At 72.9% G+C, this 57671-nt stretch carries 41 protein-coding genes, 3 tRNA genes and 2 pseudogenes (1 of these 46 running past the window's edge); 24 read left to right on the top strand and 22 right to left on the bottom strand.

The genetic code is table 11. From position 1 onward, the window contains the following. On the bottom strand, window positions 1–373 hold the beginning of the coding sequence (pta, locus tag ACFVVO_RS28500) for a phosphate acetyltransferase (RefSeq protein ID WP_390058623.1). Its footprint begins 1772 nt before the window's first position; the window shows 373 of its 2145 coding nt (coding positions 1–373); the start codon lies at window positions 371–373; its stop codon lies off the left edge, out of view. Window positions 374–584: 211 nt separating this feature from the next. Between pta and ACFVVO_RS28495 the strand changes: the two genes are divergently transcribed. Continuing rightward, complete coding sequence (locus tag ACFVVO_RS28495) at window positions 585–1610, top strand: ATP-dependent 6-phosphofructokinase (protein ID WP_390058621.1); 1026 nt, start codon at window positions 585–587, stop codon at window positions 1608–1610. A gap of 180 nt (window positions 1611–1790) precedes the next feature. Here ACFVVO_RS28495 and ACFVVO_RS28490 read toward each other — a convergent pair whose 3' ends face one another. Further along, window positions 1791–2498 carry an XRE family transcriptional regulator gene (locus ACFVVO_RS28490; RefSeq protein WP_390058620.1) on the bottom strand — a complete coding sequence of 236 codons (708 nt, stop codon included), beginning with the start codon at window positions 2496–2498 and terminating at the stop codon, window positions 1791–1793. 277 nt (window positions 2499–2775) lie between these two features. Further along, window positions 2776–3618, bottom strand: a complete 843-nt coding sequence (locus ACFVVO_RS28485; protein ID WP_390058619.1) for a nucleosidase — start codon at window positions 3616–3618, stop codon at window positions 2776–2778. A 32-nt stretch (window positions 3619–3650) separates the two neighbouring features. On the opposite strand from ACFVVO_RS28485, the gene ACFVVO_RS28480 reads away from it, so the two are divergent. Then, on the top strand, window positions 3651–4238 hold the full coding sequence (locus tag ACFVVO_RS28480; RefSeq protein ID WP_390058617.1) for a hypothetical protein: 588 nt from the start codon (window positions 3651–3653) through the stop codon (window positions 4236–4238). 27 nt (window positions 4239–4265) lie between these two features. Here the strand turns inward: ACFVVO_RS28480 and ACFVVO_RS28475 are convergent, their stop codons facing one another. Further along, window positions 4266–4970, bottom strand: a complete 705-nt coding sequence (locus tag ACFVVO_RS28475) for a response regulator (protein WP_390058615.1) — start codon at window positions 4968–4970, stop codon at window positions 4266–4268. Further along, window positions 4967–6589 carry an ATP-binding protein gene (locus ACFVVO_RS28470; RefSeq protein WP_390058614.1) on the bottom strand — a complete coding sequence of 541 codons (1623 nt, stop codon included), beginning with the start codon at window positions 6587–6589 and terminating at the stop codon, window positions 4967–4969. Before ACFVVO_RS28470 ends, ACFVVO_RS28475 begins: the two co-directional genes overlap by 4 nt. Window positions 6590–6711: 122 nt before the next feature. Between ACFVVO_RS28470 and ACFVVO_RS28465 the strand changes: the two genes are divergently transcribed. From ACFVVO_RS28465 to ACFVVO_RS28445, 5 genes are all read left to right on the top strand, one after another. Further along, window positions 6712–8127, top strand: a complete 1416-nt coding sequence (locus tag ACFVVO_RS28465) for a cation:dicarboxylate symporter family transporter (RefSeq protein ID WP_390058732.1) — start codon at window positions 6712–6714, stop codon at window positions 8125–8127. Window positions 8128–8313: 186 nt separating this feature from the next. Further along, window positions 8314–9084: a DUF2127 domain-containing protein gene (locus ACFVVO_RS28460; protein ID WP_390058613.1), complete on the top strand. Its 771-nt coding sequence runs from the start codon at window positions 8314–8316 to the stop codon at window positions 9082–9084. A gap of 41 nt (window positions 9085–9125) precedes the next feature. Next, entirely contained in the window at window positions 9126–9590 is a 465-nt protein-coding gene (locus tag ACFVVO_RS28455; RefSeq protein WP_390058612.1) for a MerR family transcriptional regulator, read from the top strand. Next, window positions 9587–9919 (top strand): thioredoxin, encoded by a 333-nt coding sequence (trxA, locus tag ACFVVO_RS28450; RefSeq protein ID WP_358936055.1) that lies wholly within the window; start codon window positions 9587–9589, stop codon window positions 9917–9919. The genes ACFVVO_RS28455 and trxA overlap by 4 nt, the downstream gene beginning before the upstream one ends. A 171-nt stretch (window positions 9920–10090) precedes the next feature. Beyond that, complete coding sequence (locus tag ACFVVO_RS28445; protein WP_390058610.1) at window positions 10091–12307, top strand: HelD family protein; 2217 nt, start codon at window positions 10091–10093, stop codon at window positions 12305–12307. A 725-nt stretch (window positions 12308–13032) separates the two neighbouring features. Here the strand turns inward: ACFVVO_RS28445 and ACFVVO_RS28440 are convergent. The 4 genes from ACFVVO_RS28440 to ACFVVO_RS28425 all read right to left on the bottom strand — a co-directional run bounded on the left by ACFVVO_RS28440 (window position 13033) and on the right by ACFVVO_RS28425 (window position 16882). Continuing rightward, window positions 13033–13923, bottom strand: coding sequence for a hypothetical protein (locus ACFVVO_RS28440; RefSeq protein WP_390058609.1), 891 nt, complete (start codon window positions 13921–13923; stop codon window positions 13033–13035). 186 nt (window positions 13924–14109) lie between these two features. Further along, window positions 14110–14952 (bottom strand): IclR family transcriptional regulator, encoded by an 843-nt coding sequence (locus ACFVVO_RS28435; protein WP_390058607.1) that lies wholly within the window; start codon window positions 14950–14952, stop codon window positions 14110–14112. A gap of 615 nt (window positions 14953–15567) precedes the next feature. Continuing rightward, window positions 15568–16218: a DUF4360 domain-containing protein gene (locus ACFVVO_RS28430; protein ID WP_390058605.1), complete on the bottom strand. Its 651-nt coding sequence runs from the start codon at window positions 16216–16218 to the stop codon at window positions 15568–15570. Window positions 16219–16423: 205 nt separating this feature from the next. Beyond that, window positions 16424–16882 (bottom strand): Rrf2 family transcriptional regulator, encoded by a 459-nt coding sequence (locus tag ACFVVO_RS28425; protein WP_199210411.1) that lies wholly within the window; start codon window positions 16880–16882, stop codon window positions 16424–16426. Between the two features lie 75 nt (window positions 16883–16957). On the opposite strand from ACFVVO_RS28425, the gene ACFVVO_RS28420 reads away from it, so the two are divergent. Beyond that, complete coding sequence (locus ACFVVO_RS28420; RefSeq protein WP_390058603.1) at window positions 16958–19927, top strand: beta-galactosidase; 2970 nt, start codon at window positions 16958–16960, stop codon at window positions 19925–19927. A 9-nt stretch (window positions 19928–19936) separates the two neighbouring features. On the opposite strand, the gene ACFVVO_RS28415 is transcribed toward ACFVVO_RS28420, so the two are convergent. The 3 genes from ACFVVO_RS28415 to ACFVVO_RS28405 all read right to left on the bottom strand — a co-directional run bounded on the left by ACFVVO_RS28415 (window position 19937) and on the right by ACFVVO_RS28405 (window position 23359). Beyond that, window positions 19937–21457 (bottom strand): alpha-N-arabinofuranosidase, encoded by a 1521-nt coding sequence (locus ACFVVO_RS28415; protein WP_390058602.1) that lies wholly within the window; start codon window positions 21455–21457, stop codon window positions 19937–19939. Window positions 21458–21725: 268 nt separating this feature from the next. Further along, window positions 21726–22589, bottom strand: a complete 864-nt coding sequence (locus ACFVVO_RS28410; protein ID WP_390058601.1) for an SMP-30/gluconolactonase/LRE family protein — start codon at window positions 22587–22589, stop codon at window positions 21726–21728. Further along, window positions 22586–23359 carry an IclR family transcriptional regulator gene (locus ACFVVO_RS28405; RefSeq protein WP_390058599.1) on the bottom strand — a complete coding sequence of 258 codons (774 nt, stop codon included), beginning with the start codon at window positions 23357–23359 and terminating at the stop codon, window positions 22586–22588. Before ACFVVO_RS28405 ends, ACFVVO_RS28410 begins: the two co-directional genes overlap by 4 nt. Before the next feature lie 132 nt (window positions 23360–23491). Here ACFVVO_RS28405 and ACFVVO_RS28400 point away from each other — a divergent pair, with 132 nt between their 5' ends. After that, window positions 23492–24049 (top strand): hypothetical protein, encoded by a 558-nt coding sequence (locus ACFVVO_RS28400; RefSeq protein ID WP_390058598.1) that lies wholly within the window; start codon window positions 23492–23494, stop codon window positions 24047–24049. A gap of 27 nt (window positions 24050–24076) precedes the next feature. After that, a pseudogene (locus ACFVVO_RS28395) lies at window positions 24077–24172 on the top strand (LysR family transcriptional regulator); the annotation flags it as partial. Window positions 24173–24196: 24 nt separating this feature from the next. Here ACFVVO_RS28395 and ACFVVO_RS28390 read toward each other — a convergent pair. Beyond that, window positions 24197–25069, bottom strand: a complete 873-nt coding sequence (locus tag ACFVVO_RS28390) for a RimK family alpha-L-glutamate ligase (protein ID WP_390058597.1) — start codon at window positions 25067–25069, stop codon at window positions 24197–24199. 185 nt (window positions 25070–25254) lie between these two features. On the opposite strand from ACFVVO_RS28390, the gene ACFVVO_RS28385 reads away from it, so the two are divergent. The 4 genes from ACFVVO_RS28385 to ACFVVO_RS28370 are packed head-to-tail and all read left to right on the top strand — an operon-like array spanning window position 25255 to window position 29823. Further along, a complete protein-coding gene (locus ACFVVO_RS28385; protein WP_390058596.1) occupies window positions 25255–26343 on the top strand; it encodes a MerR family transcriptional regulator in 1089 nt (362 codons plus the stop codon). A gap of 9 nt (window positions 26344–26352) precedes the next feature. Next, window positions 26353–26958 carry an O-methyltransferase gene (locus ACFVVO_RS28380; RefSeq protein ID WP_390058595.1) on the top strand — a complete coding sequence of 202 codons (606 nt, stop codon included), beginning with the start codon at window positions 26353–26355 and terminating at the stop codon, window positions 26956–26958. Between the two features lie 41 nt (window positions 26959–26999). After that, window positions 27000–28487, top strand: a complete 1488-nt coding sequence (locus ACFVVO_RS28375; protein ID WP_390058593.1) for an acyl-CoA synthetase — start codon at window positions 27000–27002, stop codon at window positions 28485–28487. Beyond that, window positions 28480–29823: a carboxyl transferase domain-containing protein gene (locus ACFVVO_RS28370; protein WP_390058592.1), complete on the top strand. Its 1344-nt coding sequence runs from the start codon at window positions 28480–28482 to the stop codon at window positions 29821–29823. The genes ACFVVO_RS28375 and ACFVVO_RS28370 overlap by 8 nt, the downstream gene beginning before the upstream one ends. Window positions 29824–29881: 58 nt before the next feature. Here the strand turns inward: ACFVVO_RS28370 and ACFVVO_RS28365 are convergent, their stop codons facing one another. Beyond that, entirely contained in the window at window positions 29882–33499 is a 3618-nt protein-coding gene (locus ACFVVO_RS28365; RefSeq protein ID WP_390058591.1) for a S8 family serine peptidase, read from the bottom strand. A gap of 213 nt (window positions 33500–33712) precedes the next feature. Here ACFVVO_RS28365 and ACFVVO_RS28360 point away from each other — a divergent pair, with 213 nt between their 5' ends. The 5 genes from ACFVVO_RS28360 (at window position 33713) to ACFVVO_RS28340 (ending at window position 42813) form a co-directional block, all read left to right on the top strand. Further along, a complete protein-coding gene (locus tag ACFVVO_RS28360; RefSeq protein WP_390058589.1) occupies window positions 33713–34090 on the top strand; it encodes a CU044_2847 family protein in 378 nt (125 codons plus the stop codon). Beyond that, window positions 34087–35778: a trypsin-like peptidase domain-containing protein gene (locus tag ACFVVO_RS28355; protein WP_390058587.1), complete on the top strand. Its 1692-nt coding sequence runs from the start codon at window positions 34087–34089 to the stop codon at window positions 35776–35778. Before ACFVVO_RS28360 ends, ACFVVO_RS28355 begins: the two co-directional genes overlap by 4 nt. A 26-nt stretch (window positions 35779–35804) precedes the next feature. Next, window positions 35805–36836: an AAA family ATPase gene (locus tag ACFVVO_RS28350; protein WP_390058585.1), complete on the top strand. Its 1032-nt coding sequence runs from the start codon at window positions 35805–35807 to the stop codon at window positions 36834–36836. Further along, complete coding sequence (locus ACFVVO_RS28345; RefSeq protein ID WP_390058583.1) at window positions 36826–41634, top strand: SAV_2336 N-terminal domain-related protein; 4809 nt, start codon at window positions 36826–36828, stop codon at window positions 41632–41634. The genes ACFVVO_RS28350 and ACFVVO_RS28345 overlap by 11 nt, the downstream gene beginning before the upstream one ends. A gap of 141 nt (window positions 41635–41775) precedes the next feature. After that, window positions 41776–42813, top strand: coding sequence for a rod shape-determining protein (locus ACFVVO_RS28340; protein ID WP_390058581.1), 1038 nt, complete (start codon window positions 41776–41778; stop codon window positions 42811–42813). 82 nt (window positions 42814–42895) lie between these two features. Here the strand turns inward: ACFVVO_RS28340 and ACFVVO_RS28335 are convergent, their stop codons facing one another. Next, window positions 42896–43840 carry an anti-sigma factor RsbA family regulatory protein gene (locus ACFVVO_RS28335; RefSeq protein ID WP_390058579.1) on the bottom strand — a complete coding sequence of 315 codons (945 nt, stop codon included), beginning with the start codon at window positions 43838–43840 and terminating at the stop codon, window positions 42896–42898. Window positions 43841–44051: 211 nt separating this feature from the next. Between ACFVVO_RS28335 and ACFVVO_RS28330 the strand changes: the two genes are divergently transcribed. Continuing rightward, window positions 44052–44747 (top strand): ANTAR domain-containing response regulator, encoded by a 696-nt coding sequence (locus ACFVVO_RS28330; RefSeq protein WP_390058577.1) that lies wholly within the window; start codon window positions 44052–44054, stop codon window positions 44745–44747. A 369-nt stretch (window positions 44748–45116) separates the two neighbouring features. Here ACFVVO_RS28330 and ACFVVO_RS28325 read toward each other — a convergent pair. The 3 genes from ACFVVO_RS28325 to ACFVVO_RS28315 all read right to left on the bottom strand — a co-directional run bounded on the left by ACFVVO_RS28325 (window position 45117) and on the right by ACFVVO_RS28315 (window position 45518). Further along, window positions 45117–45190 (bottom strand) — tRNA-Ile (locus tag ACFVVO_RS28325). A 176-nt stretch (window positions 45191–45366) separates the two neighbouring features. Further along, window positions 45367–45439 (bottom strand) — tRNA-Asn (locus ACFVVO_RS28320). Window positions 45440–45445: 6 nt separating this feature from the next. Continuing rightward, window positions 45446–45518: transfer RNA gene (locus ACFVVO_RS28315), tRNA-Asn, on the bottom strand. A gap of 160 nt (window positions 45519–45678) precedes the next feature. Between ACFVVO_RS28315 and ACFVVO_RS28310 the strand changes: the two genes are divergently transcribed. The 4 genes from ACFVVO_RS28310 (at window position 45679) to ACFVVO_RS28295 (ending at window position 51348) form a co-directional block, all read left to right on the top strand. Next, window positions 45679–45984: a YtxH domain-containing protein gene (locus ACFVVO_RS28310; protein WP_390058576.1), complete on the top strand. Its 306-nt coding sequence runs from the start codon at window positions 45679–45681 to the stop codon at window positions 45982–45984. 64 nt (window positions 45985–46048) lie between these two features. Then, window positions 46049–47503: an FGGY-family carbohydrate kinase gene (locus ACFVVO_RS28305; protein ID WP_390058575.1), complete on the top strand. Its 1455-nt coding sequence runs from the start codon at window positions 46049–46051 to the stop codon at window positions 47501–47503. 129 nt (window positions 47504–47632) lie between these two features. Next, on the top strand, window positions 47633–49366 hold the full coding sequence (locus ACFVVO_RS28300; RefSeq protein ID WP_390058573.1) for an ABC transporter ATP-binding protein: 1734 nt from the start codon (window positions 47633–47635) through the stop codon (window positions 49364–49366). After that, window positions 49366–51348 (top strand): ABC transporter ATP-binding protein, encoded by a 1983-nt coding sequence (locus tag ACFVVO_RS28295; protein WP_390058572.1) that lies wholly within the window; start codon window positions 49366–49368, stop codon window positions 51346–51348. The genes ACFVVO_RS28300 and ACFVVO_RS28295 overlap by 1 nt, the downstream gene beginning before the upstream one ends. Window positions 51349–51386: 38 nt before the next feature. Here ACFVVO_RS28295 and ACFVVO_RS28290 read toward each other — a convergent pair. The 4 genes and pseudogenes from ACFVVO_RS28290 to ACFVVO_RS28275 form a co-directional block, all read right to left on the bottom strand. Beyond that, window positions 51387–52666 (bottom strand): annotated as a pseudogene (locus ACFVVO_RS28290) (RNA polymerase sigma factor). A 135-nt stretch (window positions 52667–52801) separates the two neighbouring features. Next, window positions 52802–54709: a DNA primase gene (dnaG, locus tag ACFVVO_RS28285; protein ID WP_390058570.1), complete on the bottom strand. Its 1908-nt coding sequence runs from the start codon at window positions 54707–54709 to the stop codon at window positions 52802–52804. A gap of 127 nt (window positions 54710–54836) precedes the next feature. Further along, window positions 54837–56102 carry an NAD(P)/FAD-dependent oxidoreductase gene (locus ACFVVO_RS28280; protein ID WP_390058568.1) on the bottom strand — a complete coding sequence of 422 codons (1266 nt, stop codon included), beginning with the start codon at window positions 56100–56102 and terminating at the stop codon, window positions 54837–54839. Window positions 56103–56180: 78 nt separating this feature from the next. After that, window positions 56181–57533, bottom strand: a complete 1353-nt coding sequence (locus ACFVVO_RS28275) for a deoxyguanosinetriphosphate triphosphohydrolase (RefSeq protein ID WP_390058566.1) — start codon at window positions 57531–57533, stop codon at window positions 56181–56183. Between the last annotated feature and the right edge of the window lie 138 nt (window positions 57534–57671).

The raw sequence follows: 57671 nt of genomic DNA, 5'->3' as shown, positions 1-57671 counted from the left end.
GGCGGGCGTTCAGGGAGAGTTCGTCGGGCAGTTGGGTGCCGGCGAAGTCGGTGCCGAGGACGAGGACGACGTCGTAGTCCCGGGCCACCAGGTGGAAGCGGTCGACCAGGGTGGAGACCAGTTCGTCGGTGCCCTGCTCGGCCTGGAGCGCGGACGCCTCGACGTAGTCCATGCCGTAGACGGTGGCCGGGTCCTGCGCGAGCCGGTACCGCGTCCGCAGCAGCTCGAACATCCGGTCGGGTCCGTCATGGACGAGTGGCCGGAACACGCCCACCCGGTCCACCTGCCGGGTCAGCAGCTCCATGACCCCCAGCTCGACCACCTGGCGGCCGTCGCCGCGGTCGATGCCGGTCACGTACACGCTGCGCGTCACGTGTGCACTCCGTTCCTCGTCTCGCCGTCTCGCGGTCTTTTCCGTGGCACAGAATCCGTGGCACAAAAATCGCCCGCCCAGGTGGGCGGAACCCTCTTGACAATACCCCCGGCGAGGGTTAAGGCGCCCGTCAAGACATCACCCGGTCGGCGGACGTGAAACAATCGGCAGTGGCTCACAGGTACCGACAGCGAGCAGGAGACACAGCACGATGCGCATCGGAGTTCTCACCGCAGGCGGAGACTGCCCCGGCCTGAACGCCGTGATCCGGTCGGTCGTGCACCGGGCGGTGGCGCATTACGGCGACGAGGTCATCGGCTTCGAGGACGGCTACCGGGGTCTGCTCGACCGCCACTACCGCTCCCTCGACCTGGACGCGGTCAGCGGCATCCTGGCCCGCGGCGGCACCATCCTCGGCTCCTCCCGGCTGCAGCGCGACCGGCTGCGCGAGGCCTGCGAGGGGGCCGCCGACATGGTCGAGGAGTTCGGCATCGACGCGCTGATCCCGATCGGCGGCGAGGGCACCCTGACGGCGGCCCGCATGCTCTCCGACGCCGGTCTGCCGGTCGTCGGCGTCCCGAAGACCATCGACAACGACATCTCCTCCACCGACCGCACCTTCGGCTTCGACACCGCCGTCGGCGTGGCCACGGAGGCCATGGACCGCCTGAAGACCACGGCCGAGTCCCACCAGCGCGTGATGGTCGTCGAGGTCATGGGCCGGCACGCCGGCTGGATCGCACTGGAGTCCGGCATGTCCGCCGGCGCCCACGGCATCTGCCTGCCGGAACGCCCCTTCGACCCGGCCGACCTGGTCAAGATGGTCGAGGAACGCTTCGCCCGCGGCAAGAAGTTCGCGGTCATCTGCGTCGCGGAGGGCGCCCACCCCGCCGAGGGCAGCATGGACTACGGCAAGGGCGAGATCGACCAGTACGGCCACGAGCGCTTCCAGGGCATCGGCACCGCGCTGGCCTACGAGCTGGAGCGGCGCCTCGGCAAGGAGGCCAAGCCGGTCATCCTCGGCCACGTCCAGCGTGGCGGCGTACCCACCGCCTACGACCGCGTCCTCGCCACCCGCTTCGGCTGGCACGCCGTCGAGGCCGCGCACCGCGGCGAGTTCGGCCGGATGACCGCGCTGCGCGGCACCGACATCGTGATGGTGCCGCTCGCGGAGGCCGTCACCGAGCTGAAGACGGTCCCGAAGGACCGCATGGACGAGACCGAGTCGGTCTTCTAGTGCTGTGGCCGGAAAGGTTTGCCGGGAAGCTCGCGGCGTCCGGTGCGGTGCCTCGCAAGGCGGAGCATCACCCGCGTACTGGATGTACTCGGGCGATGCGACAACGCGGCGAGGTGCCGTGCCGGACGCAGCGAGCCGGTGAACCTTTCCGGCCACAGCACTAGAGACCGCCGGACCCCGCTACGGGCTCCTGGACTCCACCGCCGTCCAGAAGTTGTCCACGATCCGGTCGAGGAACTCCCGGCCGGACTCGCCGGCACCGCTGCCGCCGCCACCCCAGCCGAGGGTGGCGGCCATGCGCCCCTGATAGTCCTGGTGCAGCTCCCGCAGCACCGCCTCCACGACACCCTGATCCAGGGGCACCAGCCTCGTCACCGGCCGCACCTGGGCCTGCCAGCGGGTCGTCACCGCTCCGCGCAGCAGGCCGGCGAGCCCCGCCTCGCGGCCCGTGACGGCCACGAAGTCCGGCGGGGCCAGCGCCAGCACCCGGGCGAGGGCGGCCGACTGACGCTCGTTGCCGCGCCACTGCCCGCTCTCCTCCATCCGCAGATACCCGCGCAGCTCCACACCGGCCGCGTGGGCGACGTCCTCGGGCGCGATCCCACGGGCCACGCGGTGCTCGCGCAGGGTCCGGGGACGGCTGATGAGTTCTCCCGGGGAGCACCACAACACCCCGGCGAGTGCGGCGAGTTCCGCGCCGCCCGGGGCGGTGGTACCGCGTTCCCAGGCGACGACGAGGCCGGCCGTCACATACGGCAGCCCGTACGAGACCCGCATCCCGTGGGCGACATGCTCGGGCCCCATGCCGAGTGCGGCCCGGAGCCTGCGGGCGGCCGGGGCGTCGAACGGGGGACCGGCGGGATCGGGACGAGGCGGAGGTGGGCGCACCCGGCACAAACTAGGCCCTGTCGTCAAACTCCCGCCTGCCCCGTGACGCCATGCACGCACTCTCGCCGCACCGGGCCCCGACCCAAGTACATCCAGTACAAGGGCCAGGACCCGGCACGCCGAGAGCGCGCACCTGACCTCACAGGGCCCGCCCTACGGGCGGACGGCGGGAGTTTGACGACAGGACCTAGGGCCGCGACGGACGGGGTGACTACGGTCGGTTCGACCAGGATCACCGGTGGTGGGAGGGCGCGGTTTTGGACGTTCGGCAGATGGGTCAGCGGTTCCTCACCTGTTTGCCGATGACCGGGCCGTGGAAGGTGCCGCCGCGGAAGTCGACGTGGTCGCCGCCGTGGCTTCCCTGGGCCTCCTCGGTGCCGGCGGAGTCCCGGCCCCGGGGTCGGTGCTTGCGCAGCACAGCCACCGCCAGTTGCGCGGCCTTCGCCGCCGCCAGTGTCTGTGAACCCCCTGCGTCCGCCCGGTGCTTGGCCGCGTCGGCGTGGTCGCTGACGCCGCGGATGACGAGGGCGTCCACCCGGCCGTTCAGGTGGGCCGCGTGGGCCGCTCCCCAGCCCTCCATCTCGATCGCGCCGGCGTCGTCGTAATGGGTGCGCAGGTGCTGTGCGAGCCCGGACCCGGCGTCGGCCAGCACGACCGCCCCCGTGGCGATCGGCATGAAGTGGGCCCGCAGGTCCGGCAGATCGCGTGCCGCCGAGCGGGCCGCCTGCTCCAGCGCGTGGGAGCCGGGCAGGGCCCGGGGGCGGACCAGGAAGCCCTCGGGGGTCTGCTTGCCGCCGTGGAACTCGTAGACCTGGGTCCCGACCACGACGTCCCCGATCGCGATGTCCGCCTTGAGGCCGCCCGCGATCCCCACGAACAGCACCGCCTCGGCGCCGAGCCAGTCCACGAGCGAACTCGTCAGGGCCGCCGCGTTGGCGGCGCCCACGCCCAGCTCCGCGAGGGCGACATGCCAGTCGGTGCCGGGCAGCCGGCCCCGCTCGACGCGGGTCCCGCCGGTGCGGTGTACCAGCTCCTCGCGCTCCTCGACGTGCTTTCGCACCGCCGCGTACTCCAACGGGAGTGCGGTCAGGACCAGAACGGTGGGCTTCGTCTGCGGCACACTCGTAAGGTACTGCCGGGGAAGGGACACACGTGGCCGAACGAGACGTCAGCGTCGGGCAGTTGCTGCTTGCCGAGTACCAGACGATCAAGGACGAGCAGAAGACCAGGATCGGGTTCCGGGACAACCTGCTCTACGTCACGCTGACCGTCGTGGCCGCGGTGATCGCCGCCGCCGCGCAGGCCAAGCAGACCGCGATGCTGCTGGCGTTGCCGCCGGTGTGCGTCGTGCTCGGGTGGACGTACCTGGTCAACGACCAGAAGATCTCGGCCATCGGGGCCTATGTGCGCGAGGAGCTGGGGCCCCGGCTCGCCGAGACGGTGCGGGTGCGGGGCGCCGACGTCTTCCGGTGGGAGGTCGCCCACCGCGGCGACGCGCGGCGGGTGTCGCGGAAGGTCGCCCAGTGCGTGGTGGACCTGCTGGCCTTCTGCGTCGTGCCGCTCAGCGCGCTGGTCGTCTACTGGGTGGGGGACGACGTGCCGGCGGGGCTGGCGGTCCTGTCCGTCCTGGAGGCGGTCTCGGTGGCCGGGCTGGGGGTGTACATCGTCCAGTACGCCGTGCCGTTCGGGGTGGGAGGCGACGGTGCGGGAGGTGACGGGGCCGCAGGCGACGCGGGGTGAGCGACCGTGTCCACCGGGCCCCGGCGGTCACCGGTCCGGTGCCGGCGCCTCCGGGACCCAGCGGTACACCAGTTCCGGCCGGCCGACCTGGCCGTACACCGGACGCCGCTCGGCCCTTCCGGCGTCGACCAGGTGCTCCAGGTAGCGGCGGGCGGTGATCCGGGAGATGCCCACGGCCTCCGCGGCCCCGGTCGCCGCCAGGCCCTCCCTGGCGTCCCGGAGGGCGCCGGTCACCCGCTCCAGCGTCGGGCCGCTGAGGCCCTTCGGCAGCGCGGCCGGGGAGGGCGCGCGCAGTACGGCCAGTGCCCGGTCCACCTCGTCCTGCCCGCTGGCCTCGCCCACCGCCGCGTGGAACTCGGCGTACCGCACCAGCCGGTCGCGCAGCGTGGCGAAGGTGAACGGCTTCAGGACGTACTGCACGACCCCCAGCGAGACACCCTCCCGGACCACGGCCAGATCCCGCGCCGACGTCACCGCTATGACGTCCGTCTGATGCCCCGCCGCCCGCAGCGACCGGGCGAGCTGGAGCCCGTGCACATCCGGCAGGTGCAGGTCGAGCAGCAGCAGGTCCACCGCGGCACGGTCCAGGAAGCGGCGTGCCTCCGCCCCCGTGTGCGCCTTCCCGACCGCGACGAACCCCGGCACCCGCCCGACGTACATCACATGCGCGTCGGCGGCGACCGGATCGTCCTCCACCACGAGGACCCGGATCGCCGGCTGCTCCCCGGTCATCTGCCGCCACCCACCGTCGTGCGCAACGGCAACCGCACCTCGAACACCGCGCCGCCCTCCTCGGCCTCCGTCACCGTCAGCGCGCCCTCGTGACGCGTGACCGCCTGCCGTACGAGGGCCAGGCCCAGGCCCCGTCCGCCGGGCCCCGCCGGTTTCGTCGAGTACCCCCGTTGGAATACCAGGTCCGCATGGGCGGGGTCGACCCCGGCCCCCGTGTCCGAGACCCGCAGCACCATTTCGGGGCCCTGCGCGTACACCGTCACCGTGACCCGCGCTCCGGCACTGCCCTGCGCCGCGTCCACCGCGTTGTCGATGAGGTTGCCGAGGATCGTCACCAGGTCACGCGCGGACAGGCCCTCGAGCAGCCCGTCGTCCAGCCGGCTGTCCGCCGACACCACCAGCTCCACGCCCCGCTCGTTCGACTGCGCCGTCTTGCCCAGCAGCAGCGCGGCCAGCACCGGCTCGCTCACCGCCGCGACCACCTGGTCGGTCAGCGCCTGCGCCAGCTCCAGCTCCGCCGTCGCGAACTCCACCGCCTCCTCGGCCCGGCCCAGCTCGATCAGCGAGACGACCGTGTGCAGGCGGTTCGCCGCCTCGTGCGCCTGCGAGCGCAGGGCCTGGGTGAAGCCCCGCTCCGAGTCCAGCTCACCCATCAGGGACTGGAGCTCGGTCACGTCGCGCAGCGTCACCACCGTGCCCCGGCGCTCTCCGCCCGACACCGGTGAGGTGTTCACCACCAGCACCCGGGACGCCGTCAGATGCACCTCGTCCACCCGCGGCTCCGAGGACAGCAGCGCCCCGGTCAGCGGGGCCGGCAGGCCCAGGTCCGCCACCGAGCAGCCGATCAGGTCCGCGTCACCGGCGTCGCCCACCCCCAGCAGCTCCCGGCCGCCGTCGTTGATCAGCGCCACCCGGTACTGGCCGTCCAGCATCAGCAGCCCCTCGCGCACCGCGTGCAGCGCCGCCTGGTGGTAGTCGTGCATCCGGCTCAGCTCGGTCGCGTTCATGCCGTGGGTGTGGCGGCGCAGCCGGGCGTTGATCACATAGGTGCCGACCGCGCCCAGCAGCAGGGTCCCGCCGGCCACCCCCAGCAGGGCGGTGACCTGTTCCTGGACCCGGGCGCTGATCGCCTCCACCTTGATGCCGGCGCTCACCAGCCCGATGACCCGGCCGTTCTCCTCCACCGGGGTCACCGCGCGGACGGACGCGCCGAGGGTGCCGGTGTAGGTCTCGGTGAAGGTGAGGCCGCGGCGCGCGGGCGTGATGCGGCCCAGGAAGTGCCGGCCGATCTGCTTCTCGTCCGGATGGGTCCAGCGAATGCCGGACGGGTTCATGATCGTCACGAAGTCGACGTTCGTGTCCCGCATCACCCGCACCGCGTACGGTTGCAGCTCCCTGGTCGGATCGGGGGTGTGGATCGCCGAGCGGACCGAGGGGGAGTCCGCTATCGAGCGGGCCACGGCGGTCGCGTGCCGGGCCGCCGCGTCCTCCGCCTGCCGGCCGTCGCTGAGGTAGGTGAACAGCGCGTACCCGGCCACCACCACCGCGATCAGCACCGCCTGCACGGCGAACAGCTGGGTCGCCAGGCTGCGGGGCCGGGGAAGGGGCGGGAAGCGCATGTCAGCAGTGTGCCTCTCCATTCAGGCGTGAACTAAATGAACGGAAGGGTGACCGCCCTCACAGGGCGGGAGATAGTCACGGCATCCCCCGTACACCCCCGGACGTGAGCCGCACGCCGGTGATGCCGACGAAGACGTCAAGGAGGGCAGCCGTGGCCGCCAGCACCCCCGATACGGCACCTGCCGCACCCCGCGCCAAGCGGGACCGGACCCATTACCTGTACATCGCCGTCATCGTGGCGGTCGCGCTCGGCATCGCCGTGGGACTGATCTGGCCCGATGCCGCGATCGAGCTGAAGCCGCTGGGCACCGGCTTCGTCAATCTGATCAAGATGATGATCTCGCCGATCATCTTCTGCACGATCGTGCTGGGCATCGGCTCGGTGCGCAAGGCCGCGAAGGTCGGCGCCGTCGGCGGTATCGCGCTCGGCTACTTCCTGGTGATGTCGCTGGTCGCGCTCGCCATCGGGCTCGTCGTCGGCAACGTGCTGCACCCCGGGGACGGGCTGCACCTGACCGACGCGCTCAAGCAGACCGGGCACGCCCAGGTCTCCGCCGACGCGCTGCCGCCGGTCGACTTCGTGCTGTCGATCATCCCGGTCACGTTCGTGTCCGCCTTCACCGAGGGCCAGGTCCTGCAGACCCTGCTGATCGCCCTGCTCACCGGGTTCGCGCTGCAGGCCATGGGCTCGGCCGGGCAGCCGGTGCTGCGCGGTGTCGAGCACATCCAGCGGCTGGTCTTCCGCATCCTGTCCATGGTCATGTGGGCCGCTCCCATCGGCGCCTTCGGCGCCATCGCGGCCGTCGTCGGCTCCGCCGGCCTGGACGCGCTGAAGAGCCTCGCCGTGCTGATGCTCGGCTTCTACGTGACCTGCTTCCTGTTCGTCTTCATCGTGCTCGGCGCCCTGCTGCGGATCGTCGCCGGTGTGAACGTCTTCTCCCTGTTCAAGTACCTTGCCCGCGAGTTCCTGCTGATCCTCTCCACCTCCTCCTCCGAGTCCGCGCTGCCGCGGCTCATCGCGAAGATGGAGCACCTGGGCATCAGCAAGCCGGTCGTCGGCATCACCGTGCCTACCGGCTACTCCTTCAACCTCGACGGCACGATGATCTACATGACCATGGCGTCGCTGTACATCGCGGACGCCCTGGGCACCCCGATGTCCGTCGGCGAGCAGATCCCGCTGCTGCTCTTCCTGCTGCTGGCATCCAAGGGCGCCGCGGGCGTCAGCGGCGCCGGCCTGGCCACACTGGCCGGCGGTCTGCAGTCGCACAAGCCCGCACTGGTCGACGGCGTCGGCCTGATCGTCGGCATCGACCGGTTCATGAGCGAGGCCCGCGCCCTGACGAACTTCGCCGGCAACGCCGTGGCCACCGTGCTGATCGGCACCTGGACCAAGGAGATCGACAACGGCCGGGTGCGCCAGGTGCTGGCCGGCGACCTTCCGTTCGACGAGACGACGCTGCTGGACGAGCAGCAGTCCGCCGCCGGGCTGCCCGAGCCCCGCGAGGACGACGAGAAGGAGCTGGCCAAGGCCTGATCCGAAGGCTCCGGACGCCCGGCCCCGCCTGAACCCGGGCCGGGCGTCCGGTCACCCCACCGGGCGGCCGGGTCTCCCCCGTGACTCGGCCGTCCGGCTCCCATCCACTAACGTGCCGTTCCGGTCGACCGGAACGGCACGTCAGTGCTCGTTCCCCAACGCGGTACGAAAGGCAGGGCACGGGGGATGAACATCGACTGGGACCGGCGGACCTGCGCGCGCAAGGGCCATGTCACCTACGCGCCGGACGACCCCCGGCTGCGGGTGCGGCTGCACGCCCGGACGGAGCTCGGGGACGTCTGGCGCTGCCTGCGCTGCGGCGACTTCGTGCTCGGCGAGCCGCACGCCTCCGGGCCGGCCGAGGACGCACCGCTGGTGCCGCGCGGGAAGGTACTGCGGGATCTGTTCGTCCTGCGCTTCCTGGCGGTCGAGCGGGCCGTGCGCGGGGTGTTCATCGTGCTGGTCGCGGTCGCGGTGTGGAAGTTCAGCAACAGCCGGAACGCGGTGCGCCGGCTCTTCGACGAGTACCTGAACGTCTTCCGTCCGGTGTTCCGGCACTTCCACTACGACCTCGACCACTCCCCGGTGGTCGGTTCCGTGCAGAAGGTCTTCGGCTACCGGCACTCCACACTGCTGCTGGTGGCGGTACTGCTGCTGGCCTACGCGCTGATCGAACTGGTCGAGGCGGTGGGCCTCTGGTACGCCAAGCGCTGGGCGGAGTACCTGACGGTGGTCGCCACGGCCGCCTTCCTCCCGCTGGAGATCTACGAACTCACCGAGCACATCAGCTGGCTGAAGATCGCCACTCTCGTCCTCAACATCCTCGCGGTCCTCTACATCGCGCTGACCAAGCGCCTGTTCGGCCTGCGCGGCGGGCGCCGCAAGTTCGAGGAGGAGCGGCACAGCGCCTCGCTGCTGGAGGTGGAGGAGTCGGCCGGGGTGGCCGCCCACGGCTGACCCTTGCCTTGACGCCGACGTCAACACCTACCGTCGTACCCATGCGAATCGGCGAGCTGGCCGCACGGGCCGGGACCACCACCCGCGCCCTGCGCTACTACGAGACGCGGGGGCTGCTGCCCGCCCGGCGCGACGGCAAGGGACACCGCACCTACGACGAGGGCGACCTCAGGCTGGTGCGCCAGATCCGGACCCTGCAGGACTGCGGGTTCGACCTGGAGGAGACGCGGCCGTTCGTGGAGTGCCTGCGGGCCGGGCATCCCGAGGGCGACTCCTGCCCGGCGTCCCTGGTGGTCTACCGGCGCAAGCTGGACGAGCTGGACGCGCTCATCGGGCAGCTCACGGCGGTGCGGGAGACGGTCGCCGGGCAGCTCGCGCGGGCCGTGGGGGTCCCCCCGCTCGAGCGAAGCCGAGAGTGGGGGAGGGCCCGGGAGGCGCTGGCCGCCGAGTCGCTGGTTCCGGGCGGTCCGGAACCCCTGTGCGAACTGGGAGGGCTGGAGAAATGATCAAGGCTGCGGGTGTGGCCGAGGTGCGGGACGCGGACTTCGGGACGGAGGTGCTCCGGGCGGATCTGCCGGTGCTGGTGGAGTTCACCGCCGACTGGTGCCCGCCGTGCCGCCAGATGGGGCCGGTGCTCAGCGACCTGGCGTCCGAGCAGGACGGCCGGCTGAAGGTGGTGCAGCTCGACGTGGACACCAACCCCGAGACCACGAACGCGTACAAGGTGCTGTCGATGCCGACGTTCATGGTGTTCCGGGACGGTGAGCCGGTGAAGGCGATGGTGGGGGCACGACCCAAGCGGCGGCTGCTGGAGGAGCTGGCCGACGTGCTCTGAAAGCGGTCCCCGCACACCAAAAAATCCCCTGAGCAATTGCGCTCGGGGGATTTCTCTGCGTATATTCAGTGATTCGCGACTTCAATTGGGCGAAGGCGCGGCGAAGTTCACTGAGCAGAGTATATCCGGGCGGGAGCGGAATTGTCAAACACCGAATTTCCAGACGGTGAATTGCGGCGCGAGCAGGAATTCATCGACGGACTGTACGCGCGCGTCGACGAACTGCGCGGCGAGGCCGAGACCTCGGTCGCGGACGCCCTCGCGCAGGGCGACAAGCCCATGCAGGCCCGGCTGGAGCGGGACATCCTGGTCGCCGAGCGCTCCGGGCTGCTCGCCGCGCTGAACGCGGTGGACGGCTCGCTCTGCTTCGGCCGGATCGACCTGACCTCCGGTGTCAGCCATCACATCGGCCGGATCGGGCTGCGCGAGAACGACGCCGAGCGCACCCCGGTCCTCATCGACTGGCGGGCCGACGTCGCCCGCCCGTTCTACCTGGCCACCGGCCACACCCCGATGGGACTGCGCCGCCGGCGGCACCTCACCGTCGAGGGCCGGACCGTGACCTCGCTGCACGACGAGATCCTCGACCTCGGCGACGCCACCCGCACCGGCCACGAGGACCCCAGCGGCGACGCCGTCCTGCTGGCCGCGCTCGACTCGGCGCGCACCGGCCGGATGAGCGACATCGTGCAGACCATCCAGGCCGAGCAGGACGAGATCATCCGGGCCCCGCACCGCGGGGTGCTGGTGGTCGAGGGCGGCCCCGGCACCGGCAAGACCGCCGTGGCGCTGCACCGGGCGGCCTACCTGCTCTACGAGCACCGGGAACTGCTGGCCCGCCGCGCCGTGCTCATCGTCGGGCCCAACCCCGCCTTCCTGGGCTACATCGGCGAGGTGCTGCCCTCCCTCGGCGAGACCGGCGTGCTGCTGGCCACGGTCGGCGAGCTGTTCCCCGGGGTACGGGCCACCGCCACCGACACGCCCGAGGCGGCCGCCGTGAAGGGCCGCGCCGACATGGCCGACGTGCTCGCCGCCGTCGTACGCGACCGGCAGGCCCTGCCCGATCCGGTCATCACCGTCGAGCACGACCGCGAGGTGCTGATGCTGGACGACGGACTCGTGAGCGTCGCCCGTGAGCGCACCCGCGCCGCCAAGCTGCCGCACAACGCCGCCCGCGAGTACTTCGAAAGCCACATCCTCAACACGCTCACGGAGCTGTACGCCGAACGCGTGGGCACCGACCCGTACGACGGCGGCAGTCTGCTGGACCCCGCCGACGTCACCCAGATCCGCGACGAACTCGCCGAGAACCCGGAGGTCTGGTCCGCCATCGACCGGCTGTGGCCCCGGATCACCCCGTGGCGGCTGGTCGCCGACTTCCTGGCCGAGCCGGACGGCTACCTGCCCCAGGCCGACGCCGACGTGGTCCGCCGCCCGGTGACCCGGGCCTGGACCGTCGCCGACGTACCCCTCCTCGACGAGGCGGCAGAACTCCTCGGCGAGGACGACCGGATCGCCAGAAACCGTGCCGAACGCGAGCGGGAGACCCAGGTCGCGTACGCCCAGGGCGTGCTCGACGTCTCCTACGCCTCCCGCACCTACGAGTTCGAGGACAAGGACGACGCGGACAGCGAGGTCCTGTCCGCGCACGACATCATCGACGCCGAGCGGTTCGCCGAGCGGCACGAGGAGGCCGACCACCGCAGCGCCGCCGAGCGGGCCGCGGCCGACCGGACCTGGGCCTTCGGCCACATCATCGTGGACGAGGCGCAGGAGCTGTCGCCGATGGCCTGGCGGCTGCTGATGCGACGCAGTCCGACCCGCTCGATGACCCTGGTCGGCGACCCCGCCCAGACCGCGGAGGCGGCCGGTGTCGGCTCCTGGGCGGACATCCTCGCCCCCTATGTCGAGGACCGCTGGGAACACACCCGGCTCGGCGTCAACTACCGCACCCCGGCCGAGATCATGGACCTGGCCGCGGCCGTGGTCCGCGCCGAGCACCCGGACTTCGAGCCGCCGAGCTCGGTGCGCTCGACGGGGGTACGTCCCTGGGTGCGGGACGCGGGCGGCGACCTGCCCGGCGCGGTCGCCAAGGCGGTCGCCGAACTCACCCCCACCGAGGGCCGGCTCGCGGTCATCGCCCCGCGCGAGCTGCACCGGGCGCTGGCCGCCCGGCTCGACGGGGTGACGGCGGGCGCGGAACCCGACCTCACCCACACCGTCGTCCTCCTCGACCCGCGCCAGTCGAAGGGCCTGGAGTTCGACTCGGTCCTGGTCGTGGAACCGGCCCGCTACGGCACGAGCGACCTCTACGTGGCCCTCACCCGCGCCACCCAGCACCTCGGCGTCCTCCACACCGGCGACCTCCCGGCGGCGCTGAAGGCGTGACCAGCCCGCCGGCGGTGCCGGGCGAGATCAGCTCCTCCGGCGGCGCTGAAACCGAACCAGCCCCTCCGGCGTTCGAGGAGCGGGGGTGGCGGGGGGGCCGCCCCCCCCCGCGACTCCGGGTGTGTCACTTGCTGTTCTGGCAACCGCGCTTGACGGCACCGGTGGACAGCTGCTTCATGATGTCGGCAGAGATCATTTTCCTGCTCCTTCTCGCGATTCCCGAGCGCCGGTCAGGCGTTCAGGGTGAATATCGACGGCTGCTGATCCTCGGATCAGCAGGCCATGCTCACCACGGTGCCGTGGGTGACCTTCTTGGACGACGGCTTGGCGTACTTGCGCATGAAAAACACCTCCTTCGAGGACATGGACGAGAGAATTCCCGGACGCAGAACCGGCACCGGCAGATCCACCGAATCGAAAACCGGCTACCGGCGTCCGCAACTCCAGCACGGCACCCGCTCCGCCGGCTTCAGCAGTCGACACATGCAGGAAGGCTGGGATTCCGGTTTGTGCACACCCTCACCTGATTCCCGATCCGGGATATTCGGCGCGGCAATCTCTGCAACCGCTCGTCATCATTCTTGCCGCATTCAACAGGGCGGCACCAGACGTTTCCCCTGGCACAAAAGAGCCTGACATTTTTGTGTCGCACTTTCGGCAGCCGGATGGAATGCTTGCCACGCGGCCGAATACGCCGGCGCGGGTGACCCGCGCGGTGTCCCGGGTCAGAGGATTCCGCGCTGCACGGCCCGCTGTCCGAGCTGGAACCTGCTCTGCGCGTCGAGGTGCTGCGAGACCCGGGTGAGCATCCGGCGTTCCGTGCGCAGCGAGACGCCCAGTTTGCGGGCGGCGGCATCGTCCGTCAGTCCCTCGCCGAGCAGTTGCAGCAGGGCGAGCTCCGGCGGGGTGATGGCGGCGTCACCGGCCGCCGTTCCCGCGGTCAGCGGCACGGCGGTGGCCCAGACCGCCTCGAAGAGTGAGGACAGCACCGCGATCAGGGCGGGCTGGGTGACGACCAGCGCCTCGTGCTCCTGGTCGTCACCCAGTTGCACGACGGCCGTTCTGCGGTCGACCAGATGCAGCCGGGCCGAGAGGGAGGACACGGCCCGAACGGCCACGCCGTGCTCCGCCAGCGTTCTGACGCGACGCAGGATGTCGCTGTCGCCGCGGACCCGTTCGGAGCACAGCGTGCGGACCGTGACGGACCGGGAGGCCAGGCCTGCGTCACCGAGCCGTGCCCCTTCGGGCCCCCCTTCGGCACCGGGGCCGTCCGGCAGGCACAGCACGGCCTCGTGGCGGGCCGTGGCCATCAACTCCCGGATACGCGCCCGGATCGCGGGCTTTCCGTGCAGCCGCTCGACGGCGAAGCCCGATGCGGCGGCCGGCCTCGCCGTGGTGGCTTCGGCCGAACGCCCCGTAGGACGCCGGACGCTCTCGAAGTCGCCCAGGCCGCCCGCGAGGCGGACGGGTCGCCGCGGCAGGACCGCCGGACCGCCGGGATACGCGTACGCCGGTTGCGCGACCGTGGCCTCGGGTACTCGGTCGTCGGTCAGTACCAGTTCTCTCTCCCGCCACCGGAACGGTTCCGTCCCAGGGCGCTGGGCAGGCTCAAACATGCGGTGTCCCCCATCCATGTTCGTCTTACTGATCGCTCCGGCCTCGCCGGAGAGGTGGCCGGCCCACTCGGACCGGGCCGGCGACCGGGTGGTCCGCCGGGGCGGCCCGTCGTCGGCCCGGCGGCATGCCGGCCGGGATGCGCGGTGCCCGGCCGCCGGTGTCCGAGGAGACGGCCTCGCCGGTGCTCATCGGGCGTCCTTCGCCGCACGGCTGGAGGGTGCGCGCCGGTCGGCCGGAGGGGCGGCGGCGGCCGGCGCCCCGCCCGTCTCCGGCCACGGCGCGCTGAAGCCGAGTTCGTCCGACATGTCACGGGCCGCGGCCAGCACGGTCCGCACGGCCGTCTCTCGGTCCGAGGGATCGTGCATGCGGCTCCCCGCCGCGGCGAGGGTGACACTGGCGGCGACCGCTCCGGTGGAGGTGAAGATCGGCGACGCCACCGCCCACACGCCGCGGTCCAGTTCGTCGTCGCACACGTCGTAACCGCGTGCCCGGACGAGCGCGAGATGGTCCAGGACCGCGTCGACGGTGGTCGGTGTCTCCTCCGTGAAGGCGGTCAGCGGGCGCCGGTCGAGCAGGCCGCGGACCTTCGTCTCGGGCCAGTAGGCCAGCAGCGCGCGCCCGGCCGCGGCGGCGTGCAGCGGCATCTCCTGCCCTATGCGTACGAACAGGCGCAACGGATGACGGCCCTCGGCCAGCGCGACGCACACCGGCCGGTCCCCGATCAGCTCGGTGAGGAACACCGTCTCACCGCTCGCCTCCGCGGCCGCGACGACCGCCCGGTGCGGACTGACGAGAAGCGCCGACTGGTGCTGGCTCTGCTCGGTGAGCTGACGGGCGATCGGTCCCAGGAAGTACCGGCGGTTCAGCGTCGAGCGGGTGACGAAGTCCTCCTCGGCCAGGGTGGCGAGCAGACGGTGCAGGCTCCCGACCGGAATACCCAGCTCTTCATGCAGCTCCTGCAGCGTCGCACCCCTCGGTCTGGGTGCCAGGGCCCGCAGGACGCTCAGAGCGCGGACCACGACTTGCATGAAGATCTCCTAGGTTCGTTCCTGGGCAGCCGGCGGTGGCGCGACTGTGCGCCGAACGGCCGGAGGCCTCGCTCCGGGGCATCCGGCACACGGCAGCGGCGATCACCGGTCCGGTACCAGGAGGACACCGGCCTCCGCGCCGCGTCGGCGGAGCGTTTCGGCCAGGGGCACGCCGAGCGAGGGCAAGTGCCGCTTCCGTACCGGATGATGCTGTCCGGTCACGGGGAACCGCGATGCATGCGCCCCCTCCGCCATGCGAAAGCTCCCCCTCCACCTCACGGAATGACGCAAATATGCGCTGACGGATCAATCACCGTCAAGAGCCGTCGAGGCGCGTTGACCGCCGTCGACGCCGCAGGCGAAATCGCAGCTCACGGACACTGCTCCCATTATTTCCGGGTGGCGGACCCCGGCGGGCGGAAATCTTTCGCGACGCGGAATCCGTCGCTTGGTATGCATCTCGCAAAGAACGGCCGGGGGGCCTCTTGACGGGCCGTCCCACGGGACGTCCGGAGATCACCGAGATCACCGTCCGGGGCCCGCCCGACCGGCCGGGCTGCCGCACTGTCCGACCGGCGCGGACGCCGGCGGGCAGCAGCCCGGCGCAGCCACTGCCTAGCTGTGCGGGCACTCCTTCCAGGCCAGGTGGTACACCGTGCTGATGTCGCCGTCGGTCGAGTCCATCGTCATGAAGCTGACCTTGCCGGGGTTGGCGCTGCCCGCGTTCACCCGTAGCTCGGTGTTGATGTTGAAGTTGCGCAGCACTCCGCAGGGCGCCCAGACCAGTTGGGCCCAGTCGGTGCTGTCGGTCGCCTGCCAGTCGTCGTTGTAGGCGCCGCCGAACGGGTGGGTCCTCGACGCGGTGTTGGACGAGCCCTGGAAGTAGTACGACGCCTTCTGGGTGGCGGTCGCGCCGGGCTGGAGCGAGAGGAAGCCACGGTAGTCCGCGCTGGCGACCGCGTACGTGAAGCCCTGCGGGACGTGCACGACCAGGTTGAGCTGGCAGTTCTTACGGAAGGCCGTGGGGTCGGAGTTGCCGCCGGCCTGGGCCAGGTAGTCGCTGTAGGTCACCGTGAAGGCGGTGTTGTCCGGGGAGACGGCGACGGCGGCCGTGCCGGCCGGACAGCCGGAGCCGTTCACCGTGGCGACGTCGATGACGATCTTGTCCGGAGGCGGGTCGTCGAAGACGGACGAGGGGGACTGGGCGGGTAGCGCGGTGGTGAGCAGAGCGGCTACGGCGCCGCTCAGCAGGAGTCCACCAGCCATGGTTTCTCCAGGTTGTCGAGTGGGGGGTTCGACCTCCGACCCATCCGTTCACCATTGAAGAAACTGTGTTGGACCTGTGAAGGAAGGGGAGGCGATGGGCATCGTAGGAAGCCCCACTCCGGCCCGGCAGGGCGAACTCCGGCCATTCACACCGGGCTTTTCACGCACCGCACCCCCCGGCATCCCACCCGGCTCTCAGGGGTTCTCAGGGGTTCTCCCAGGCCGCCGGTTCCGCCGCCAGCGCCCGTACCGGCTCGGGCAGCGCGCCGGCCGCGAGGTCGGCGACGGTGACGCCCTCCAGGATGCGGCGCACGTTGGCGCGCAGGGCGATCCACAGCGGGAGCAGGGGCTCGGCCGTGCCCGTGTACGCCAGCCCCGTCGGGCGCTCTCCGCGCACGGAGACGATCGGGCCGTCCACCGCCCGGATGACATCCGCCACAGTGATGGCGGCCGCGGCCCGGGCCAGCCGGTAGCCACCGCCCCCGCCGCGCCTGCTGTCGACGACCCCCGCCCGCCTGAGGTCACCCAGGATGCCCTCCAGGAACTTGTGGGGGATGTCCTGCTCGACAGCGATTTCCTCTGCCTTCACCGGGCCGTTACCCTCCCGTACGGCCAGCTCCAGAACCGCCCGTACCGCGTAGTCCGCCCGCGCCGAGATCCTCATGAGTCCATTGTGGGGCGTATCTCCATGGAGAATGGCCGGACCGCGCCCCCGTAAGATCGCCCGGGAGGATCCACCTTGGCGCTCAGCAGACGTACCTTCAGTGCCCTGGCCGGCTCGGCCGCGCTCGGCTTCGCCCTGGGCGGCAGCGGCGGCCCCGGGGCGCCCTCGGCGTTCGCGGCGCGCAGTGTGCCCACCGGTCCGGCGCCGGCCCCGCCGAGCGCCGACGGCGAGCGCCACACGATCGGGTACGACGCCTACTCGCTCCTGGTCGACGGCAGGCGCCTGGTGGTGTGGTCCGGCGAGATGCACCCCTTCCGGCTGCCCAGCCCCTCCCTGTGGCGCGACGTGCTCCAGAAGATGCGGGCGCACGGCTACAACGCCGTGAGCATCTACGTGGCGTGGAACTACCACTCCCCCGCCCCAGGCGAGTACGACTTCACCGGCGTGCGGGACCTCGACCTGTTCCTGCGCATGGCCACCGAGACCGGGCTCTACGTCCTGCTGCGGCCCGGCCCGTACGTCAACGCGGAGATCGACGGCGGCGGCTTCCCGGGCTGGCTGACGGCGGCCGAGGGCACGGCCCGCACCGCCGACCCGGCCTATCTCTCGCACGTGGACGAGTGGCTGACGCAGGTGAACCGGATCGCCCGCCGGCACTTGTTCACCCAGGGCAGGGGCACGGTCCTGCTCTACCAGATCGAGAACGAGTACGACTCCCACGTCGACGAGGCGTCCGGCCGGGACTACATGTCCCATCTGTACAAGAAGGTCCGCTCCGACGGGATCGACGTCCCGCTCTTCCACAACGACAAGGGCCGCAACGGCCACTGGATCCCCGGCTCGTTCGACACGGGCGGGGAGAAGGGCGGCTGGCTCTACGGGTTCGACGGATATCCCTCGCCGGCCCAGGTGCCGCCGGACTGGGGGCACTACGGGCCCGGCGGCCTCACCGGCGGCGCCACCGCCTCACCGCACACGCCCGGCTTCGTGCCCGAGTTCGGCGGCGGCTGGTTCGACCCGTGGGGCGGGGCCTGGTTCGACGGCAAGGGGTACGCCGAGTCCCGGCGCACCCGGGACTCGGCCTACGAGCGCCGCTTCTACCTCACCAACCTCGCCAACGGCCTCACCCTGCACAACGTGTACATGACCTTCGGCGGCACCTCCTGGGGCTGGCTGCCGGCGCCGGTCGTCTACACCTCGTACGACTACGGGGCGGCCATCGACGAGGGGCGCAACGTCACCGAGAAGATGGCCCCGATGCACCAGCTCGGGCATCTGCTGCAGCGCGTGCCCGACTTCGCCCGGCTGGACCGGGCGGCCGACGTCGAGGCCGAGGGGCTGAAGGTCTACCACCTGACCAACCCGGACACGGGCAGCCATGTGTACGTGGCCCGCAACGACGGCTCGGCCCCGGTCACCACCGACCTGCCGACCCACGCCGGCAAGCTGCGGATCACCGTGCCCGCGCGCGACGCCCGCATGCTGACCACCGGGCTCTCCCTCGGCAGCCGGACGCTGAAGTACAGCACCGCGCAGCCCGTGATGTGCCTGACCGCGGGACGGCAGGAGATCGCGGTGTTCGCGGGACGCCGCGACGACATGGCGGAGCTGGTGCTGAAGTGCCCGGTCGAGCCGTACGTCATGCGGCTCGACCCGGAGGCTGCCTGGGCGTTCGAGGGCGACCAGCTGCATGTGAACGTGCCCCTCGGACGGGGCGGCCTGACCCGGGTGTCGGTCGCGCAGGGCGAGAGCGACACCCCGCTGCTGCTGCTCTTCGCCGACGACGCCACCTCGGTGCGCATGTTCCCGTACGACACCCCGTCCGGGACGCTGCTGGTGTACGGCCCGGCACTGCTGCGCCACGCCGAGGTGCGCGGCTCCGAGGTCCATCTGACGGGTGACGTCACCGGGACGACCAGCGTGGAGGTGTGGGGACCGCGCGGCATCACCAGCCTGGTGTGGAACGGGCGCAAGGTGCCGACCCGGGTCACCATGTCCGGCAGCCTGATGACGACCGGGCTGCTGCCCGCCGCGCCGGCGGTGGCGCTGCCCGCGCTGGGCGGCTGGAGGATGCGGACGGAGAACCCGGAGGCGGGCCCGAACTTCGACGACTCGAAGTGGCGGGTCGCCGACCGGACCACCTCGTACAGCACGACGCCCGTCCCGAAGGGCGGGCCGGTGCTGTTCGCGGACGACTACGGCTTCCACTACGGGGACGTCTGGTACCGGGGCACCTTCACGGACGCCTCCGGCCTCGAGGAGATCTCGCTCGCCTACACCACCGGCACCCAGGGCCTGCTGATGGCATGGCTGGACGGGGAGCCGCTGGGCACCCACCGGATGCCGGTGCCGGACAAGAACACCACCATCCGCAAGGGAAGCTGGGACGCCACGGCGGTGTTCCCGGTGGCCGATCGGCTGCGCGGGTCCGGCCGGCACGTGCTGTCGGTGCTGGTCCGGCGCATGCAGCACGACCAGGACGGCAAGGCGCGGGACACCCACAAGGTGGCCCGCGGGCTCACCGCCGCCCTCTTCGAGGGGGTCTCGCCGAAGGTGACGTGGCGCATCCAGGGCGAGGCGGCACCGGACCCGGTGCGCGGGCCCCAGAACAACGGCGGTCTGTTCGGCGAGCGGGAGGGCTGGCACCTGCCCGGCTTCCCCGACCGCGACTGGAAGCCGGTAGGCCTCCCCCGGGCCGAGCGGCGGCAGGGCGTGACCTGGTACCGGACCACGTTCCGGCTGTCCGTGCCGGGCGACATCGACGCCTCCATCGGCCTGACCCTGGAGGACGACCCGTACCGGGCCTACCGGGCGCAGATCTTCCTCAACGGCTGGAACATGGGCCAGTACATCAACAACGTCGGCCCGCAGCACACCTTCGTGCTGCCGAACGGCATCCTGCGCACCCGTGGCACCAACACCCTGGCGCTGGCGGTCCTGTCGGAGTTCACCACGGAGGCCGGTCCGGGCAAGGTGGGCCTGACCCTGCTGGGCAGGGCGGCCGGCGGGACACCGGTGACCCCGGTGCCCTCCCCCGGCCGCTGAGCCCCGCCGCTACGCCAGCCGGATCACGTTCCAGGACAGCGGCTCCAGTACGGCGGTGAGGACGCCGTCGGTGAGGGCGGTGCCCTGGACCTGGTGCGGGGTGACCCGCTCGGGGTGGTCCAGGGTGTTGCGGGCGTCGGGGTCGGCGTCCGCGAGCGCGCTGTGCCCGGTGACGGTGGTCAGGTCGAGGCCGTTCAGGGCGACTTCGAGCGGCAGCGGTGCGGTGCGGCCGCGGTTGACCGCGAAGACGGTGACCGTGCCGTCCGCCGCGCGCACGGCGGTGGCGTGCAGCAGGTCGGTCTCGCCGTACTTCCGCGTCTCGTACGTCGGCGAGTCCACGCGGACGTCGAGGACCTCGCCGCGCCCGTACCGGGAGGCCTGCGCGAACGGGAAGAACGTCGTCTGCCGCCAGGCCGGGCCGCCGGGCTCGGTCATGATCGGGGCGATCACGTTGACGAGCTGGGCGAGGCAGGCCACGGTGACCCGGTCGGCGTGCCGCAGCAGGGCGATCAGCAGCGAGCCGAGGACGACGGCGTCGGTGACGCTGTAGTTGTCCTCCAGCAGCCGGGGGGCCTCGGGCCAGTCGCCCTGGTCGATGGTCCGCGCGTGCTCCTCCCACTTGGAGAGGTACCAGACGTTCCACTCGTCGAAGGAGAGGTTGATCCTCTTCTTCGACTTCAGACGGGCGCCGACGTGGTCGGCGGTGGCCACCACGTTCTCGATGAACGACTCCATGTCGACCGCGGAGGCGAGGAAGGAGTCCAGGTCGCCGTCGACGGGCTCGTAGTAGGCGTGCAGGGAGACGTGGTCGACGAGTTCGTACGTCTCCTCCAGGACCGTCGCCTCCCAGCCGGCGAAGGTCGGCATGGCCTGGCTGGAGGATCCGCAGGCGACCAGCTCGACGCCGGGGTCGAGCCGGCGCATCGCCCGGGCCGTCTCGGCCGCGATCCGGCCGTACTCCTCGGCCGTCTTGTGGCCGGTCTGCCAGGGGCCGTCCATCTCGTTGCCGAGGCACCACAGCCGGATACCGAAGGGTTCCTTGTCGCCGTGGGCGGCGCGCAGGTCGGCGAGGGCGGTACCGGCGGGGTGGTTGGCGTACTCCTGCAGTTCCAGGGCCTCGGCGACGCCCCTGGTGCCGAGGTTGACGGCCGTCATGGGCTCGGCCTGGGGGCCGATCTTCCGCAGGAAGGCGATGTACTCGGAGAGGCCGAACCGGTTGGTCTCCGTGGAGTGCCAGGCGAGGTCGAGCCGGCGGGGGCGGTCCTCGACGGGGCCGACGGAGTCCTCCCACCGGTAGCCGGAGACGAAGTTGCCGCCGGGGTAGCGGATCGCCGTCACCCCGAGCTCGCGTACCAGGTCGAGGACGTCGGTGCGGATGCCTTCGGCGTCGGCGGTGGGGTGGTCCGGCTCGAAGATGCCCGTGTAGACGCAGCGGCCGAGGTGTTCCACGAAGGAGCCGAACAGGCGGGGGTTCACTTCGCCGATGGTGAAGGCGGGGTCGAGGGTGAAGCGGGCGGTGCGGCTGCTCATGGGGGCCTTTCGGGCGTGTGTTGGGTTGAACGAACCTCACAGGCGGCCGAAGGGCCGCCGAGTGCGTGGCCGCGGGCATGCGTGCCCACGTGGCCGCGGGCATGCATGCCTCCCCAGCGCCTTGAAGGCATGGGGGCCCAGGGCGGCACGGGTGGGCGCAGGGGCACCCCGCCGGCGCGGGCGAGCGAGAACGCCCCGCGTCGGCGGCAATCAACGGCGCCCCGCCGGCACGGGCATGCGAAACCACCCCGCCCAGCGGCGATCAGCCTCACCCCGCGAACGCCGGCTGCGGCACCCCCCGCCCAACCCCCGGCACCACCAGCACCGACCCGGACATGGGATGCGGCGCCGACAGCCCGACCCGAGCAGTGGTGATGTACAGATCCGTGAAGTCCGTCCCGCCGAACGCGCAAGCGGTCGTCAGCGAAGCCGGCACCTCGACCACGAGATCCAACTCACCACCCGGCGTGTACCGCCGCACCGCACCCCCACCCCACAGCGCCACCCACACACAACCGTCCGCGTCGACCGTGAGCCCGTCGGGGAACCCCGCCCCCTCCTTGATCTCCACCAGCGGCCGCCGCCCCCGGACGGCACCCTCCGCGTCGTGGTCGAAGACGTCCACCCGCCGCGTCGGGGTGTCGGCGTAGTACAGCAGCCGGCCGTCCGGGCTCCAGCCCAGGCCGTTGCTGACGGTGACCTCGGGCAGCACCGTCCGCACGTCGCCGTCGCCGGTCAGACGGGACAGCGTGCCGCCCCCCGCCGCCTCGTCGTACCGCATCGTGCCGGCCCAGAGGGACCCGTCCGGGGCCACCGCCGCGTCGTTCGCGCGGCGGCCCGGGACCGGCTCGCGGTGCAGCCAGCGGAAGGCGCCGTCCGGGTCCAGCAGTCCGACGCCGTCCCGCAGGTTCAGCACCAGACCGCCGCCCGCCCTCGGCTTCGCCGCGCCGACGTGCTGCTCGGTGGTGCGCGCCGTACGGCGCCCGGAGGAGGGGTCGTAGGTGTGCACGCGCATGCCGAGGACGTCGACCCAGAGGAGACGGCCCGTCGCCGGATCCCAGGTCGGACCCTCGCCCAGCTCCGCCTCGGCCCGTACGGCGACCTCGTAGGCCGCCCCGGACCCGGCCCTCACGCCGTCCCCCGGTGACCCAGCCGCTCGGACAGCTCCGCCGCGCCCTTGGCGGCCAGCTGCTCCAGCTCGACCCGGCGCTCCTCGCTCCAGCGGATCATGGGGACCGAGACGGACAGCGCGGCGACCACCCTTCCGGCGCGGTCGCGCACCGGGGCCGCCACACAGGACACGTCCGGGTTGGACTCGCGGCTCTCCACCGCGATGCCCCGCTCCCGGATCTCCGCGAGGGCCTCGCGCAGCGCGCCGGGATCGGTGATGCTGTTGGGCGTCATCGCGGTCAGCCCGGCGTCGTCCGGTATCCGCGCGGTCAGCTCCTGCTCGGGCAGCGAGGCCAGCAGCATCTTGCCGACGGAGGTGCAGTGGGCGGGCAGCCGGCGGCCGGCGGCCGACACCATGCGCACGGCGTGCGTGGAGTCGACCTTGGCGATGTAGATGACGTCGGTGCCCTCGAGGATGGCCACGTGGACCGTCTCGTCGCAGGTCTCCGCCACCGAGCGGGCCACCTGCTGGCCCTCGGCCGCGAGGTCGAGCTGCTCGGCGTACCGGCTGCCGAGCTGGTACGGGCGCACTCCGAGCCGGTACCGTCCGGGCTGTCCCGGCACGGGCACGATGTACGAGCGTGCGGCGAGCGTGGTGACCAGCTCGTGCACGGTGGTGCGCGGCAGTTGCAGCTTGCGCACGATGTCGGGGGCGGAGAGCGTCCCGTCACCGTCGAGGAACAGCTCAAGAATGTCGAGAGCCCGGGTCACGGCAGGCACGAGGCGTCCCACGTCCGGCCCCCTCCCTTGGGTTAAGCGCCTGTGTTCGAGATTTCAACAGGCGATCGGCATGACGAACACAGGCTAGCCATGCGCGGTTGCCCGGGCAATGGGCCCGACCGCCTCCACGGCACCATGGGTGTCATGCGTCTCGACTTCCAGCTCGTGCTGCTGCGCCGCATGGCCGACCACAACCCGGACCTGGTCGACGAGGCCCGGCGGCGCCTCGGGGCGTCCATCGCGGAGATGCGGGAGGCCAACAAGCGCTGGCAGGCGATGGTCCGCTCCCCAAGGTCCCGGTCCGCCGCCGCCCGCTACCGGTCCGTCCTCGGCGAGCCGGAGTCGGTGGTCCCGCGCCGCCTCGGGGACGTCGACTGCGAGGCCCGGCGGTGGGTGCTCCCGCTCTGGCCGGACCTGCGTTTCGAGGTGCTGGTCTCCCCCGACGGCGCGGTCTGGAACGAGTGGCTGGTGCGCGCGCCGGACGCCCCCGCCCCTGCCTTGCGCACCCTGGACGACCTCACCCCGTGGTCCTGCACGGTCGACGAGGCCGCCCGCGCCTTCGCCCCGGCCCGGCCGCTGGAGGGCACGGCCCCCACTCGGTGGGGTCTGGCCTTCTCGGCACCCGGCCGGGACGGCGTCCGGCACCAGGTGGCCGCCGAGTTCACCTGGGGACTGCTCCAGCGGACGGCGGTCCGGGACTGAGGCCGGCTCCGTCGTCGGAGGCCATGGCCCTGGCGGGGCATCGGCCCCAGCCGCTACGCACTGGCCTGGCGCCGTGAGGACGAGGACCGGCCCCTGGTCCGGGCCTACGCCGAGGCCTGCCGGGCCACGGCCCGGGGTCGCGGGGTCCTAGGACCCCGCCGCCGCCAGGATCGCCTCCGTGACGTGGGGCAGGGAGGCGGGGTGCAGGAAGAGGAAGAGGTTCGGCTCCACCAGTTCGAGCTCCATCACCCGGGGCAGGCCGTCGTCCCCGTCGACGAGGTCCACGCGCGCGTACAGCAGTCCGGACGTGCCGGGCACGGACGCCAGCGCCTTCTCGGCGACGGCGAGTTCGGCCTCCGTGGGCTGCCAGGGCTCGAGCTCAGGGTGGGCCACCTTGTCGGCGTCGTACGGGGTGCCGGGCGCGAGGACGGCGCCCTTGCGGCTGGCGTGCAGCAGGCGCCCGCCGAAGAACTGCAGCGCTCGTTCCCCGCTGACGTCTATGTTCCGCAGATACGGCTGCACCATCGCGGTGAAGCCCTCCGCGTGCATCCGTGCGAGCTGCCCCACGGCCGTCTCGTGCCGGTCCGGCGTGTAGCGGGCGGCGAACCGGGCGCCCGCGCCGGAGGTCGGCTTGATCACGTACTCGTGCCCGCCGGGCAGCTCGGCCGGCTCGCCGGGCGCGATGTAGCGGGTCTCGACGGTCGGCACGCCGGCCGCCGCCAGCTCGCCGAGGTAGCGCTTGTCGGAGTTCCAGCGCACCACGGCGGCCGGATTGGCCAGCCGGGTCAGGCCGCCGACCCGCTCCACCCACGCCCCGAACTCCCCGGCGCGCCAGCTGTAGTCCCAGGTCGAGCGGATGACGACGAGGTCGTAGCCGCCCCAGTCGGCCGCCGGGTCGTCCCAGTACCGGGCCTCCGCCTCGGCCCCCGCCTCCCGCAGGGCGCGCACCAGCGCGGGCAGGTCGCGGTCCTTGCTCGGCCGGTCGCCGGGGTCGTAGGTGGCGAGGGCGATACGGGGCACGGCGGGCTCCCTGTCGTACGGCGGTTCGATCAGCTGCGAGGCTAACAACCGCGCCGGGAACCGGGACAGCCCATTTGACCTTCACCTTTGGGGAAGCCCCAGCATCGGTGGCGGAAGCGAGGAACGCGGCGTTCTCCGGAACGGCGTTCTCCTGACGACGGGATTCCTGTGGAGCTGAGATCCGTATGGAGCTGCTGACGATAGGCGCCTTCGCCAAGGCGAGCCGGCTGTCGCCGAAGGCGCTGCGGCTGTACGACGAGCTGGAGTTGCTGCGGCCCGCTCGGGTCGACCCGGACACCGGCTACCGGTACTACGCGGTGGAGCAGCTCCGGCGGGCCCGGCTCGTGGCCTGGCTGCGGCGGCTGGGCATGCCGCTGGCCGAGATCCGCGCGGTGTGCGCCCTGGACGCGGTCGATGCCGCACACGAGGTCCGGGCGTACTGGGCGCGGGTCGAGGCGGAGACGGCCGTCCGGCGGGATCTCGCCGCGTTCCTCGTGGACCAGCTGACCGGAGAGTCGAGAAGGGACCACACCACCATGCTTGAACTGCGTTATGCCGCCCACTCCGACCGTGGGCACGTCCGCCCGTCCAACCAGGACTCCGTGTACGCGGGCCGCAGGCTGCTCGCCGTGGCCGACGGCTGCGGCCCGGCGGGGGCGTCCGCGAGCAGCGCGGCCGTCGAGGCGCTGAGGTTCCTGGACGAGGGGGAGGAACCGGGTGCCGGCGATGTGCTGAACCTGCTGGAAGACGCGGTGCGTTCGGCCGGCGAGGCCGTACGGGACCTGGCGGACGGCGGCCCGGAGGTCGGCTCCACGCTGACGGCGCTGCTGTGGACGGGCTCGAAGCTGGCGCTCGTGCACATCGGGGACTCGCGGGCGTATCTGCTGCGGGACGGGGGGCTGTTCCGGATCAGCCACGACCACAGCGTCGTGCAGTCGCTGATCGACGAGGGACGGCTGAGTCCCGAGGAGGCGGAGAGCCATCCGCAGCGCGCCCTGTTGCTGAAGGCGCTCGGTATCGGCGGTCCGGCGGTGGCCGCCGATCTGCGGCTGCAGGAGGCCCGGGCGGGCGACCGGTACCTGCTGTGCTCGGACGGTCTGACGGGGGTCGTGGCCGACGCGCGGATCAAGGAGCTGCTCGCCGGTGAGGCGGACCCCGAGCGGGCCGTACGGGTGCTGATCGACGCGGCCAACGCGGCGGGCGGCCCCGACAACGTGAGCTGTGTCGTGGCCGATGTCGTCCTTGCCGCCGCGCCATCGGTCCCGGTCGGCTAGAAGTGCCGTATGGCGACTGACGGCACCGACGCGTACAGCGGTGCGGCCGGGCTCCCGTCCCTCGTGCGGGACGCCCTGGCCGCCGCCCGCGCCCACGGCTTCCCCCACTCCTGCCGGCCCGAACAGGGCCGTCTGCTGCACGCGCTGGCGGGCGGGGCCGGGGCCCGGATCGGGGAGACCGGCACCGGGCTCGGGGTCGGGCTGGCCTGGCTGGCCTCCGGGGCCCGGCCGGGCGTGCGGCTGTACAGCGTGGAGCGGGACCCCGAGCGGGCGCGGCTCGCCGCCGGGGTCTTCGCGGACCGGCCCGGGGTCACGGTGCTCACCGGCGACTGGCGGCGGATCGCGGAGCACGGCCCGTTCGATCTGCTCGTCCTGGACGGGGGCGGGCAGGGCAAGGCGCCGGGGGACGAACCGGCCGACGTGGCGGAGCTGCTCGCGCCCGGCGGGACGGTCGTAGTCGACGACTTCACCCCGGCCACCTGCTGGCCGCCGCTGCACGAGGGCGTGGTGGACCGGGCGCGGCTGCACTGGCTCGGGCATCCCGCACTGCGCTCGGCCGAGCTGCGGCTCGCGGCGGATCTGAGCGCCGTCGTGGGAACGCGGCGGCTGGTGTAGGAAGGGAGGACCGAAGCCCCCGAGTCCAAGGAGTGCGCCGCGTGTCCTCCCTCTTTCCCGCCCTGGTGGACGGCCCGGGCAAGCGCAGCGATATGGGGGTCCCCCCGGACGAAGTCTGGGGGAGGATCGCCCTGCGGTTCGGCGAGCGGTCGCTGACGTACGGCGCGCTCGCGGGCGCCGCGGGTGCGGTCGCCGCGCGCCTGAGCGGTGCCGGCCGGGTCGCCGTGTGGGCGACCCCGGAGCTGGAGACCGCCGTCGCGGTGACCGGCGCGCTGCTCGCCGGGGTGGCCGCGGTGCCGCTGAACCCGAAGTCGGGCGACAAGGAACTGGCCCACATCGTCTCCGACAGCGCGCCGAGCCTGGTCCTGGCCGCACCCGGCGCGGAACTCCCGTCCGCCCTGGACCACTTGGAGCGGCTGGACGTCGACGCCGGCCGCACCGCCCCGCTGCCCGAGGAGCGGGCCGGTGACGGCGACCCGGCGCTCGTCGTCTACACCTCCGGCACCACCGGCCCGCCCAAGGGCGCGGTCGTCCCGCGCCGGGCCCTGGCGGCGACCCTGGACGCGCTCGCCGACGCCTGGCAGTGGACCGACCGGGACGTGCTGGTGCACGGGCTGCCCCTGTTCCATGTGCACGGACTGGTGCTGGGCACCCTCGGTCCGCTGCGCCGGGCCGGCTCGGTGCGGCACCTGGGGCGGTTCAGCACCGAGGGCGTGGCACGCGAACTGAACGACGGCGCGACCATGCTGTTCGGGGTGCCGACGATGTACCACCGCATCGCCGAGGCCCTGCCCGGCGACCCGGAGCTGGCCAAGGCGCTCGCCGGGGCCCGGCTGCTGGTCTCCGGCTCGGCCGCGCTGCCCGTGCACGACCACGAGCGGATCGCGGCCGCGACCGGCCGCCGGGTCATCGAGCGGTACGGCATGACCGAGACACTGATGAACACGAGCGTGCGGGCCGACGGCGAGGCCAGGGCCGGTACGGTCGGGGTGCCGCTGCCGGGCGTGGAACTGCGTCTGGTGGAGGAGGACGGGACGCCGATCACCGAGTACGACGGGGAGAGCGTCGGCGAGATCCAGGTGCGCGGCCCGAACCTGTTCACCGAGTACCTCCACCGGCCAGACGCCACCGCCGCCGCGTTCACCGCCGACGGCTGGTTCCGCACCGGCGACATGGCGGTGCGCGAGCCCGACGGCTACGTCCGCATCGTCGGCCGCAAGGCCACCGACCTGATCAAGAGCGGCGGTTACAAGATCGGGGCGGGTGAGATCGAGAACGCGCTGCTGGAGCATCCGGGGGTGCGGGAGGCGGCGGTCACCGGGGAGCCGGACGCGGACCTGGGCGAGCGGATCGTGGCCTGGATCGTCCCCTCGGACCCGCAGGCGCCGCCGTCCGACGCGGAGCTGGCCGATCACGTGGCCCGGCGGCTCGCCCCGCACAAGCGCCCGCGCGTGGTCCGTCACCTGGACGTCCTTCCCCGCAACGACATGGGGAAGATCATGAAGCGGGCGCTGGTGGCCGATGCCTGAGCGGCTGTCGGCACGGGAGTTCCTCGCGCTGGTCGCGGACGAGGCGAGTTTCCGCGAACTCCCCTGCGCCACAAGGACCTACGAGACCGACGGTCCCCTCGCCTGGGACGGTTACGACGCCGCGCGCGCCGGTGCCGCCGCGCGCACCGGCGAGGAGGAGTCCGTGGTGTGCGGCACCGCGAGCGTCGGCGGCACCCGGGCCGTGCTGATCGCCTTCGAGTTCGGCTTCCTCGGCGGCTCCCTCGGCGAGCGCACCGGCGACCGGCTGGAGGCCGCGTACCGGCACGCCCGCGCCCACCGGCTGCCGGTCGTGCCGCTCGTCGCCACCGGCGGCAGCCGGATGCAGGAGGGCATGCTCGCGCTGACCCAGCTCCAGCGGGTGGCCCGCGAGTCGGCGCTCACCCGGGAGGCGGGGCTGCCGCAGATCGCGGTGCTGCGGGACCCGACGACCGGCGGCGGCTGGGCCACCCTGGGCGCCGGGGCCGACGTGATCCTGGCGCTCCCGGGCGCCCAGGTGGGCTTCGCCGGTTCCCGGGTACGGCCGCCGGACGCGGACCCGGCCGCCTACACGGCGGAGGCACAGGTGGCCGCGGGGTCGGCGGACGCGGTGGTGCCGCCGGCGGAGCTGCGGCAGACGCTGGGTCGCTGGCTCAGGCTGCTCACCACCCCGGCGCGGGAGGCCCCGGCGCCGCACGCCCTGGGCGCGCCCGCCCTCCCGGACACCGGCTGGGAGGCCGTGGTGCGGGCCCGCTCCCCCGAACGGCCGCGCGCCCAGGCCTATCTGGACGCCTACTTCACCCGCCGGGTGACCGTCCGCGGTGACCGCTGCGGCGGCAGCGACCCCGAGGGCATCCTGTGCGGCTTCGGCGAGCGGGACGGCCGTACGGTGGCCTACGCGGCGCAGACGGGGGCGGCGACCCGGCCCGCCGGGTACCGGACCGCGGCCCGGCTGATCCGGCTCGCGGACCGGCTGGACGTCCCGGTGCTGACCCTGGTGGACACCCCGGGTGCGGCCAACGACGCCGAGGCCGAGCGGCAGGGCGCCGGGGCCGCGATCGCCGAGGTGTTCGGCGCGGTGGCGGCCGCCCGGGTGCCGATCACCACGCTGGTCATCGGCGAGGGCGGCTCCGGCGGGGCGCTGGCGCTGGCCGCGCCCGGGAACACCTGGGCCACCCCGGACAGCTACTTCTCGGTGATCGCCCCGGAACTGGCGGCGGCGATCCTGAAACGCCCGCCCGGGGAGGTGGAGGCGACCGCGGGACAACTGCGCATCCGCCCCCAGGATCTGGTGGAGCTGGGCGTGGTCCGGGGCATCATGTACCACCCCGGGCCCTGAGGATCGCGTACGGGCTCGCGGAGCGGGGGCGGCCTGTGCACCGCCCCCGCCGTGCCGGTTACCGCACCCCCACCGCCCGGGTGATCTCCTGGGTGACCGAGCCGCCCCTGTCGTCGTGGGCCGAGGCTCGCAGGGAGACGTCGGTGGCGTCGCGGGGCACGGTCAGGGTGCCGTGCCAGGAGGCGTTCCGGTCCGCGGTGAGCCGGACCGTCCGCCATGTGGTGCCGCCGTCGTAGGACACCTCTAGCCTGCCGCCGCCGAGGGTTCCGGTGCCGGCGGCCTTCGCCACGTAGGAGGCGGCGATCCCGACCGGTACGCGGTGCCCGGTGGGCACCGTGCCGGCGAGGTCGGTGTCGACGTCGAAGGCGAGGTTGATGAGCGGCAGGTAGGTCCAGCGGTCCTCCGGTGTGGCCGCCGACCGGAACGTCCACTCGCTGTGGCCCTTGGTGCCGGGTTTCCAGAGGCCGGGGTCCAGGGCGGTGTCGGTGACCACCTTGTAGGTGTGCTCGTCGGCGGGCGCGTCCCACACATAGGCGCCGGAGCCGGTACGCCGGTCGACGAGCGTGCCGTCCAGGTGGACGGCGGTGGTCTGGGTCATCCCGCTGCCCTCGCTCCACACGTCGCCGAAGCCGGTGTGGTCGGGGCCGGAATCGCCCCAGCCGGGGGTGTTCAACTGGATCTGGTTCCCGGAGCGTTGCTGTCCCCAGCCGAGACCGGTGCCCAGCCACGGGTGCCACACCGGACGGAACCAGTCCAGCTCCGGCCGTGATCCGCCGTCGTAGCGCACCAGTCCGCTGCGCTCCTCCAGCGCCCCGTCGCGGGCGGTGACGGACTCGTGCCACAGCTGGCCGGGGCCGGTGGAGACGTAGTCGGTGCGCTCGGAGGGCAGGTCGACGCGCTCCTGGAAGCCGAGGCCCAGGGGGAAGGTGCCGGTGATCGAGTACCGGAACTCACCGCCGCTCGCCGGTTCCGCGGCGTGGAACCGGGTGTGCACGGCGGCCAGTTGGCGGCCGGAGGGCGCGTAGGTGAGGTCCCGGTCCGGGATCGCGCCGGGGTGCCCCTCGGACAGGTCGTACACATAGGGGGAGTTGCGGGTGCCGGTCATGTCGACCTGGCCGGCCGCCCGCAGCCGGGCCGCGTCCGCCGCGCTCACCGTGGCGATCTGCAACGGCCGGTCGGCGTTGTCGTCCGTGCCCCACCAGGCCATCAGCCGGCCGGGGGCGTCGTCCGTGACGAACAGCGCCTTCGCGCCAGCGTCCTGGGCCGCCCGGGCCAGCGCGGCCGGGTCGGCGCCGTCGGCCAGGTGCGCGAGCACCGCCTTGCCCTCGACCCCGGTGAACGGTCCGTCGCCGACGTCGGTCAGCGACAGCCTCGTGCGGCCCTCGATGAGCGAGCCGCCCGCCTGCACGGTGGCCTCGCCGATCCCCCTGACCTCCAGCAGCGGCCTGGCGAGCCGCCACACGGTCCGGTACTCGAAGGCGCCCTCGGTGACCTTCGCGGTGGGGGTTGCGAAGACGCTGTCGTAGGTGAGCGGTACCTGGACGGCGCCGAACAGGTCGGCGCCGTTCGCCGTCCGGTCGTACTCCATGAGCAGTTGCCGGGTCTCGGTGCGCCGACGGACGTCCGCCTTCACCTCCCGCAGCTTCCGTCCGTCGAGGGTGACCTCCTGGTCCCGGTCGAGGGTGATCTCCGGGGCGGCGAGGAAGCCGAGGCCGAGCGAGTCGGCGCCGTGGCTGCCGCGTACGTCGAGGAAGGAGGCCAGGCTGTACGTGCCCGGCTTCAGCCGCAGCTTCAGGGTGCCGGAGCCGCCGACGTGCGCGGGCTGGGCGTCCTCGCCCGCGGCGAGCCGCTGCACGGCGAGGTCGGCCGCGGTGGCCGCGCCCGCGCGGTCCTTGACGTGGACGGTGAGCGTGTACCGCTCCTCCTCCTTGACCAGCCCGAACACGGTGTGCGCGACCGGAGTGCCGTCCGGCGCGGAGGCCACGACCTGCCCGCCGCTCTCGCCGACCGGAGCCTTCGCGCCGTCGCCGGTGACGGTGGTGGAGGCGGTGCCGTGCGCGGGGACGGTCAGGGAGGAGTCGGCAAGGGTGGCGACACCCTCCGGTCCGCCCTCGACGGCGAGAGTCAGCCGTATGTCCGCGTCGGAGGAGTTGCGGTAGGTGAGGGTACGGGTGACCGGCTTGTTCGCGTCGTACGGCCAGCCGTGGAAGCCGAGGTCGGCGCTGCCGGTGGCGGTGACCTCGGCCTTGACGGCGTCCGGCACGCTGACCCGCCCGGCGCCGAGCACGTAGGGGGACGCGTCCAGCCGCGTGGAGCTGGACATCAGCGCGTCCTTCAGCCGGGCGCCGGTCCAGTCCGGGTGGGCCTGGGCGAGCAGGGCGGCCACCCCGGCGACGTGCGGGGTCGCCATGGAGGTCCCGCTCATCGTGGTGTACGGCCCGCTTCCTTCGACGAGTTGGGAGCGGGCGGCGAGGATGTCGACACCGGGCGCCGAGAGGTCCGGCTTGAGGGCGTTGTCGCCGTACCGGGGTCCCGCGCTGGTGAAGTAGGCCGCCTGGTCGCCGGAGTCCACCGCGCCGACGGTGAGGCCGGCGTCGGCGGCGCCCGGCGAGCCTATGGAGGAGGGTGCGCCGGTGTTGCCGGCCGCGATGACGAAGAGGGCGCCGGTCTCCGCGGAGAGGGTGTTCACGGCCCGCGCCATGGGGTCGGTGCCGTCGCTGGCCTCGGTCGAGCCCAGACTCATGGAGATCACCCGGGCGTGCACGTCCCGCGCCGCCCACTCCATGCCCGCGATGATCTGCGACTCGCTGCCCGAGCCCTGGTCGCTGAGCACCTTGCCGACCGCGAGCGTGGCCCCGGGCGCGACGCCCCGCTCCCTGCCGTCGGAGGCGGCACCGCTGCCGCCGACGGTGGAGGTGACATGGGTGCCGTGGCCGTTGCGGTCGGCGACCTCCTCGCCCTCGATGAAGCTCCGGCTGTCGGTGACCCGGTCCTTCAGGTCGGGGTGGGTCAGGTCGGCGCCGGTGTCCAGCACGGCCACCGTGACGCCCTTGCCGGTGAGGCCGGCGTCCCAGGCGGACGGTGTCCCGATCTGGGCGTTGCTCTCGGCCATGTCGGCCTTGACGCGCCCGTCGAGCCAGACCTCGTCCACGCTCCCGCGCCTGGTGAAGGACCGCCAGAAGGTGCGCCCCCGGGCGGCCTCGACGGCGGCCCCGCGCAGGCTGGGCAGCGACCGGGTCCGCTCGGCGCCGGCCGGGGTGGCGGCACGCGAGCCCTTGCCGTAGGTCACGATCAGCGGCAGCGCGTCCGCCTTGGTGTCGGTGAGCCCCTGCCGGATGAGCCCGCTCACGTCGAACAGCCGCCGGTCCAGGCTGCCGGCCCGCAGGTACGGCTGCGCCTCGTCCGGTACGACGGTGACCACACCGCCGTTCACCTGGGTCCGCACGGCACCGGTGGCCCCCTGGGGCCGCCGCACGGTGACCGTCCTCCTCCCCTGCCCCAGGTCGGTGACGGTCACCTTGTCGCCGGTGACGAGGGTGACGGTGGTGGCGGTGTCCGGGGTGCGCCGTGCCGCGGTGACGGCCTGCTGCGCGACCGCCGGCCCGTTCGGCAACAGGGCGATCACAAGCCCCGCCGACAGCAGGGCCGCCCCGCGTCTGACTGGTCCTCTGGTCATCCACGCCTCTTCTCGTGTCGAGCGCGTCGAGTGCTGGGACGAGTGTCATGTGCCGCGTGGGACAGGGGTGTTGAACGGTCATGGCGGAAAGGCGTCCTGGCGGGTTCCCGCCGGCGGCGGCCGGGGCGAGCGACGGAATCCGGGACACCGCCGGTGGCCTTCCGTCACAATGGAGCCGGCCGCGGGGCGAGAGCACGGGGGGCGGAGCGCACTATGGGCAGACTGGTGGAGTTCACCACGGAGGACGGCGCGGTCGTCGTCGTGGAGACCGCGGAACCGGCGACCGGCACACGGCTCGTCTCGCGCGGCCAGAACCCCGCCGCGCAGGCCGCACGCACCTTCGAGGGCACCCTGGACGGGGTCCGCGCGGCCGCCCAGTCCGCCCTGCGCGTCTTCCGTGACGGCTCCCTGCGCCCCGACTCCGTCGAGCTGGAGTTCGGCGTGAAGCTGACCGCGGAGGCCGGGGCGATCATCGCCAAGGGCGCCGCGGAGGGGCAGTTGGTGGTCCGGCTCGGATGGAACTCGGACCCGGCGGCCCCGGAGACACCCTCCACCGCCGCCGTAGTTCCGGAGCCCGCTTCCCGCTCATGAGAGGGCACGCCTGGCACGCCCGGATCGAGTGCGGGGGCTCGGTGCTCGGCGCGGGCTTCCTGGTGGCCCCGAACACGGTGCTGACCTGCGCTCATGTCGTGGCGGGCGGCTCCGCCGGGCTCACCGTGTCGTTCCCCGGCCGCCGCGACCTCGCGGGCGTACCGGCGACCGTGGCCGTGCACGGCGGCTGGGCGGGCGGTGACACCGACCCCGGCGACCTCGCCGTGCTCGAACTGGCCGACCGGGTCCCGCTGAGCCCGGCCGGCTTCGCCCCACCGGGCGCCGAACAAGGCTTGCCGGCGCCGTCGTTGGAGGCGTACGGCTTCCCGGAGGGCTATGACGGTGACGGCCAGATCGCGGAGTACCGGGCCGTGTCCGCCCAGCGGATCGCGGACGAATGGGTGCAGTTGGAGGCCGTCACCGGGCACGGGCAGCCGCTGCGGCACGGGTTCAGCGGGGCCGCGGTGACCCTGAAGGACGGCCGGGTGGTCGGCATGGTCGCCCAGATGGCCGCCGAGCCGGACGTCCGGGTCGCGCGCATGCTGCCCACCGAGGTGATGGCCCGCTACTGGCCCGCACTGGGCGAGCTGGTCCCGGCCCTCGCCGACGGCCCGGACCCGGTGCGGCGGCTGTACGCGCTGGTGCGGCGGGCCGAGGCGGAGGGACTGGAGTGCAGGCCGGACCAGCTTTTCGTGGACGCCGTGGGCGACTTCGGCCCGGAGCCCCCGCCGGGCGGCTTTCCCTCACTGCCCGCGGCGGTCGGCTATGTGCAGTGGGAGGTCCCGGAGCCGGCCGAGGCGCTGACCAGGTTCGCCGACCGGCTCACGGAGCTGCTGGACGGGCCCGTCGCGCCCACCGCACCCGCCGGGCCGGACCCGGACCAGGCCGGGTGGGCGCCGATCCTCGTCGAGATCGACCGCAGCGGCGCGGGCCAGGACCAGGTCACGGTCGCGGTGTCGGCGTACCGGGAGGGGCGGCGCCGGCCCGTCGGAACGGTCCGGCTGACGCGCGCCGAGGTGCAGCGGTACGTGCAACGGGGCATCGACGAGGCCTTCACCCATCTCGCGCCGGACGCCGAGGAGTTGCTCACATTCGTGTTGCCCCGCGACTGGCTCGACCTGCCGGTGGCGCACTGGGCGTGCAGCGCGGACGACCCGACCCCGCTGGGCTGCGCCCACCCCGTGGTCGTCACCGAGGGCGCCCGCCACCGGAGCAACCGGCTGCGGCACCGGCTCGGCAAGAAGTGGCAGCGGCTGTCGGCGGGCTCCGCCACGGCCGTGCACCGCGTGGACTGCGGCACCCGGGAACACCCGTTCGGCCTGCGCAAGCGCCTGCGCGAAACCGGCGCGGACCTGGCGGTCTTCGCCGGGCCGCCCAGCGCCGTGCCCGAGTACTTCGAGGTGGGCCTGAACATGCCCGTACCCATCCTGCTGTGGTCGCGCTCGGGCTGCCCCGACGGCGCCGGGCACCGCGCCCCCTGCGCCGGCAGCGCGTTCCTCGACGCCCTCATCACGAGCCTCGAGGGCGTTCCACCGGCGGAACTACCCGGTCACATACAGACCTTGCGGGAGGACGCACTGGCGGACGACGAACCCGAACGGCACTGGGCGCGGGACATCCAGCTCCTGTGGGACGACCCCCGCTGCTTCCCCGGCCCGACCGCCAGCCTGCACTCGCCCGTCGCCTGACCCGCAGAGAAGAAGGACCGCGCCCCATGCCCCTGTGGCCCGTGTACACCGGCACGAAGGAGCCCCACGACGGCATCGCCCTGCTGCCCGACCCGCCACCCTGGCGGGCCTTCGACGGCGGCCCGGCGCTGGCCACACCCGCCGACGGCGCCGACACCACGGCCACCTCGCCCGACCGCAGGCACCGCGCCGAGACCTACCGGGCCACCCCGCAGGCGGTGCAACTGGTCAACGCGGCCCTCTACCTGCGCCGCCCCCTGCTGGTCACCGGCCCGCCCGGCACCGGCAAGTCCTCCCTGGCCTACGCGGTGGCCCGGGAGCTGAAGCTCGGCCCGGTGCTGCGCTGGAACATCACCAGCCGCAGCACCCTGCACGACGGCCTCTACCAGTACGACCCGCTGTCCCGCCTGTACGCGGCCCGCCAGGCGGCCGCCCGGCCCGCGCCCGGCGCACCGGACCACGCCGAAGGCATCGAGGACCATCTGCGCCTCGGCCCCCTCGGCACCGCCCTCCTGCCGTACGCCAGGCCCCGCGCCCTGCTCATCGACGAGATCGACAAGAGCGACCTGGACCTGCCCAACGATCTGCTGAACGTGCTGGAGGAGGGCCAGTACGAGATCCCCGAACTGCTCCGCTCGCACGACGTGGGGAACCCGCGGGCCGAGGTGATGATCGACGGCACCCATGAGCGCGTCCCGGTCGAGCGCGGCCGGGTGCGCTGCCGCGCCTTCCCGTTCGTCGTGCTGACCAGCAACGGCGAGCGCGAGTTCCCGCCCGCCTTCCTGCGCCGCTGTGTCACCCTGCGGCTGCGCCAGCCCGACGACGCCCACCTCGCCGACATCGTCCGCGCCCACTTCGACGGCGAGCCCGACGCCTACGCCCAGACCCTGATCAGCCGGTTCCTGTCCCGGGTGAACGGTGGCGACCTGGCCACCGACCAGCTCCTGAACGCCATCTACCTGGCCCGCTCCTCCGACCTGCCCGCCGATTCCCTGGACGAGCTGGCGGGGCAGCTCATGCCCTACCTCGGTGAGGCCCACCGACCCGATGGCTTCTGACGCCCGCGGTCCCATGGACCCGCTCGCCCGCCTGGCCGACGTCCTGGCCGAGGCGGCGGGCGGAGCCCGCCCCACCCCTGTGGAGCTCGCGGAAGTGCTGTGGCTGGCACGGCAACTGCAGCCCGAGGCGCAGGAGCCCTCGGACCCGGCCACGCGGCCGGCGCGGGACGCCGGCGACGTACCGCGGAAGGAACCGCCCCGGCCGCCCCAGCCCGACCCCCCGGCCCACGACCACCCGGCACCGCCCCCCGTGCCCGCGACACCGCCGGCGCGCCCCCAACAGCCCCGCGTCCCGCTCCACCTGCCCGCCCGTGGCACGGGAACCGGCCGACCCAACACCGCCCTCCGGGCGCCCGCGCCCCCGATGCTCCGTCACCCCCTCGGGCTCCAGCGCGCCCTGCGTCCGCTCAAGCTCCGCACCGACGCCCCGACCGGTCACCGGCTGGACGAGCGGGCGACGGCCGACCGCATCGCCCGTCTCGGCGCGGCCCCCGAATGGTGGCTGCCGGTGCTGCGGCCCGCCCGCGAGCGCCGGCTGCGCCTGAACCTGGTGTACGACACCGGGCCCACCATGCCGGTCTGGCGGCCCCTGGTCCACGAACTGCACACCGCGCTGGCCCAGTCGGGCGTGTTCCGCACGGTGACCCCGGCCCGGCTGGAGCCCGACGGCACGGTGCACGGCGCGTACGCCCCCGCCGACGGCCGTACGGTCACCCTGGTCATCAGCGACTGCATGGGCCCGCAGTGGCGGCCGGGCCCGGCCGGGGCCCGCTGGGGGGCGACGCTGCGCCGCTGGTCGCACCGGCTGCCCGTGGCCGTCGTCCAGCCCCTGCCCGAGCACCTGTGGCGCGACACCGCCCTGCCCGCCGAGCCCGGGCTGCTGACGGCCCCGGGCCCGGCCGCGCCCGCGGCGACGCTGACCTTCACACCGTACGACGCGGACCCGGCGCCGTACGCCGAACACGGGTCCGTCCCGCTGCCGGTGCTGGAGCCGGACCCCGGCTGGCTGGCGAGCTGGGCGGGGCTGGTGGCCTCGCCGGGCGGCAGCCCGTTCCCCGGCTCGGCCGCGCTGGTGGGCCGCCCGCTGGACCCGGCGGACCGCACCGACCTCGCCCGGCTGTCTCCCGAGGAGCTGGTTCTGCGTTTTCGCGCGGCCTCGTCCCGGGAGGCTTTCCGCCTGGCCGGGCATCTGGCCCTCGGCCGCCCCGACCTGCCGGTCATGCGTCTGGTCCAGCGCGCGGTCGAGCCCGATCCGCGTCCGCAGCACCTGGCCGAGGTGATCCTCAGCGGGCTGCTCGCCGCCGCCCCGGGCCCGCCGGGCTCGTACGCCTTCCGGCCCGGCGTCCGTGACCTGCTGCTGCGCTCCCTCCCGCGCTCGTCCCGCGCCGGTACGGCCGAACTGCTCGCCAGGGTCGGCGCCCTGATCGAGGAGCGGGCCGGTTCGGCACCCGGTGAGTTCCGGGCGGTGACCCCGGCGGCCGGCGGCGCGCAGTCGGCCCCGGCGGACGGGGCGGCGTTCGCGACGGTACGGCCGCACAGTGTGCGGCGGCTGGGCGGCGGCGAGGTGCTGCCGCCGGCGCCGGCGAGACGGTACCGGCTGTTGCGGCGGTTGTCGCCGACCGGGACGGTCTGGCTGGCCGAGGACCGCGAGGCGAACCGGAATGTGGCGCTGCGGCTGCACGGCGCGTTCGCGGATCCGGAGTGGCAAAGGGCGTTCCTGAGGGCCGCGGAACGCCTGAAGGGGCTCCGGCATCCGAATGTGGTGACCGTCCACGACGCCGGCATCGTCGACGACAGCCCGTACGTCGTGATGGAGTATCTGGACGGAATACCGTTGAACGCCCTTGCGGCACCGAATGGTTACCGGCTCCCGGCGCCCCTGGCCGTGTCGGTCGGATCGCAACTGGCGCGCGGGCTGCGGGCCGTTCACGGGGCCGGCATCACGCACGGTGGTCTCGGCATGTCCCGGGTGGTGGTGCTGCCCGACGGACAGGCCAAGCTCAGCCTCTTTGAACCCGGCCGGTCCTCCGGACCCCTGGGAAGGGGCGTCGACCTGCGCGCGCTGGGCGAGCTGATGCTGCTCCTCGCCGCCGGCACCACCCGCGTGACGCCGCCCTTCACCGCCGCCGAGATGCGCCACCTCCCAGAGCCGGTGCGACATCATTACGCGCTCGCCCTCACCGCGCTGATGTCATTCTCGGACACCCGGCAAAGGGCGGGCATCCCGCTGCTCGACAGCGCGGAAATGCAGACGACGGCCCGGAAGTCGTACGTCCGGCGGCGCTACCGCCTTCTCGGCCCGGTGGCGGTCGAACGCGCGGGCGCGGAACAGCCGCTCGGCGCCACCGGCCGGGCGATGCTGGCCATGCTGCTGCTGAGGAACGGCCGTGCGGTGACCCGCGAGGAACTGCGGGCCGGGCTGTGGGCACCGGGCGAACCGCCGAACGGTGTGGTGGACCCGGACCGCGTCGCCGCCCAGGTGGCCGCCGCCGTGGGCCCCGGCGCGCTGGCGAAGCTCCCCGACGGCTACGCCCTGCACACCAGCTCGGACTCCGTGGACGTGAAGGAGTGGGCGGAGCTGCAGAGCACGGCCGAGGCGCTGGCCGCCCAGGGTGAGCCGGTCCGGGCCCGCGATCACCTGGAGACGGCGCTGTCGCTCTGGTACGGCGCGGAGCCCCTCGCCGGCGTCCCCGGCCCCGCGGCCCGCGCCGCCCGCCCCCGCCTGGTCCAGCTCCGGCACACGCTCTGTCGCAAGCGTGCCGAACTGGACCTGGAGCTGGGCGAGTACGACCGCGCCGCCAGGGACCTCACCGCCCTCCTGCACTCCCACCCCGCCCGTGAGGACTACCGCCGTCTGCTGCTGATCGCGCTGCGCGAGCTGGGCCGTCTCGAAGAGGCGCTGGAGGTGTTCCAGGAGTACGAGCTGACCGGGGGCGCCAACCCCGAGCTGCTGGCCCTCGGCCACGAGCTGCGCCGTGACCACGCCGACTCCAGGGATCCGGGCGGCCCGCGCCCGGCGGCGACCGACCCGGCGACGACCGACCCCTACCCGAACGACCTCGCGGAGGAGGGCCCGTTCCCCACCGAGGACGACCTGCCCTCCGTGCTCTACGATCCGGACGACTCGCCGCGGGAGGCGCCGCTGCCGCAGAACGAGGTGCCGGAGAGCCTGTTCGCCGAGGAGCCGGCCACCGCCGCGTCGGCGCCGTTCCGGGTGGCGGCCCTCTTCGAGTACGCCGACGGGCCCCGCGGCCCGGACGACCTGGCGGCGCTGGGCCGGGCGGTCACCCGGCTGCTGATGGCCGGCCGGCTCGATCCGGGCCGTTACGAGATGCGCGCCCTGGACGGCGGGTACGCCGTGCTGCTGGGCTCCGGGGCGCCGGTGCTTCCCCTGCTCACCGTCACACTGCGGGAGTTCGCGGACCGGGTCGCGGAGACCGGCGGCTCACGCTGGCGGGTGATGTTCCTGAACGGCGACGACGAGGAGGGGGCCTGGCCGCCCCCGAAGGGCCTCGCCGACGACGTCCTCATGGCGAACGGGGCGCAGGGCGTCGCCGTCCTCTCCCCCTCGCTGTACCGGGAGCTGCTGGCGAGCGGGTACGACGGTCCCGCCCCGCAGGCCCTGACGCCGGGGGGCGCCGGCGACGGCTGGTACGTCCTCGCCCACACCCCGCGGCCCGGGACGGTCGGCCCGGTCCACGGCCCGTTCCCGCTGCCCCTGCGGCTGCCGTTGCCCGAACCCACGGGCCGCACCCGGAGCGTGGTGTACGCCGCGCTCGGCCCCGGGCTCACCCTCGACCGGCGTGACGGAGCCGCGTTCTACTACGAGGTGGATCTCACCGAGCGCCGCACGCCGGTGCGGGAGCCCGGGCCGCCCACCGACGGGGCCCGGGTGTTCGAGGCGGTGGGAGAGGTGGTCTGGCGGATCACCGACCCGGTCGCGGCCGTCCGGTCCGGCGCGGAGCGGAACGCCACCGAACTCATCGCCGGGCACCTGCGCGAGTGCCTGCGCGACATCTCGCTCGCCTACCCGGCCGGCTACGCGCGCCAGGCCCAGGCCGCGCTCGACGAACGGCTCGGCCGCCTGGCACCGGCCGGGTACACGGCCCGCTGGTCGGTCGCCCTGACGCCGGTGGCCGCGCCACGCGCTGCCCCGTCGCCGACGCCGGGCGAGCGGCGGCTGGCAGGAGCGCTGCGCGCGGCCCGGGCCGTCATCCTCGGTTTCGACGGCACGCTGACCCGGCTCGGCACGGACCCGGGCGACCTCGTGCACCGGTATCTGCCGGGATCGGCCGGCCGGTTCGAGGATCCGCTCGATCTGCTCCGCCCGGCCATGCCGGGTTCGGTGAGCGCGTCGATGGAGGGAGAGCTGGCGGCCCGGGAGCGGACGGCCGCGCACCGGGCGACACCCGTCCCGGACGCCGACCTGCTGGTACGCACCCTGGCCGCCAAGGGCATGCCGCTCGCGGTCGTGACCGACTGCGACACGAACGCGGCGGTGACGTACCTGCGCCGCCGCGGCCTCATGGACTGCCTGCCCGGGGGTGTGCACGGGCGCCACGGGCCGGACAGTGCGCTCATGCCCGACCCTCGGTTGCCGCTGGAGGCCGCCCGGCAGCTCGGCGCCGACCCGCGCGACTGCCTGATGATCGGATCCAGCGACTTCGAGCGGGAGGCCGCGGGGGCCGCGGGCATCACATTCGTGTACGTCGACTCCGTGCCGCTGGACGTATTCGCGCCCTCTCTCCTGGTGTCGGTGGAACTCCTCCCCCTCCTGCGCGCCGCGCGGACCCTCTGAACCGCGTCCGGCGCCCGACCCCCCGTTCAGCGGCACCCCGCCCGGCCCCCTCCCGCAGGCGCGCCGTCGGCGTCCCCCGGAGGATGTGGAGGAAGCCACCGTCCCGGCCTCCACGGCCCTGCGCACTCGGGAGGATCCGTCGTGACCGTCAGCCTGGAGCAGTTGCGTCGCTGTCACTTCGCCGTCGACCTGGGCGCGGCCCGTACCCGGGTGTATGTGAAGGGTGCCGGTATCGTCGTCGATCAGCCCTCGGTCGCGGCCGTGAACACCCGGACGGGCGCGCTGATCGCGGTGGGCGATTTCGCGGAGAAGATGACGGGGCGGACGCCGGGCTACATCAAGGTCGTGCGGCCCGTCTCCGGCGGCACGGTGGTCGACATCGAGATGGCGCAGCGCATGCTGCGCCAACTGCTCGGCGACAAGGTGCGCCGTGCCCTGCGCCGCAAGCCCCGGCTGCGGGCGGCGGCCTGCACCCCGCACGACGCGGACCCGCTCGCCCAGCGGGCGACGATCGAGACACTGGTCGGGCTGGGGGCGCGCCGGGTCGAGCTGGTGGACACGCTGATCGCCGCCGCGGTGGGGTGCGGGCTGCCGGTGGAGCAGCCCGAGGCGACCATGATCATGGTGTGCGGGGCGGCGACCACGCAGGTCGCCGTGCTCGCCCTCGGCTCGCTCGTCACCGCCGAACGGATCCCGGTCGGCGGGGAGGCCGTCGACAACGCGATCGTGCAGCACCTGCGGCTCGAGCACCGGTTGCTGCTGCCCAGCCAGGCGGTACGGCCGCTGCAGCTCGCCCTGGCCGGCGCCGGGCTCGCCCTGGACGGGCCGGCTCTGACGGAGATCCACGGGCGGGACGTGGTCACCGGACTCGCCCGCAGTGTGCGGGTCAAGACGGCGGCCGTCCGCAACGCCATCCAGCCCCAGCTGACCTCGGTCCTGGACGGCATCGGCAAGGTGCTGCGCGAGTGCCCGCCCGACCTGGTGGCCGACCTCGCCGACTGCGGGCTCGTGATGGTGGGCGGCTCCGCCCTGCTGCCCGGCCTGGACCAGATGCTGCGTCAGGCGACCGGCATTCCGGTGCACATCGCGGAACGGCCGGAGCTGTGCGCGGTCCAGGGCCTCGGCGCCATGCTGGAGGGCACCGTCGAACCCCTCGTCCTGAACCCGCGCGCCGCCTGAGCGGGTGGCCCGACGGGACGGACGAGCAGGGCCCGCCAGGACGTGCGAGCCGGCATTCTGACGGGACGGACGCGCGGGTTCCCTACCGGGACAGGTAGCTGCGGATCGTCGTACCGGACTCCGCCGTGTGCGTCCGGACCAGGTCGGACAGCAGGTTGACCAGGAGCAGTCCGCGGCCGCCGCGCCGGTCGCGGGCGGCGGGACGTCGGCCGGCCAGCGGGTCGGTCAGGCTGCCCCGGTCCCGGACCTCCAGCAGCATGTGGCCGCCCTCGGCCCACGCCGTGAGCGCGCCCGTGCCGCCGCCGTGGACCACGCTGTTGGTGGTCAGCTCGGCGGTGATCAGGGACAGGTCCTCGAGCCGCAGGCCGGTCAGGCCGAGCCGGCGGCCGTGCTCGGTGACGAGGTGCCGGGCCCTGGAGAGGGAGCCGCTGCCGTAGGTGAGGGTGAGGACGTCGGGCCCGGTGACCGGGGTGAGCGACAGCGGCCGGTTGTAGCGGGCGACGACGCCCTCGGGGTCGTAGGCCTCGCTGGGACGAGGCTCCGTGGCGCCGGGCGGAATGACGACGGGGTGGGTGGCGTGGGCGTCGGCGAGCGCCCGCTCGTCCAGGCGTGCGGTGTCGTAGGGGCACAGGATGGTGACCTCGCGACCCCCGAACGCCGCGTTGATGAGCGCCTCGTGCTGGGCGCAGGCGGGGTACTCGGCGGCGCTGCGGCCCGCCCACACCGGCTCCCCGACGATGCGCACGCGCCGGCCGGGCGCCCCGCCGTCGGCGAAGGCGTGCAGCACGCCGGGGATGATCCGGCCGGGGTTGCGTCCGGCCTCCCGCATGTCCAGGCAGCGCACGGCGTCGGCGTCGGCGCCCAGCGCGTCCCGGATCAGCCGCAGGTTCTCCCCTGGCACGGCGACCGCGACCGGCTCACCGGCGGCCAGGCCGGCGCGCACGAACGGCACGGTGCCGGCGAGGTACTGCTCGGTGTCCGCGTAGAAGAGGGCGGGGTGCGTGAAGGGTTCGCGGGCCGTGGTCATGACGGCGGCACGTCCGGGCAGCGCACCGCGGCCGGCGGTGCGGTGGCGGCCGTCGGGGACCAGTCCGGCTCCGGCACGCTCACGACACCTCCCTGCGGCTCTGGAAACACGGGCCCCAGTATGCGCCCCGGTGTCGCCGCGCGGGGGTGTAGGCGCCGGGAGGCGAGGGCAGGCGAGATGCGAGCCACGAGGACCGAGGCAGGGCGGAGACATGACCTCAGCGGCACGAGACTCGCACACCGGACGGCTGGACGCACTGGTCGTCGAGGGTCGGACGGTACGTGACCGGGCTTTGCTCAAGGCGCGCGGGGAGCTGGTCCTCGGCTGCGCGGACACGATGGCGAGAGCCCTGGCCGCCCTCCCCGCGGACGTCGGCCGGGTCGAAGTGGACATGAGTGACGTGTCCTTCATGGACACCTCGGGCCTGCGGTTCCTGGACGTGCTGGGCGAGTACGGGCGCCGGCGCGGCGTGCCGGTCGCGCTCACGGGCTGGCAGGACCAGCCGCGCCGGGTGCTGGAACTGGCGGGCCTTGACGACACCGACCCGCTGCCGGCCACGCCGTTCGCCGGCTCGCCCGCCCGCGGTGCCTCCGTGATGGCCCGTGAGCGGGCCGAGCAACTGCGGCTGCTGCGGGCGGAGATAGCGCAGTTGCGGCACGCGATCGACTCCCGCCCGGTGATCGACCAGGCGCGCGGCATCCTGATGGCCGCTCACTCCTGCACCCCCGAACAGGCCTGGCACATCCTGCGGGAGGCCTCCCAGCGCACCAACACCAAGCTGCGCGAGGTGGCCGGCGCGCTCTCCGCGAGCACGGCGCCCGACGGCCCCGCGCCGCCCGAGGCCCTGCGTGCCGCACTGCGCGCGGCGGTGGCCCGCCATGTGCCGCCGGCCCACGACGACCGGTGACGGCGGGCGCGGCGGTCAGTACGGGAGGACGCGCCCGGAGGGCGTCCTGCGGTCGATCTCCTGCTCGCGCGGGGCGGCGGGCCGACGAATGACACGTACCCGGATACGACGGTCCATGACGCCCTCCTCCTGCCGGCGGCGCCCCCGCGGCGGCTCCCGGTAGGAGGTGCGTGCCCAGCGCAGGGCATGTCCAAGCCAAAATCACGGCAAGTCATGACCGTTCGAGGGTGGTTGTCCGAGCTGCTTGACGAACCCGAACGATCCGTCGGGCTGCCGACGGTCGGACGGCCGGCGGCTCGTTGGCCGTGATCATCGGCGTCCTCGGCGGGGCGCCGGATGATGAGACGTTTCTGCGGGAGTAGTACTGAGTGGGGCGGGTGGGACTCGAACCCACGGCCGACGGATTATGAGTCCGCTGCTCTAACCGGCTGAGCTACCGCCCCATAGCGGCGTGTCGCGTACATGTGTGCGCGCCGTCTGCCGCAGCATAGCCGCTCATACGATCTCCTGCTTCGGATGGTCGGCTTCCGCGCTGCTTCCTGACCTTGAGGACTTCCCCAGGTCGGCGGCGGTTCCCAGGGGCATGAAAAAGGACCCCGGAGGGTCCTCGTTCAACGCGCTCCCCCGACTGGACTCGAACCAGTAACCTGCCGGTTAACAGCCGGCTGCTCTGCCAATTGAGCTACGGAGGATCGAAGCTCCCCCGACTGGACTCGAACCAGTAACCTGCCGGTTAACAGCCGGCTGCTCTGCCAATTGAGCTACGGAGGATCGCTTCGTTGCATCGAACGCACCTACCTGGGTATTCGCCAGGGGGCGGGCGCTCGCTGCGACACATACATTAGCGCAAGCAGGGGGGTGCTCCGCCAATCGGTTCTCCCCGGCGCCGACGCCGCACCAGAGACCTCAGACAAAGGGAAGGGTGGCAGCCATGCGCTACCGGCTTACGTTCCTCGCCGGAGTGGCCCTCGGTTACGTGCTGGGCACGAGGGCCGGACGCGAGCGCTACGAGCAGCTGAAGAAATCGGCTCGCCGGCTCGCGGAGAACCCGGCCGTGCGGAACACCGCGGAGACGGCCGCCCAGCAGGGCCGCCAGTACGCGGGCAAGGCGTTCCACACGGTCAGCGACAAGGTGGGCGACCGGGTCCCCGCAGCGGTCGCCCAGCGCGTGCGCTCCCTGCGCGAACGCAACGTGAACGGCACTCCAGAGGACGACTGGGGCACGAGCAACACGTAACGCTCTTGCGGCACCACCGCTCCCAGGGCCGAAGCAAGCGCCGCGATGCGGCAGAATTTTCGCCATGGGGATAGTCGCCGGCTTGGACAGCTCACCCGATTTCACGCGCATCGTGGTCTGCGACACGGACACCGGAGCCGTGCTGAGGCAGGGGTATGCCCCGCATCCGGTCGAAACGCCGGACGGCGGCGGGCGCCCGAGTGACGTGGACCCGCAGGCCTGGCTGCTGTCCCTGGGCGAGGCCGCGGGTGGCGGGCTGCTGGAGGGTGTGCAGGCCATCGGGGTCTCGACCCAGCAGAACGCACTGGTCCCGCTGGACGCCCAGGGCAACACCGTGCGTCCGGCGCTGGTCGGCGCGGACAAGCGGGCGCAGGTCGCGGCGGCCGACCTGGTCGACGCGCTGGGCGGCCGGGAGGCCTGGGCCCTGGCCGTGGGGTCCGTACCGCAGGCCGCGCAGCCGGTGACCAAGCTGCGCTGGCTCGCCAAGAACGAACCCGAGAACGCGCAGCGCACCGCCGTGCTGCTGCAGGCCCACGACTGGCTGGTCTGGCAGCTTCTCGGGCGGCCGGTGCGGCGGACCACCGACCGCGGCGGGGCCTCCGGCACCGGGTACTGGTCCGCGGCCACCGGCGGCTACCGCCCCGACCTGGTCGAGCTGGCACTGGGCCACCAGGTGATGCTGCCCGAGGTGATCGGCCCGTCGGACGCGGCCGGCACCACCCCGGAGGGGCTGCTGATCTCCGCCGGGACCGGGGAGACCATGGCCGCGGCCTTCGGGCTCGGGATCGGGCTCGGGGACGCGGTCGTCTCCCTGGGGGCGTCCGGTTCCGTGATGGCAGTGCACCCGGAGGCGCTCGCCGACCAGTCCGGGATGATCACCTCCCTGGCCGACGCGACCGGCATGCATCTGCCGGTCGTGACCACCCTGAACGCCGTGCGCACCCTGCGCGGCACCGCCGAACTGCTCGGTCTGCCCGATCTGGAGAGCTTGTCCGACCTGGCGATGAAGTCGACGCCGGGGGCGCACGGGCTGGTGCTGCTGCCGTATCTGGAGGGTGAACGGACACCGCTGCTTCCGCACACCGCGGGCACGCTGGCCGGACTGCGGCGCGAGTCGATGAAGGCCGAGCATCTGGCGCGGGCCTCGTTCGAGGGCATGCTGTGCGGACTCGCCGACGCGCTGGACGTGCTGCGCGGGCGGGGCGTCGAGGTGCGGCGGGTCTTCCTGCTCGGCGCGGCCGCGGAGCTGCCCGCCGTACAGGCCGCGGCGCCGTCGCTGTTCGGCGCGCAGGTCGTCGTACCGCAGCCCGCGGACTACGCGGCGATCGGCGCGGCCCGGCAGGCCGCCTGGGCGCTCGGCGTGTCGCAGGGGGCGCTCGACCCGCGCACCCCGCCGGCCTGGCACGGCGCGGCCGCGCAGGTGCTGGAGCCGGGCAAGGAACTGGCCGTGGGGCAGGCGGTGCGGCAGCAGTTCGTGTCGGTGCGGGAGCAGACCCACCCCGGAGCGTTTCGCCCGTGACCGCCCGAACCTCCGGGGCACGGGGCACGCCGATGGCTTAATCGGTTGAGGTAACACGGGTGGAGTGTCCGACGATAGGGGCGAAGGGCACATCGACCAGCCCCTGTCGCCGACTCCGAGAGACGTAGCGTGCTCATACGACTTCTGCGTACCTATCTCAGACCCTATAAAAAACCCATAGTGCTCCTGGTGCTGCTGCAGTTCCTGCAGACCTGCGCCACCCTCTACCTGCCCACGCTCAACGCCGACATCATCGACAACGGTGTCGTGAAGGGTGACACGGACTACATCCTGTCCTCCGGTGCCCTGATGATCGGCATCTCGCTGGCGCAGGTCGTGTGCAACATCGGCGCCGTGTACTTCGGTGCCCGGACCGCTTCCGCGCTCGGCCGGGACGTGCGCGGCGCGGTCTTCGACCGGGTCCAGTCGTTCTCCGCCCGTGAGGTCGGCCACTTCGGCGCGCCCTCGCTCATCACCCGAACGACGAACGACGTGCAGCAGGTCCAGATGCTGGTCCTGATGTCGTTCACCCTGATGGTGTCGGCGCCCATCATGTGTGTCGGCGGAATCGTGCTGGCGCTCGGTCTCGACGTGCCGCTGTCCGGGGTGCTCGTCGCCGTCGTGCCGGTGCTCGGCATCTCCGTGACGCTGATCGTGCGCCGGCTGCGGCCGCTGTTCCGGTCCATGCAGACGCGCCTGGACACGGTGAACCGGGTGCTGCGCGAGCAGATCACCGGCAACCGGGTGATCCGCGCCTTCGTCCGGGACGAGTACGAGCAGGGCCGGTTCGGGAAGGCGAACGGCGACCTGACCGAGATGCAGCTGGCCACCGGCCGGATGCTCGCCCTCATGTTCCCGATCGTCATGACGGTGGTGAACGTGTCGTCCATCGCTGTGGTCTGGTTCGGCGCCCACCGCATCGACAGCGGCGGGATGGCGATCGGCGACCTGACCGCGTTCCTCGCCTATCTGATGCAGATCGTCATGTCCGTGATGATGGCCACCTTCATGTTCATGATGGTGCCGCGCGCCGAGGTGTGCGCCGAGCGCGTCCAGGAGGTCCTGGGGACCGACTCGAGCGTGGTGCCGCCGGTCGCCGCGGTGACCGAGCTGCGCCGGCACGGGCATCTGGAGATCCGGGGCGCGGGCTTCCGCTATCCGGGTGCCGAGGAGCCGGTGCTGAAGTCCATCGACGTGGTGGCCCGGCCGGGCGAGACGACCGCCGTGATCGGCTCGACCGGCAGCGGGAAGTCGACGCTGCTCGGCCTGGTCCCGCGGCTGTTCGACGCCACCGAGGGCGAGGTGCTCGTGGACGGCGTGGACGTCCGCGACGTCGACCCCGAGCTGCTCGCCGGGACCGTCGGGCTCGTGCCGCAGAAGCCGTACCTGTTCGCCGGGACGGTCGCGACCAACCTGCGCTACGGCAATCCGGAGGCCACCGACGAGGAGCTGTGGCAGGCGCTGGAGGTGGCGCAGGCCAAGGACTTCGTCACCGAGCTGGAGGGCGGGCTCGACGCGCCGATCGCGCAGGGCGGCACCAACGTCTCGGGCGGTCAGCGGCAGCGGCTCGCCATCGCCCGCACGCTGGTGCAGCGCCCGGAGATCTACCTCTTCGACGACTCCTTCTCCGCGCTGGACTACGCCACCGACGCGGCACTGCGCTCCGCGCTCGGCCGCGAGACCGCCGAGGCGACCGTCGTGATCGTCGCCCAGCGGGTGGCCACCATCCGGGACGCGGACCGGATCATCGTGCTGGACGAGGGACGGGTGGTCGGCACCGGCCGGCACCACGAGCTGATGGCGACCAACGAGACCTACCGGGAGATCGTGCTCTCCCAGCTGACGGAAGCGGAGGCCGCCTGATGGCCGGGCCCATGGGACGCATGATGGCCGGGGGCGGCCCACCCGACCAGCGCTCGATGGACTTCAAGGGCTCGGGCAAGCGGCTCGTCGCCCAGTTCAGGCCCGAACGGGTCACCATCTGCGCCCTGCTGCTGTGCGTGGTCGTCAGTGTGACCCTCAGCGTGCTCGGCCCGAAGATCCTCGGCAGGGCCACCGACCTGGTCTTCGCCGGCATCGTCGGCCGGCGGATGCCGGCCGGGGCCACCAAGGAGCAGGTGCTCCAGTCGATGCGCGAGCGCGGCCAGGGCCGGATCGCGGACATGCTCAAGGGCACCGACTTCACCCCCGGCCAGGGCATCGACTTCGGTGCCGTCGGGCACGTGCTGCTGCTCGCGCTCGGCACCTTCCTGGTCGCCGGTCTGCTGATGGCGGTCGCCACCCGGCTGGTCAACCGGGCCGTCAACCGCACCATGTACCGGCTGCGCGAGTCCGTGCAGACGAAGCTGTCGCGGCTGCCGCTGTCGTACTTCGACAAGCGCCGGCGCGGTGAGGTGCTCTCCCGGGCCACCAACGACATCGACAACATCGGGCAGACGCTGCAGCAGTCGATGGGTCAGCTCATCAACGCGGTGCTGACCATCATCGGCGTGCTGGTGATGATGTTCTACGTCTCCTGGCTGCTGGCGCTGGTCGCGCTGGTGACCGTTCCCCTGTCGTTCGTGGTCGCCACCCGGGTCGGCAAGCGGTCGCAGCCGCACTTCGTGCAGCAGTGGCGCACCACCGGCAAGCTGAACGCGCACGTCGAGGAGATGTACACCGGGCACACCCTGGTGAAGGTGTTCGGCCGGCAGGAGGAGTCGGCGAAGCAGTTCGCCGAGCAGAACGACGCGCTGTACGAGGCCGCGTTCCGGGCGCAGTTCAACAGCGGCGTCATGCAGCCGCTGATGATGTTCGTGTCGAACCTGAACTATGTGCTGGTGGCGGTCGTCGGTGGCCTCAGGGTCGCGTCGGGCGCGCTGTCCATCGGTGATGTGCAGGCCTTCATCCAGTACTCGCGGCAGTTCTCGATGCCGCTGACTCAGGTCGCGTCGATGGCGAACCTGGTGCAGTCGGGTGTCGCCTCGGCGGAGCGGGTCTTCGAACTCCTGGACGCGGAGGAGCAGGAGGCGGACCCGGTGCCGGGCGTGCGGCCCGAGGAACTGCGCGGACGGGTGTGCCTGGAGCACGTGTCGTTCCGGTACGACCCGGAGAAGCCGCTGATCGAGGATCTGTCGCTGACGGTGGAGCCCGGGCAGACGGTGGCGATCGTCGGCCCGACCGGTGCGGGCAAGACCACACTGGTCAACCTGCTGATGCGGTTCTACGACGTTTCCGGCGGGCGCATCACGCTGGACGGGGTGGACGTGCGGCGGATGTCCCGGGACGAACTGCGGTCCGGCATCGGCATGGTGCTGCAGGACACCTGGCTGTTCGGCGGCACCATCGCGGAGAACATCGCCTACGGTGCCGGAGTGGAAGGGGGTGCGCGAAGCGCACCCGATCAGGGTGGTGGCGGGCGACGGGCGGGCGTCACCCGGGGCGAGATCGAGGAGGCGGCCCGGGCGGCCCACGCCGACCGGTTCATCCGCACCCTGCCCGACGGCTACGACACCGTGATCGACGACGAGGGCTCCGGGGTCAGCGCCGGTGAGAAGCAGCTCATCACCATCGCGCGGGCGTTCCTGTCCGACCCGGTGATCCTGGTGCTGGACGAGGCCACGAGTTCCGTGGACACCCGTACCGAGGTGCTGATCCAGAAGGCGATGGCCAAACTCGCGCACGGGCGGACGTCGTTCGTCATCGCGCACCGGCTGTCGACGATCCGGGACGCCGACACCATCCTGGTGATGGAGAACGGCTCCATCGTCGAACAGGGCGCGCACACGGAGCTGTTGGCGGCCGACGGGGCGTACGCCCGGCTGTACAAGGCGCAGTTCGCCCAGGCCGTGGCCGAGGTGGACTGATCCGTGGCGGGGGCCGCTCACGCCGCGGGCGGCCCCGGTCAGTCGAGGTAGCCCCGCAACTGGTCCGCGAACGTGTGGTCCCGGAGCTTGTTGAGGGTCTTGGACTCGATCTGCCGTATCCGCTCCCGGGTCACGCCGAACAGGCGCCCTATCTCCTCCAGGGTGCGTGGGCGGCCGTCGGCCAGGCCGTAGCGGAGCTGGACGACCTTCCGCTCGCGCTCGCCGAGGGTGGAGAGCACGGCCTCCAGATGCTCCCGGAGCAGCAGGAAGGCGGCCGACTCCACGGGGCTCGCGGCGTCGCCGTCCTCGATGAGGTCGCCGAGGGCCACCTCGTCCTCCTCGCCGACCGGGGCGTGCAGGGACACCGGCTCCTGGGCGAGCCGCAGCACCTCGCGGACCCGCTCGGGCGGCAGGTCGAGCTGGGTGGCGACCTCTTCGGGGGCGGGCTCGTAGCCGCGTTCCTGCAGCATGCGGCGCTGGACGCGGACGACCCGGTTGATCAGTTCCACCACGTGCACGGGCACCCGGATGGTGCGGGCCTGGTCGGCCAGGGCACGGGACATGGCCTGCCGGATCCACCAGGTGGCGTAGGTGGAGAACTTGTAGCCCCGGGCGTAGTCGAACTTCTCCACGGCCCGGATGAGCCCGAGGTTGCCCTCCTGCACCAGGTCGAGCATGGTCAGACCGCGGCCGATGTACCGCTTCGCCACCGACACCACGAGCCGCAGGTTGGCCTCGATCAGCCGGCGCTTGGCCATCCGGCCGATGACGACGAGCCGGTCCAGGTCGTGCGCGAGCCGGCTGTCCAGGTCGGGGGTACTGCTCAGCTTCTCCTCGGCGAACAGCCCGGCCTCCACCTTGCGGGCGAGGTCGACCTCCTCGGCGGCGGTGAGCAGCGGGATGCGGCCGATCTCGCGCAGGTACTGGCGGAACAGGTCCGCGGACGGGCCGGCGGTCTCGGTCCGCCCGGCGACCGCGGGCCCCGCGGGCTCGGCGGGCTCGGCGGCCTCCTCCGGCTCCTCCGTCAGCGCCTCGGCGGGCGGCTCCGCCGGCTCACCGGTCTGCTCCTGGGCCGCCTCGGGGTGGCCGAAGGCGCGGCTCTGCGGGGGGACGGCCACGAGGACTCCGGACTCCGCGCCGGGCCCGTCCGCCGTGGCGCCGGCGCTGCTGTCGGTCTGGGTGAGGGTCTGGGTCTGCACGGGGGGCGACCTCCAGGATGATCGCTGCTCGGAGGGTTGCGGCAGCGGTGCTTCGGGAGCGGAGAGTCGACGGCATGCGCTCCTGGGGCAGGCACCGGGGGCTCGGGCACCGCCCCCAGTGTGGGGTAAGACACATCCCTGCCACGAGGGTCGTGCGGTGACTTTTTGCGTCCGGTCCGTGACTCGGCGGTTACCCGGCTCGCCGGACTATGCGACTGGCAACTGCGGACCGCCGGGGCTCGTGGGGCGGCCCCTCACAGTGCTGACGCGCCCCGTTCGCGCAGGGCCTGGTCGTACTGCTGGAGGACCCACATCTCGTTCTGCACGGCGGCCAGTTGGGCCGGGTCGCCGCCGGTGGACAGGCGGGTCAGCTGGGACTGGATGTCGTGGATGCGGCGCTCCACGGCGCGGCGGCGGATCTGCACCAGCACCGTGCCGGCGTACGTCTCGTCCACGGTGCGGCGCAGGATCGGCTCGACGGCCAGTTCGGTGACCATGGCGCGGGCGGTGTCGTCGGGCGCGGCGTCCCGGACGCGGACCAGGTACTCCTGCCCGTCCTCGACGCCGTACTCGGCGCCGCCGGCCTCCGCGATGGTCTGACGTACGGCGGCGTAGGGCGGCGCGGTGAACTCGTCCACGCCGTACGCGTCGAAGGCCGGGGAGACCAGGTCGGGGCGCTGGAGGGCGAGCTTGAGCAGCTCGCGCTCGGCGGCGTAGACGGGGTTGCGCAGGGTGAGGGCCGGGCCGGACGGGCCCGCGGTGCGGGGCCCGGTCTCCCACTGCTGCTGCGGGCCGCGGGGCTGCTGCTGGGGCCCTCCCTTGCCGCGTTCACGGGCCCAGCGGGCGAGCTGGGCGACCCGCTTGACCACGAACTGGGTGTCGAGGATGCCGAGCATCCCGGCCAGCTCGACGGCGACCTCGTGCTGGGCGCCGCTGTTCTTGATGCGGGCGACGATCGGGGCGGCCTCGTCCAGGGCGGCGGCCCGGCCGGCCGGGGTGTCCAGGTCGTAGCGGGCGACGATCTGGCGCAGCGCGAACTCGAAGAGCGGGGTGCGCGGTTCGACCAGGTCGGCGACCGCCTCGTCGCCCTTGGCCAGGCGCAGCTCGCAGGGGTCCATGCCGTCGGGGGCGATGGCGATGTAGGTCTCGGCGGCGAACTTCTGGTCGTCCTCGAAGGCGCGCAGGGCCGCCTTCTGGCCGGCCGCGTCGCCGTCGAAGGTGAAGATCACCCGGGCGGAGCCGTTGTCCATGAGGAGCCGGCGGAGGATCTTGATGTGGTCGCCGCCGAAGGCCGTGCCACAGGTGGCGATGGCCGTGGTGACCCCGGCCAGGTGGCAGGCCATGACGTCGGTGTAGCCCTCGACGACGACGGCCCGGCTGGTCTTGGCGATGTGCTGCTTGGCCAGGTCGATGCCGTACAGGACCTGGGACTTCTTGTAGATCGCCGTATCGGGCGTGTTCAGGTACTTCGGGCCGTTGTCCGCCTCGTACAGCTTGCGGGCGCCGAAGCCGACGACCTCGCCGCCGATGTCCCGGATGGGCCACATCAGACGGCCGCGGAACCGGTCGATGGGGCCGCGGCGACCCTCCTGGGCGAGGCCGGAGAGGAGCAGTTCCTTGTCGGTGAAGCCCTTGCCGCGCAGATGGCGGGTGAGGTGGTCCCAGCCCTGGGGGCTGTAGCCGACGCCGAAGTGGACGGCGGCGGCCTGGTCGAAGCCGCGCTCGGCGAGGAAGACGCGGCCGGTCTCGGCCTCGGCGCCGTTGGCGAGCTGTTCGGCGTACCACTGGGCGGCGATCTTGTGCGCCTCGACCAGGCGGATGCGCTCGCCGCGCTGGTGGGCGGGGTTGTACCCCCCCTCCTCGTAGCGCAGGGTGATGCCGGCCTGGGCGGCGAGCCGCTCCACCACCTCCGAGAAGGAGAGGTGGTCCACCTTCATGACGAAGGTGATGGTGTCGCCGCCCTCCTGGCAGCCGAAGCAGTGGAAGAGTCCCTTGCTCGGGCTGACCTGGAAGGACGGCGACTTCTCGTCGTGGAAGGGGCAGAGCCCCTTGAGGTTGCCGCCACCGGCGTTGCGCAGCTGGAGGTACTCGGAGACCACGGCGTCGATCGGGACCGCGTCCCGTACCGCCTTCACGTCCTCGTCGTTGATCCGTCCTGCCACGATGCGATTCTACGGGGCCGGACCGACACTCCCCGGCGCGCTGCCCGGCTCCCGGCCGGGGGTCCGGGGGCTGCCCCCCGGAAATCGCGGCACGGGGCTCGTGCGACGGTCCCGGCGCCCGCGGAGATCAGGAACCGAGGCCGTCCAGGGGCACGTGGGGGTCGGCGAGCGCGTCCGTGTCCACCCGGGCCCCGGAACGGATGAGGTTCTGGATGGGCTCTGTGACATCCCACACGTTCACGTTCATTCCGGCCAGGACCCGGCCTTCCCGGACCCAGAACGCGATGAACTCCCGCTTGCCCGCGTCGCCCCGGATGACCACCTCGTCGTACGACCCGGGCGGCGCCCAGCCGCTGTACTCCATGCCCAGGTCGTACTGGTCGGTGAAGAAGTAGGGCACGCGGTCGTAGGTGACGTCCTTGCCGAGCATCGCGCGGGCGGCGACCGGGCCGCCGTTCAGGGCGTTGGCCCAGTGCTCCACGCGGAGCCGGGTGCCGAACAGGGCGTGCGGGAAGGAGGCGACGTCGCCGGCCGCGTGGATGTCCGGGTCGGACGTCCGCAGCCGTTCGTCCACCACGACCCCGCCCCCGTGCGCCCGGTCGGCCAGTTCAAGACCCGCGGCCTCGGCGAGGGCGGTCCGCGGGGCCGCGCCGATCGCCGCGAGCACCGCGTGGGCGGGGTGCTCCTCGCCGTCGTCGGTGCGGGCGGCGAGGACCACACCGTCCTGGCCGACGATCTCGGTGAGCCGCACCCCGAAGCGGAAGCGGACGCCGTGGGCACGGTGCAGCTCCGCGAAGACGTTGCCCAGCTCGGGACCGAGGACGCCGTGCAGCGGGGTCGACGCGGGCTCGATCACGGTGACCTCGGCGCCGTACTCGCGGGCCGCCGCCGCGACCTCCAGGCCGATCCAGCCGGCGCCGGCGATCACCAGGTGCCCGTTGTCCCGGCCGAGCGCGGCCAGTACGCCCTTGAGTCGCTCGGCGTGGGCGAGGCGGCGCAGATGGTGCACGCCCGCCAGGTCGGTGCCGGGGATGTCGAGGCGGCGGGGTTCCGCGCCGGTGGCGAGCAGCAGCTTGTCGTAGTGGACGAGGGTGCCGTCGTCGCCGAAGCGCACGGTCTTCGCGGCGCGGTCGATCCGGTCGACGGTCTGGCCGAGGTGCAGCTCGACGTCGTTGCGCGCGTACCAGGCGGGCTCGTGCACGAAGACGCTGTCCCGCTCCTCCTTGCCGAGCAGATAGCCCTTGGACAGCGGGGGTCGCTCGTACGGGTGGTCGCGCTCGTCACAGATCAGTATCACCCGGCCGGTGAAGCCCTCCGCACGGAGCGTCTCGGCCGCCTTGGCGCCGGCGAGGCCGCCTCCGACGATGACGAATGTCTGATCCGCGTCGACCACTTGATGCCTCCTCGTAAGGGTGCCGCCATATGCGAGCGTCCCGCACTGGGCGTGCTGCGGGAAGAGGGAGTGCCCCGATCAGGCCACTGGGGGGGCACTTACCCGCTGGATATGCCCCGTCAGTCTCGCGTGCAGCGAGCGGGCGGAGGCGTCGGTCAGGGAGGCGATCTGGTCGACGATCACCCGCTTGCGCGCGTGGTCGTCGGGCGCCTCGTCGAACAGGGCCCGGAACTGGGGGTCGAGGCCGTCCGGCGCGCGGGCGGTGAGCGCCTCGGCCAGCTCGGCCACGACCACCCGCTGGTCGGCGCGCAGCCGCTCCTGCTCGGCGCGCTGCATGACGTACCGGTCGGCGACCGCCTTGAGGACCGCGCACTCCATGCGGGTCTCGCGGGGCACGACGAGTTCGGCGCCGTAGCGGGTGAGCCGGCCGCCGCCGTACGCGGCCCGGGTGGCGCCCTCGGCGGCCAGGCAGAACCGGCCGATGAGCTGGCTGGTGGCGTCCTTGAGGCGGGCCTGGGCGACCGCCGTGCCGTTGTAGCCGTGCGGCCACCACTCCTGGTCCTGGAGCCGGTCGAGGGCCTCGGCGAGCTCGGCGGGGTCGGTGCCCGCGGGGACGTACCGGCCGACGGCGACCTCGAACACCGCCTGCCGCTCGGGTTCGGCGTGCAGGCAGTTCGGGTCGAGGTGGCCGGCGTGCAGCCCGTCCTCGACGTCGTGCACCGAGTAGGCCACGTCGTCCGCCCAGTCCATGACCTGCGCCTCGAAGCAGGTGCGGGAGCCGGGGGCGGTCTTGCGGACCCAGTCGAACACCGGGCGGTCGTCCTCGTACACGCCGAACTTCACGGACGCCGGGTCGGTGGGATGGGCGCTGCGCGGCCAGGGGTACTTGGTGGCGGCGTCGAGGGCGGCGCGGGTGAGGTTGAGGCCGACGGAGCCCTCGGGGGTGAACCGCTTGGGCTCGATGCGGGTGAGCAGTCTGAGGGACTGGGCGTTGCCCTCGAAGCCGCCGCAGTCGTCGGCGAACTCGTTCAGGGCCTGTTCGCCGTTGTGGCCGAAAGGCGGGTGGCCGAGGTCGTGGGAGAGGCAGGCCGCTTCGACCAGGTCGGGGTCGCAGCCGAGGGCGGCGCCCAGCTCACGGCCGACCTGGGCGCACTCCAGGGAGTGGGTCAGGCGGGTCCGGGGACTGGCGTCCCAGGCCTGGATGGGGGTCCCCCCGCTCGAACGAAGTTGAGAGTGGGGGAGGGTCCCCGGTGTGACCACCTGGGTCTTGCCGGCCAGGCGGCGCAGGGCCGCGGAGTGCAGGATGCGGGCGCGGTCGCGCTGGAAGGCGGTGCGGCCCGGTCGTTTGTCGGGTTCGGGTGCCCAGCGTTCGACCGACGTCGGATCGTAGGCCGAGAGGGGTGCGGTGCCGGTACCTGCGGTGCCTTCCATGGCTCGACAGTACGGTGCGGTGGTGACAATCGGGGCGTGCCGGGCGCCTGAGCGTCTGCCGGGGTGTGTCGAGTCGCGGGTGCGGGTGTGTTGTGGCCCGGTCGCGCCCACGCGGCGGAGCCGCATGTCGATACGGTC

This window comes from Streptomyces sp. NPDC058145 (assembly GCF_042884245.1).
Lineage (GTDB): Bacteria > Actinomycetota > Actinomycetes > Streptomycetales > Streptomycetaceae > Streptomyces.
Note: the sequence above shows the minus strand (reverse complement) of the source record. Positions and strands in the feature narration are given on the sequence as shown.

Bases quoted from the DNA above. Each gene is read 5' to 3' on its own strand.
- ACFVVO_RS28495 (WP_390058621.1), top strand. From the start codon at position 585: ATGCGCATCGGAGTTCTCACCGCAGGCGGAGACTGCCCCGGCCTGAAC.
- ACFVVO_RS28475 (WP_390058615.1), bottom strand. From the start codon at position 4,970: ATGACCGGGGAGCAGCCGGCGATCCGGGTCCTCGTGGTGGAGGACGAT.
- ACFVVO_RS28470 (WP_390058614.1), bottom strand. From the start codon at position 6,589: ATGCGCTTCCCGCCCCTTCCCCGGCCCCGCAGCCTGGCGACCCAGCTG.
- ACFVVO_RS28465 (WP_390058732.1), top strand. From the start codon at position 6,712: ATGCCGACGAAGACGTCAAGGAGGGCAGCCGTGGCCGCCAGCACCCCC.
- ACFVVO_RS28460 (WP_390058613.1), top strand. From the start codon at position 8,314: ATGAACATCGACTGGGACCGGCGGACCTGCGCGCGCAAGGGCCATGTC.
- ACFVVO_RS28455 (WP_390058612.1), top strand. From the start codon at position 9,126: ATGCGAATCGGCGAGCTGGCCGCACGGGCCGGGACCACCACCCGCGCC.
- trxA (WP_358936055.1), top strand. From the start codon at position 9,587: ATGATCAAGGCTGCGGGTGTGGCCGAGGTGCGGGACGCGGACTTCGGG.
- ACFVVO_RS28440 (WP_390058609.1), bottom strand. From the start codon at position 13,923: ATGTTTGAGCCTGCCCAGCGCCCTGGGACGGAACCGTTCCGGTGGCGG.
- ACFVVO_RS28435 (WP_390058607.1), bottom strand. From the start codon at position 14,952: ATGCAAGTCGTGGTCCGCGCTCTGAGCGTCCTGCGGGCCCTGGCACCC.
- ACFVVO_RS28430 (WP_390058605.1), bottom strand. From the start codon at position 16,218: ATGGCTGGTGGACTCCTGCTGAGCGGCGCCGTAGCCGCTCTGCTCACC.
- ACFVVO_RS28425 (WP_199210411.1), bottom strand. From the start codon at position 16,882: ATGAGGATCTCGGCGCGGGCGGACTACGCGGTACGGGCGGTTCTGGAG.
- ACFVVO_RS28415 (WP_390058602.1), bottom strand. From the start codon at position 21,457: ATGAGCAGCCGCACCGCCCGCTTCACCCTCGACCCCGCCTTCACCATC.
- ACFVVO_RS28400 (WP_390058598.1), top strand. From the start codon at position 23,492: ATGCGTCTCGACTTCCAGCTCGTGCTGCTGCGCCGCATGGCCGACCAC.
- ACFVVO_RS28385 (WP_390058596.1), top strand. From the start codon at position 25,255: ATGGAGCTGCTGACGATAGGCGCCTTCGCCAAGGCGAGCCGGCTGTCG.
- ACFVVO_RS28380 (WP_390058595.1), top strand. From the start codon at position 26,353: ATGGCGACTGACGGCACCGACGCGTACAGCGGTGCGGCCGGGCTCCCG.
- ACFVVO_RS28370 (WP_390058592.1), top strand. From the start codon at position 28,480: ATGCCTGAGCGGCTGTCGGCACGGGAGTTCCTCGCGCTGGTCGCGGAC.
- ACFVVO_RS28365 (WP_390058591.1), bottom strand. From the start codon at position 33,499: ATGACCAGAGGACCAGTCAGACGCGGGGCGGCCCTGCTGTCGGCGGGG.
- ACFVVO_RS28360 (WP_390058589.1), top strand. From the start codon at position 33,713: ATGGGCAGACTGGTGGAGTTCACCACGGAGGACGGCGCGGTCGTCGTC.
- ACFVVO_RS28355 (WP_390058587.1), top strand. From the start codon at position 34,087: ATGAGAGGGCACGCCTGGCACGCCCGGATCGAGTGCGGGGGCTCGGTG.
- ACFVVO_RS28350 (WP_390058585.1), top strand. From the start codon at position 35,805: ATGCCCCTGTGGCCCGTGTACACCGGCACGAAGGAGCCCCACGACGGC.
- ACFVVO_RS28345 (WP_390058583.1), top strand. From the start codon at position 36,826: ATGGCTTCTGACGCCCGCGGTCCCATGGACCCGCTCGCCCGCCTGGCC.
- ACFVVO_RS28335 (WP_390058579.1), bottom strand. From the start codon at position 43,840: ATGACCACGGCCCGCGAACCCTTCACGCACCCCGCCCTCTTCTACGCG.
- ACFVVO_RS28330 (WP_390058577.1), top strand. From the start codon at position 44,052: ATGACCTCAGCGGCACGAGACTCGCACACCGGACGGCTGGACGCACTG.
- ACFVVO_RS28310 (WP_390058576.1), top strand. From the start codon at position 45,679: ATGCGCTACCGGCTTACGTTCCTCGCCGGAGTGGCCCTCGGTTACGTG.
- ACFVVO_RS28305 (WP_390058575.1), top strand. From the start codon at position 46,049: ATGGGGATAGTCGCCGGCTTGGACAGCTCACCCGATTTCACGCGCATC.
- ACFVVO_RS28295 (WP_390058572.1), top strand. From the start codon at position 49,366: ATGGCCGGGCCCATGGGACGCATGATGGCCGGGGGCGGCCCACCCGAC.
- ACFVVO_RS28275 (WP_390058566.1), bottom strand. From the start codon at position 57,533: ATGGAAGGCACCGCAGGTACCGGCACCGCACCCCTCTCGGCCTACGAT.